Origin of the sequence: Arthrobacter sp. NPDC089319 (assembly GCF_040684925.1) — a bacterium.
Classification (GTDB): Bacteria; Actinomycetota; Actinomycetes; order Actinomycetales; family Micrococcaceae; genus Crystallibacter.
In genome coordinates this window covers 274,410-331,358 of sequence record NZ_JBFBGZ010000003.1, presented here as the reverse complement: position 1 = coordinate 331,358, position 56,949 = coordinate 274,410, and the positions used below count along the sequence as shown (strand labels likewise).

The following is a 56,949-nucleotide window of genomic DNA, read 5'->3' as shown; positions in this document are numbered from 1 at the left end:
GAGCAAATACATTCCGCCCCGCCTCACTGGTGAACTGGGATCATCCCAGAACAAGCTGATTCACCAACATGGCGGGGTCTTTGCATCAAGTGGCCGCCGGCATGGCGGCCTTTTGTGCAAAGTGCCACCGTGCCGGGTCCGCGTCCAGCGGCTCCGGCAGCAACTAAGGAGAACTACGTGTCCACTTCCAGCGCACCTGTCGCCTGGCTCACTCAGGAAGCCTACGACCGCCTGAAGGCTGAACTGGATCACCTTTCGGGCCCCGGCCGGGCAGAGATCGTCGACCGCATCGAACAGGCCCGTTCCGAGGGGGATCTCAAGGAGAACGGCGGCTACCACGCGGCCAAGGAAGAACAGGGCAAGGCCGAGGCCCGGATCCGCCAGCTCACCGATTTGCTGCGGAACGCCCACGTGGGCGAGGCACCGGCAGATGACGGAATCGTGGAGCCGGGCATGGTCATCGAGGCAAAAGTCGCCGGCGACACCGAACGCTTCCTGCTCGGCAGCCGCGAGGTTGCCGGTGAAACCGATTTGGACGTGTACAGCGAAAAGTCCCCGCTCGGCGCGGCCATTCACGGCAAGCGGGCCGGCGAGTCCGTCACCTACACCGCGCCGAACGGCAAGGAGATCGCGGTGGACATCATCTCGGCCACCCCTTACGCCGGCTAACCGAGAGCACAAAACAGACGCCGAAGGCGGGTTCCTGCGGGAACCCGCCTTCGGTGTCTGTCAGTGGCGTAAGTGTTTGGAGGGCCGGCAAGCCGGCGGTCTGCGTGGGAGCAGGAACGGTCAGCCGAGACGGGGCCTGCGGCGGCGGAGCAGGACGGCGGCAACCACGCCGCCGACTGCCCCGAAGAGGTGCGCCTGCCAGGAAATGCCAGGCATCGCCGTCGGCAAGACGCCCCACAGTACCGAGCCGTAGAAAATGAAGATGACCACGGCCAGCAGGATCTGCCGCCAACTGCGGTTGTAGAAGCCGCGAACCAGCAGGTAGGCCAGCAGACCGAAGACCAGGCCCGAAGCGCCGATCGTCAGCCCTGCACCCGTCAGCCAGACCCCCAGCCCGGAAGCCACCCAGCTACAAGCCAGCACCACCGTAAACCGCCGGATCCCTTCCAGCAGCGTCAGGAACCCGAGCACCAGCAGCGGGAGCGTGTTGCTCAACAAGTGGCTGGTATCGGCGTGCAGTAGCGGGCCGAAGAGCACACCGTCGAGCCCATCGAGCCTTCGGGGCGCAATCCCCAGCAGCAGGCTGAAGTAGCCGCCGGCGATCAGGTTGGCCAGGAAGGCTACCCAGAGCAGCAACGCCAACGCCCCGGCTCCTGCCAAGGCCTGGGCGGGGCGCAATGCACGGCTGCCGGCCACTGGTCAGTGGACGACGACGGGCTGGAAACCCTCGGCGCGGAGGCTGCCGAGCACCAGTTCGCAGTGCTCGTGGCCCTTGGTCTCGATGTCGATGGTGATGGCAACGTCGCCCATGCTGATGGAGCCGCCGATCCGCGTATGGTCCACGCGGGTGACGTTGGCATCCGATTCAGCGATGATCCGCGAGATCTGGGCCAGTGAGCCGGGACGGTCATCGAGCATGATTCGGACGGACATGAAACGTCCGGAGGCATACAGACCCCGCTGGATGACCTTCAGCATCAGCATGGGATCGATATTTCCGCCGGAGAGGATGACAGCCGTGGTGCCAGGATTCGGGATGACGCCTTCCATCAGCGCGGCCACGCCGACGGCGCCGGCGGGTTCGACCACCAGCTTGGACCGCTCGATCAGGAAGATCAGCGCCCGCGCCAGTGCGTCTTCGCTGACCGTGACCACGTCGTCGACCAGTTCCCGGATGATCGAAAACGGCAGCTGCCCCGGCCGGCCCACGGCAATACCGTCGGCCATGGTGGACACCTTCTGCAGCGGCACCAGCGCGTCAGCAGCCAGCGAGGGCGGATAGGCGGCAGCATTTTCCGCCTGCACCCCGATGACTTTGATCTCGCGGCCCAGCTCCTTGGCCCTTGCCTTGACTGCGGTGGCAACTCCGGCCAGCAGTCCGCCGCCGCCGACGCCCATGACGATGGTGTCCACGTTGGGGACCTGTTCCAGGATCTCCAGACCGAGCGTCCCTTGGCCGGCGATGATGTCCGGGCTGTCGAACGGATGGACGAACACCGCGCCGGTTTCTTCCGCATAGCGTTCGGCCTCGGCGAGTGCTTCGTCCACGTTGTGGCCGTGCAGGACCACTTCCGCACCATGGCCCCGCGTGGCCGCCAGCTTGGGCAGGGCCACACCCAGCGGCATGAAGATACGCGCCTTGATGCCCAGCCGGGCCGCAGCCACCGCCACGCCCTGGGCGTGGTTTCCCGCGGAGGCAGCCACAACGCCGCGTGCCTTCTCCTCGTCCGTCAGTCCCGCCATGCGCACGTAGGCGCCGCGGACTTTGAACGAACCGGCGCGCTGCAGGTTCTCGCATTTGAAGAAGACATCGGAACCGACCATCCGGCCCAGCGCGCGGGATTGTTCGATCGGCGTCTTCGCGATGACCCCGTCAAGGATTTTCCGGGCTGCCTGGACGTCATCAAGGGTGACGGGTAGTTGGGTGGTGGCTGTCACTTCTCGGACTCTTTTCTGCGCAGCTGAAGGCGGCGTCGGCGGATGGGTTCCTGTTCTGAGGTCTCTGGCGGGTTGCCCGGACCGGACGATGCCAGCGCCGGTTCAGGAGCCAGGTAGGGCTCTTCCACCGGTGGAGGCGCCCCCAGTGCCGGGTCCGTTTCCCATCCCCGGGCGGCAATGTATTTGACAACGGAATTGAGGATCGCGAGCAGGGGAACGGCAAACAGTGCGCCGGCGATGCCGGCAACCATCGAGCCGCCTGCCACGGCGAGCACGACCGCCAACGGATGCAGCGACACGGCCTTGCCCATAACCAGTGGCTGCAGCACATGTCCCTCAAGCTGCTGCACGCCAAGCACAATGGCGAGCATGATGAGTGCATTGACCCAGCCGTTGGCCACCAGCGCAAGCAGAACGGCGACGAACCCGGTCACCAGCGCGCCGATGATCGGGATGAACGAGCCGAGGAATACCAGAACGCCGAGCGGCAACGCCAGTGGCACACCGATGATGGCCGCGCCGGCGCCAATACCGACCGCGTCGACGAAGGCAACGAACATTTGGACCCGGATGTACTGGACCATGGAGGTCCAGCCCTTGCGGCCGGCACCGTTGCTCGCCGCCCGGGCCTTCTTAGGCAGCAGGCCAACCATGAAACGCCAGATCCGGTCGCCGTCGTAGAGGAAGAAGATCAGCGCGAAGATGGTCAGCAGCAAGCCGGTAAACAGGTGCCCGGCGGTGGACCCCACGCTGAGGGCACTGGAAAAGATCGCGCTGCTGTTGCTCTGCAGCTGCTGCAAGCCTTCGTTCAGGTAGGAATTGAGTTGTTCGTTGGTCAGCCGGAGCGGCCCATCGGTCAGCCATCCTTGGACCTGGCTGATCCCTTGCAGCACCTGGTCCCACAGCTCGCTGAAGCCGATGTAGAGCTGCCGGCCAACCAGGGAGAGAGCGCCGCCGATCAGCCCGAGGAATCCCAAGATGGTGATTGCCACGGCCAGGCTTTTGGGCACCTTGGCCTTGCGCAGGAATCGGACCACGGGTGAAATCAAGGCGGTGATCAACGCCGCGACCATCAGCGGGATGACCAGCAGCGAGACGAAACTCAGGAGCCAGACCAACAGCCCGCCGACAACCAGGATCAGGCCCACCCGCCACGCCCACGCCGCGCTGATCCGCAGCGCATAGGGCACGTCCTCTCGAACGTGGTGCCGGGCATCGGTGCCGGCCGATCGTCCCGCCGGCAGGGGACGGTTTTCGGGGAAGGACCGGTTCATAAAGCCAATAGTTTCATATTGTCACCCAGACATGTGTTCAGTGAAGCCGCGCCGTAATCCCCCAGCTGCCGCCGAAAGCACCGCCGGGTCGCAGCCAGGTCAGCCCGGTGCCGGAATTCAGGCTGTTTGCCGGAGCAGTCATGGGCTCTACCGCCACTGCGCACTCCCTGCCGGGATACTTTGACGTGACAAAAATATGCACGTACTGGAATGCGTCTGCCTGCCACAGCCCGACCGTCGAACCGTTATCCGAGGCCAGGGTGGTCACCACCCGTCCGCCGGGGCCGGCGGCCAGCCCGGTGTAGGCCCGGTCCATCGCCAGATCCGCCAGCCGGGCCCCCTGGCGAAGGTCGGTTTGCCCGTCTACCGGGGATTCCGACGTCGGAATCATGGTCTGCGGATCTGCCGGGAAGAACCGTGCCGCGGGTACGGTCAGCGTCAACCGGTCGGCGGGTTCGTCTCCCAGGCGCAGGAACGGATGGGCGCCCAGCGCGACCGGTGCCGCCGCAGTGGACCGGTTTACTAGCTCCTGCCGCACCGTCAGGTCGCCGGCCTGGTCCAGGGAGTACTCGGCACTGTGGCTGAGCCGGAAGGGGTACCCGTGCTGTGGGAAGATCTCCGCCCGCAGCACCAGACTGGACTCGCTCCGTTCAACCAGCCGGTATCCGGTATTGCGGAGCAGCCCGTGGATGGCGTGGCCTCGGGGCGGCTCCGTGATGTCCAGTTGCTGGACGGCGCCGTCAAGCGTCCACCGGCCCTCGGCCACCCGATTGGGCCACGGAGCCAGCAAGATGCCGCAGGCCGAGGGCGGGATGCGACCTGCATCGTACGTCTCGGTCAGCTGCACGCCGTGCTTTTCGAAGAGCCGCAGGCCGCCTGCGAGCTCGGTGATCACGGCGCGTGATCCGGCGCGCCGCAGTTCAAATTGTTCTCCGGTCGCTGCTTGGCTGCGCTCGCGCGTCATGGCTTCTACGGTACCGGGTGTCCGTGAAACAACCGACCCCGGCACTGGGCCGGGGTCGGTTGGGAAGAAACTGCGGATCTAGCGGATTTACTCGTCGCCGCGCAGGATGGCCAGGAGGCGGAGGATCTCCACGTACAGCCAGATCAGGGTCACGGTCAGACCGAAGGCCGCCGTCCAGGAGTACTTGCGGTCCGCGCCCTGCTTGACGCCTTGCTCGATGGAGGTGAAGTCAACGATCAGCGAGAAGGCGGCCAGACCGATGGCGAACAGGCCGATGATGACACCCAGCGGGATGCCCATAAATTCGACCCCGCGCACGCCCCACTGGTTGTCCAGCACGCCGAACCACATCAGGCCTAGGTTCACCAGCGAGAACAGCGCGTAGCCGATCAGCGCGATCATGAAGAAGCGCATGGCCTTCGGGGTGGCGCGAACCTTGCCGCTCTTGAACAGGACCAAGGTAACGGCGAAGACACACACGGTGCCGAGCACTGCCTGCGGGGCGACTCCTGCGTACATGCTCTCAATGAACATGGACAGCCCGCCGACAAACAGACCCTCGGCGAAGGCATAGGCCAGGATCAGGCCCTTGGACGGCTCCTTCTTAAAGGCATTGACCAGGCCGAGCACCAAACCGGCGATCATCCCCGGGATCATCAGGACCGGGTACATCCAGCCGATGGCACCGCCAACGACCACCAGGGCCAGGCAAGCCAGCGTCTTCATGATGACGTCGTCGTACGTCATCCGGCCGGTCTGGGCCGGACCGGCGGACGGCTGGTTATACAGGTCCTGCAGCTGCTGGCTGGTCAACTGCGTCTGGCCGGCCAGCACGGTCGAACCGGCTGCGGCAGATCCCGCGGGTGAACCGCGGAATGCCTTTGGGTTGTTGAAAACCGGATTTCCTCCGATTGCCATCTTGTTGTCCTCCATCGTCAGGGGGCGAGCTATTGATTACACTATCAATCCCAACGAACGCCACGGCAGAAAATTCCATCGCGCGTAGATGAACTCTTGCGCGCTCAGCCCTGCTGCCCTGCCGCCGCCGTTGCTCACCTCTGCTGCCACCCTCCTCTGCTGCCGCGTGCGGGCCTGCGGGTAGACTGCTGCGGTGACTTCGCACAGTCCTTCCAACAAGCCCCGCTCCTCCGCACGGGACAAACTTCCGCTGCGGATGCTCCATGACCGTATCCTGGTGGCACCGGACCAGGACAGCAGCGAGCGCCGTTCATCCTCCGGAATCGTCATTCCGGCCACCGCGGTGATGGGCAAGCGGCTGGCGTGGGCCGAAGTCGTTGCCGCCGGCCCGCAGGTCCGCCAGGTCGCGGTCGGCGACCGGGTGCTCTTTGATCCGGAAGACCGCGCGGAGGTGGAGGTCAATGCTGCCGACTACACCCTGCTCCGCGAACGCGACATCCACGCCGTATCCCAGCCGGAGGAAGCGGACAGCAGCACCGGCTTGTACCTCTAGCCTCCAGTGAGGGTGGGCTCCCCGCAAGTCTGCCCCTCCCTGTAGCAGGGCTGCTCCGTGGTGCACCGACGTTTTACCTTTGCTTAACAACTGCTTCACAGTTGTTACCTGATCGCGATAGAACCAACCTCCCCACCCCCTGTGCCACAGGTAACATAAACGACACGTCAGTGATTCTTGTCACAGACTTGGTCAGTGCCTGCCGGTGATCCGGCGGACCACCCCCACTGTGGAGGTTCATATTTTGATAGCGATGCCGAAGCTCATTCGGCCATTGGGGACGCTACTCGCCTTGTTGGCGATCATCACGGGGATCTTGCTGTCCGCTCCCCCCTCACTGGCTTCGACCACCTCGCCAGCACCAACACCCGGAGCAACGACGGCGCCTGCGGAACCCTCCCGCTACAAGATCAGCGGTGTCATGCGAAACGCCGACGGTCCGGTCGCGGGGGTACGGATCACGGCGACAGGGGAAGGGTTCAGCGGCGAGGCGACCACCGGGGAAAACGGAACCTGGTCTATCGGTGTTCCGGTCCAGGGAACCTACCAAGTCGAAGTGGACGTCTCCACCTTCCCGGAGGGCGTGAAGCTGGCCCAGGGAACACCAAATCCGCGGGAAGTCACTTTCACCAACACCTCCAATGCCGCCGCCGTCTTTCCGCTTGGCGAAGGCATCGTGGTCCAGAGCGCCAGTTTCGGCGAGATTTTCGTCGAGCGTCTGATTGCAGGCTTGAGCTTTGGTCTGCTGCTGGCTTTGGCTTCGGTGGGCTTGTCGCTGATCTACGGCACCACCGGCCTGACCAACTTCGCCCATGGCGAGATGGTCACGCTCGGGGCAGTCGTGATGTTCGGCTTCTCTGTTGCGGGGCTTCCGATCTGGTTGGCACTGCTGCTGGGAGTCGTCTTCGGCGGTGCCTTCGGCTGGGTTCAGGACGCGTGGCTCTGGAAGCCGCTGCGGCGCCGCGGTACCGCGCTGATCCCCATGATGATCATCAGCATCGGACTGGCCCTGGCTGTGCGCTATACGATCTTGTTCAATTTCGGTGGCGCCACTCAACAGCTTCCCGGGGCCAGCAGCCCCATCCTGGAACTCGGTGCCATCTCCATCAGCCGCAACACGCTGCTCTCGCTGATTATCAGTCTGGTGGTGATCGTCCTGATCGCCATGCTGCTGCTCAAGACCCGTCTGGGCAAGGCTACCCGCGCCGTTGCCGACAATCCTGCGCTCGCGGCAGCCTCCGGCATCGATGTTGACCGCGTCATCAGGATTGTGTGGACAGTGGGCGGCATACTGGCGGCACTGGGCGGCATCCTTTGGGCCTATTACCGGCCCGGTGTCACCTTCAATATGGGCCAGCAGATCCTGCTGCTCGTCTTTGCCGGCGTCATTCTGGGCGGGCTGGGCACCGTGTTCGGAGCCTTGGTTGGCTCGGTCCTCGTTGGTCTCTTCGTCGAACTGTCGACGCTCTGGCTCGTAGCAGACCTTAAGTACGTAGGCGCTCTGCTGATCATGATCGTTGTCCTTCTGTTCCGGCCACAGGGCATCCTTGGCCGTCGAGAGCGCGTGGGTTAGGAGGCTACACCATGGATTTCCTCAACATATTCGCCAACGCACTCGGCGAGATCGTCAGCCCGACGACGGCCGCCTACGCCCTGGCTTCCCTCGGTCTGGCAGTCCACTTCGGCTTTACCGGGCTGCTGAACTTTGGACAAGCCGGATTCATGGCCATTGGCGCCTACGGATTCGCCATCCCCACCCTCTTGTGGGACGTCCCGTTCGTTGTCGGCGTCTTGATTGCGGTCGTAGGATCGGTGATTTTTGCGCTGCTCTTGGGCATCCCTACGCTGCGGTTGCGGGCCGATTATTTGGCCATTGTCACGATTGCCGCCGCGGAGATCATCCGTTACGTGGTCACCACCAATGAACTGACCGAGATCACCGGTTCCGCCAACGGCCTGGCCGCGTTCGAGGGCGGGTTTTACGCCATGAACCCGTTCCCGCGGGGCACCTACAATTTCGGCCTGACCAGCATGAACGAGCGGGACGTTTGGATCCGGGTGGTTGCTTGGACCTTGGTTGCGCTCTGCTGTCTGCTGGTGTTCCTGCTGATGCGCAGCCCCTGGGGCCGGATCCTGAAGGGCATCCGCGAAGACGAGAACGCTGTGCGGTCTTTGGGCAAGAATGTCTACTCTTACAAGATGCAGTCCCTGATTTTCGGCGGCCTGTTGGGCACCTTTGCAGGCATGATCTTCACACTCCCCCGCGGAGCGGTCCAACCAGCCAACTATCAGACTGAGCTGACGTTCTTCCTCTGGACGTGCTTGCTACTGGGCGGCATGGCCACCGTTCTCGGCCCGGTCGTCGGCGCCATGATCTTTTGGGTGGTGCTCTCGCTGACCCAAGGGCTGCTCTACGGGGCCATCGAGGCGGGCTACATCACCTTCCTGACCACCACTCAGGCCGGGCAGTTGCGGTACATCTTGGTCGGCGTCGCTCTGATGCTGTTGATGATTTTCCGGCCGCAAGGCGTGCTGGGCAACAAGAAAGAGCTGGTATTCGCATGAGCGAACAAGACCGCATCCCGGGAGGAAGCGGCACCGCCGCCCCGGACCAGTCACCCGTGCCGAACGAGTACATGACCGACACACGTCCCATCGCTGCCGACGAGCCGGGGCCCGGCTGCCGCAAGCGCGATCCCATCCTCGTGGCCAAGAACGTCACGCGCCAATTCGGCGGCGTCAACGCCGTGGACGTGGAGTATCTGGAGATTCCCCGGCACCAGATCACGGCGCTGATCGGGCCAAACGGAGCCGGCAAGACGACCCTGTTCAACCTGCTCACCGGATTCGACATCCCGCAGTCCGGTGAGTGGTCCTTCGAAGGCCACTCGCTGGCAGGAGTGGCCTCCTACAAAGTGGCCAGGATGGGCATGGTCCGGACGTTCCAGTTGACCAAAGTCATGGGCAAGCTGACCGTCATTGAAAACATGCGGCTGGGTGCCACGGAGCAGTCCGGCGAGAACCTGTTCAAGGCCCTCTTCAAGAAAATCTGGGGGCCGCGGGAACAAGAAATTACCGAACAGGCCGAGGACCTGCTGGTCAAATTCAAGCTGGATGCCAAACGCGACGACTACGCAGCCTCGCTGTCCGGCGGCCAGCGCAAACTGCTGGAGATGGCCCGGGCCCTGATGGTCCGGCCCAAACTGGTCATGCTCGACGAGCCGATGGCCGGCGTGAACCCGGCCCTGACCCAGTCCCTCCTCGATCACGTCAAGAATCTCAAGGCCGAGGGCATGACCGTGCTGTTCGTCGAACACGACATGCATATGGTCCGCCACATCGCCGATTGGGTAGTGGTGATGGCCGAAGGCAGGATCGTGGCCGAAGGCCCGCCCGGCGTCGTCATGAAGGACCCCGCAGTGATTGATGCCTATCTCGGTGCCCACCACGACGTCGACCTCGGTGACGCGGAAGGGGTCGAAGCGCTGGCCGAGGAACTTGCCCAGGACGCGGAGTCGGTAGTGGGTACGGCTGACGAGGGGGTCCTGCGCAGCCACATCAGCGAGCACGATTCCAGCCGGGATGAGTCCCGCGAAGCCGATCAAGACCCGAATAGGAAGGACCAGGCATGAACGCGCACCGGGTGGAGCCAAGCCCGACCAACACAGCGGCGGGGGAAGCCGTGGTCGTCGTGAAGGACCTGGTGGCCGGCTATCTGCCCGGCGTCAACATCCTCAACGGCTGCAGCATCGAAGCCCGCCAAGGTGAATTGATTGGCATTATCGGGCCGAACGGCGCCGGCAAGTCAACACTGCTCAAGGCCATGTTCGGCTTGGTCAAAGTGCATTCCGGCACCGTTGTGGTCCGAGGCCAGGACCTGACCGGGTTGAAAGCCAATAAGCTCGTCAGCCGCGGCATCGGGTTTGTTCCGCAGACCAACAACGTCTTTTCCACGTTGACCATCGAAGAGAACATGGAAATGGGCATGTTCCAGCGGCCCAGGGACTTCAAGGAGCGCTTCGAGTTTGTCGCCGGCATCTTCCCCGACCTAGCCAAGCGGCGCGCGCAGCGGGCCGGCTCGCTCTCCGGCGGTGAACGCCAGATGGTGGCCATGGGCCGTGCCCTGATGATGAACCCGGCGGTGCTGCTCCTGGACGAGCCCTCGGCCGGCCTCTCCCCGGTGAAGCAGGACGAGACGTTCCTGCGGGTTCACGAGATCAACCGGGCCGGTGTCTCGGTGATCATGGTGGAACAGAACGCACGCCGCTGCCTGCAGATCTGCGACCGTGGCTACGTTCTGGACCAAGGCAAGGACGCCTACACCGGCACCGGGCGCGAACTGCTCAAGGATCCGAAGGTCATCCAGCTCTATCTAGGCACTCTGGCGGACACTGCCTAAGCACCTCCAACCGGCCACAACGACGGCGGCGCCTGCCCTTCGCGGGGTGGGCGCCGCCGTCGTTGGCCCTCCCCTGTGACCAGGGCGCCACCGTCGCTGGTCCTCCCCTGTGGCCAGGGCGCTGTGGTTGATCCTGCGGCCTCCGAGTGCTCTGGACGAGTCGTAGAGCCTCCCCCCCCACGGCAGAGGGCCCCAGCTGGTGGCTGGAGCCCTCTGCATCGGTTCGAGTGGTGTGGAGCGGTCTTACAGCTGGCCGAACTCCTCCAGCTTCGGCTGCGGTACGTTGGTGTCGTCGTACTGGTAGATGCCGATGTAGGCCTCGGTCGGGTCACCGTTCTTGTCGAAGGTGATCGGCCCGGAGATGCCGTCGTAGTCGATGTCCTTACCGTCGCGCAGCAGCGTCACGCAACCGGCGAAGTCATAGCATTTCTCACCGCCTTCAGACACAGCCTGCATCTCCTTGGCGATGTCCTCGCCCTTGGTGCTGCCAGCTGCCTCGGAGGCCAGCGCCACGAGGTTCACCGCGTCGTAGGACTCGCCCGCGTACGAGAAGGAGTTCAGCTTGTCGTCGACTTTCGCCAATTGCGCCTGGAATTCGTCCTTGGCGAAGGTGCCGGGAATGGTACCCTGCGCCCCCGCCATTGCACCGGGGTCAAGTTCCTTGCTCAGGTCCGAGGTGTTGCCGTCTACCAAGAACATCTGGTCGGCCTTGATGCCCTTGGACAGCAGCAACGGTGCAATCGACTTGATCTGGTCGAAAGTAATCAGCGCGATGGCGTCGGGCTTGGCGTTGACCACCGCATCAACCTGCGAGCTGAACTGCGAATCGCCCTCGTTGAACATTTCGGTTGCGACCACTTTGCCGCCGGAGCCTTCGAAGGCCTGCTTGACGTTGTCCGCCAGACCGGTGCCGTACGCGTCGTTCAGTACGATCATGCCGAGGGTCTGGGCACCGCAAGTCACCATGTAGTTGCCAAGGGTGCGTCCCTGCAGCACATCCGACGGAGCGGTCCGCCAGTACAGGCCCTTGTCATCCCACGTGGTGAAGTCCGGCGACGTATTCGCCGGGGAAATCTGCAGAACGCCCGCGCCGGTGATCTGGTTGATCACGGTGAAGGAAACGCCCGAGGAGGCCGCTCCCACGATGGCGTTGACCTTTTCACTGAGCAGGTCCGTCACCGACTGCGTTGCAATGTCAGTGGTGGTGTCCCCGGAGTCGCGCTGGACGGTTTCCACATCCTTGCCAAGCACACCGCCGGCTTCATTGATCTTGTCGACGGCCAGCTGGACACCGGCAATTTCCGGCGGGCCCAGGAAGGCCAACGTCCCGGTGGTCGGCAGCAGCGTGCCGACCTTCAGCGGCTGATCGGTGGAGCCCTTTGACTCGGGAACGTCCGCCGGGTTTCCGGTTGCACCGCCGGTGGGTCCCCCGTCCTCGCCGGGTCCGGGACACGTCAGGCCCGATGCGCCTGCCGGTGCCGATGAAGCTCCCCCTCCAGGCTCCGACGGCGTCGACGACCCACCGCCGCAGGCCGAGGCAAACAAGGCGATTCCCAATCCGAGCGCGGCCAACTTCCCCGCCCGCGCGGAGTTGCCGCCGGTGCCGAAAAGCACAGCGTTTCGTGTGGCAGTCATGTATGTTTTCCCCTCGATCGAAAGGTTTGTGAACCTTTGATGCGCTACCAGGTATTCCTGATTACAGAGAAAACTAGTCCAAATTGTTGTTGAAAATAAGCGTTTTGGGTTACATCCTTGTAACGCTCGTCACACTGTTGAGGTACCCCCGGTGGGACTCGAACCCACACTGGACCGATTTTAAGTCGGTTGTCTCTGCCATTGGACTACGGGGGCGTGGCATTCCTGCACCTACCTAGGGTACTTGATGGCCCGTTCCTGTGGTTCAAAGGCGGCCGAAGGGGCCGGCGTAGGTGAACGTACCCGTTGGCGGAAGCTCGACCAGCGGCAACGCCATGAAGTGGGCGCCCCACGCCGGATCCGGAGCTTTGATGCCGGCTTCACTGGCCGGCCGATACCCGAAACGCGGATAGTAATCGGTGCTTCCGAGCAGCAGGATGACGCTCTCCCCCGCACCCTCGGCCCGCCTTTGCATTTCGGCCAGCAGGGCAGCTCCGATGCCCGAGCGCTGGCGGTCCGGCTCCACCGCGATCGGCCCCAGCCCCAAGGCGGGCGCACCGTCGATCCACCCGCGGGTACTGATCACCTGGCCGACAACGGTTCCATGGTCCTCGGCGACGAGGGAGAACTCCGGCAGGAAACCGTCACAGTCGTACAGCTCGGCCAGCAGCCGGCGTTCAACGGGTTCCGTAGCGCCATCCGCGGCGAAGGCCCGGGCCACCAGGCTGAGGACGGTGGGGCGATCCCCCGGTTGTTCTGTCCTGATCAGCATCAAGATATTCTATGCCGCAGCGTTCTGCGCAGAACGCAGCAGGCCCGGATACCGACGTGCGATATCCGGGCCTGCTGCGTTTGTTGCGGTTAGGTTAGCGGCCGGTGGACGCGAGTTCCTTTTCGGAGCCGGTGCCCTGGGCGTCCGTTGCCGGCTTGGGAGCGGCGGCGGCCTGCGGGCGCGGCTGGGGTGAAGCAGCCTCACGGAACTGGCGGTACGGGGTCTGCAGATCGGCGAGGCGCGTGGTGTCGCGGCCCAGGAAGATGGTCCAGAACCAGTTCGAGATCACGCGGATCTTACGCTCCACGGTCGGCATGGCCAGTCCGTGGTAGCCCCGGTGGGCCATCCAGGCCGGCCAGCCCTTGAGTTTGATGCCCATGATCTTGGCGACGCCCTTGTTGAGGCCGAAGCCGGCGACGGCGCCCAGGTTCTTGTGCTTGTACTGCTTGACGCTGCCCACGCCCCAGCGGGCCGCGTAGATGTTTTTGGCAAGCCGCTTGGCCTGGCGGATGGCGTGCTGGGCGTTCGGGACACAGAAGCCACCCACCCCGCCGCCGGTCAGGTCCGGCACTGCTGCGACGTCGCCAGCGGTCCAGGCGCCGTCAATCGGGCCATCCTCGCCAACGATCTGCAGGGTGGCATCGGCCTTGATCCGGCCGCGTTCGTCCTGCGGGAAGCCAAAGCTGCGGGCCACCGGATTCGCCTGCACGCCTGCAGTCCACAGCAGGGTGTCGGCTTCGAAGGTCTCGGCCGGAGTCTTGTCCGGCATATTGATCAGTTCCAGCACGCCGCCCTCCGCCTTGGCCAGGGAGGTGTTGAGCATGACCTCGATGCCACGTGAGCGCATGTGCTCGACGACCCACTCGGCCTGCTCTTCGGTGACCTCGGGCATGATCCGGCCCATCGCCTCGACCAGCACAAAACGCAGGTCTTCCTGGCGCAGCCGTCCGTTCTTCCTGACGGCAGCGCGGCCCAGGTCCTCGATTTCGGTCATCGCCTCAATGCCGGCGAAGCCGCCGCCCACGCCAACGAACGTCAGCGCGCGGGTCCGCTCCGCTCCCTCAGGCAGCTGGGAAGCGGTCTCGATCCGCTCCAGCACCTTGTTCCGCAGCTCCACGGCTTCTTCGATGGTCTTCAGGCCAATGCCGGCTTCTGCCAGCCCCGGGATCGGGAAGGTGCGGGTAACGGCACCGGCGGCAACGACGACGTCGCGGTAGTCCAGCTCGAAAGCCTCGCCCGCCGCGGGGGTGATCACCGCCTTCTTGGCAGCATGGTCGATGGAGGTGACTCTGCCGGTGATGAGTTCGGTGTCCTTCAGATGCTGGCGGTGGTTGACCACTGCATGCCGGGCTTCGATGCTGCCGGAGGCCACTTCGGGCAGGAACGGCTGGTAGGTCATGTACGGAAGCGGGTCCACCAAGGTGACGATGCCGCCGTGCCCCTTGACCTTCTTCTGGAGCTTCAGCGCAACGTAAAGACCAACGTAGCCGCCGCCGACTACAAGGACGCGCGGGCGATCGGACAGAGCAGGAGTGAGAGCCATGCGTTAAGTGTAGCGTCTTTTGTGAAAGTTTTCACGAAGTAGGCGGGGAGCAAATCAGCGCTTGACCGGCTTCTGGTTCCCGCCCCGGATCGGCGGTATGAAGCCCGTGTCTGCATCCTCGATGGCCTGTTTTCCTGCCGCGGCCCGGCGTGCACGGATCGTCTGGACAGCGCCCAAAGTCAGCACGCCGGCAATCAGCGCACCGAACGAGAAGACGAGGACGGCTGGCAGTACCGAATTCTCGGTACGCGGTGGGACCGCCACCGGGGTGGTCGGTTCCGGAATGTCCGGGGCCACGGCCTTGGACTGCACCGGCGACTGCGATTCCGGCGCAGCGACGGCACCGCGGCGGTGCACGGTGATCCACTGGGCAATCGAGCCGAGCGGATTGGCTGATACCTCGGGAACTTCGGCGCTCAGCGCCGCTTCGGCGTCCAGTACGCCGTAGCCGTAGATCGGGTCATGACCGGGAACGCCGGAGTCCTTGGCCGTGGAGATGATGCGGTTGATGACTTGGGCCGCGCTCATGTCCGGATACTTGGAGCGAATCAGCGCGGCGACTCCGGAGACCAGCGGGGTGGCACCGGAGGTACCGGACCAGTCGGCATAGAGGCCGCCGGGCAATCCACCCACCAGGTTTTCGGCCGGTGCCGCAACGCCAATGACGATGCTCTGGGCCGAGGCCTCCTGGCTGGCCTCACCGTCGCGGTTTAGTCCGGCCACGGTCAGGACCCCGGGAATGGTGGCGGGAGCACCGGACTGCTCGGTCCCGCCGGCGCGGTTTCCGGCGGCGGCCACCACCACGACGTCGTGCTGCTCGGCATACAGGAACGCGGCGTCCCAGCTCTCCGGCCAGGAGGTGCTGGAACTGGTCAGCGACATATTGATGACCTGCGCGCCGTTGTCCACGGCCCAGCGGACGGCCGCGGGGATCTGCTCGTCCACTCCGACGCCGGAAGGGTTCGGCGTCCCGAGCCAGGTGGAGGCCGTCAGGATCTGCGCCTTGGGAGCCACCCCGATCACGCCATCGGTACCGGCCCCGATGCCCTTGTCCTTGGTCTTGGACTCGTCATCCTTCTTCTTGTCGTCCTTCTTGTCTTTATCCGGGGCATGCCCGCGCCCGGCCAGCAACGTCGCCACCAGGGTGCCGTGCTCGGGCGTTTGTCCGATGCCGCGCTGGCCGTCGGGATCGCCCGACCCGGAGGCATCGGTGCCGCCCACCACGGCCCCCTTGAGGTCCGGATGGGTGCCGTCAACACCGCTGTCGATCACCGCGACTTTCACGCCTTCGCCCTGCGATTCGTCCCAGGCGGCGCGGATCCCGTAGGAATCCAGCCAGTATTCCTTATCCCTAGTGGCGTCGGCATGGGCGGGTCCTGCCAGCATCAGCGAGCCAAGCACCGCAAGGGCCGAGCCCAGCGAAATGGCCTTCGCGGCGGACGAGCGCCTGCCGGGCCGTTCACTCTCGCGGTGGCGCATCGGTGTCCCTTCGGTAAGCAGTCTAGGTCCCTGGGGCTGGGTGGGTGGGCAGCCGGGTGGCGGCACTCAGGGCGATTCCATCAAGAATATCGTGTTCGCTGGCCGTTGCGCCGTCCACGCGTCCAGCGGTCAGTTCGGACAGCCGCCGTGACACGGTGCGCCAGATCAGCGCGCCGGCGCCAATGACGTCCACCCGCCCGGGGTGCATATAGGGCAGCGCCGCACGCTGCTGCCGGGTCATCTCCAGCAAGGACGTGCAGGCAGCATCCAGCCGGTCGCCCTCCACGCGTGCCCCGTGGATCGCCTCGGGACGGTACTGGTCCAGTTGCAGGGCGTGTGCGGTGATCGTGGTGACAGACCCGGCCACCCCTACCAACCGGTCAACGTCGGCCAGCGGCACGTCGTCCAGCACGCGAGCCAGATGCTGCTCGGCGTCGGCCACTGCTTCGGCAATTTCCGCCGCGGTGGGCGGGTCCGAGCGCAGGTGCCGCTCGGTGAAACGGACGCAGCCCATATCCGTGCTGAGCGCGGCCAGCACCCCGTCCGCGGTACCCAGCACGAACTCCGTGCTGCCACCGCCAAGGTCCACCACCAGCACCTTCTCTCCCGGCGCCGGGGCCAGGACACTGGCGGCACCGGTGAAGGACAGCTCGGCCTCTTCGCGGCCGCTGATCACTTCCGGCTCCACGCCGAGCCGGTCGCGGATGCCGTCCACAAAAACCTGCCGGTTGGCCGCATCGCGGGTGGCGGAGGTGGCAACGAAACGCAGGCTTTCGACCCCGTGGCTGCGCAGTTGCACGGCGTATTCTTCGGCCGCCGCGAACGTCCGCTCCAGCGCTTCGGGAGCCAGCGCGCCGGTGGCGTCGACCCCCTGCCCCAGCCGCACGATTTTCATCTCCCGGACCACGTCGCTCAGCCCGCCGTCCTGCACCTCGGCAATCAGCAGGCGGATCGAGTTGGTGCCGCAATCGATGGCTCCGACGCGTGCCACTAGGACTCCACTCCCCCGGCTGCGCCGGGCGTTTGGGGATCGACGGCGTCGGCGCCCCCTGAGGATTCCTTGCCGCCGGACCGTCGGGCCTTCTTGGCAGCCAGCTCGTCGGCGGTTAGGCCTTGGGTCCGGGTATGGCGGCTCAGATCACGCGCGGGCGCGGCCCCGTCAACGTCCCAGGCGCCGGCGCAATAACAACGGTCAGCGGTCCACCATTCGGCGATGCCCTCTAGCGCTTCGTCGCCCAGCGGGTTGACGCCCGGCCCCGCGGCCAGCGAATGACCGACCAAGACGTGCAGGCACTTGACCCGGGTGGGCATTCCGCCGGCCGAGACGCCCGCGATCTCTGGCACCTCCCCGATGCCGGAGCGGCGGCCCACCTCGTTCCGAGCGGCCAGGTACTCCTCATGGGCGCGCCGGTAGGCTGCGGCCAGCTCGGGATCGCTCTCGAGCCGCGCGGTCATTTCCGTCATCACCCCCGCCGCCTCCAGCCGGGACACCGCGGAGGTGATGACCGGGTGGGTCAGGTAGTACGTGGTGGGGAACGGGATGCCGTTGCCCAGCCGCGGCGCCGTGGTGGCGACGAGCGGGTTTCCGCAGACGCATCGCGCGCCGATTTCCACTACATCGCGGACCGGCCTGCCGAGCTGGCGGCTCAACGTGTCGAGGTCTTCGGGGGTGGGTGTGCGCTGAGCGGCGTTCATGGCTCAGTCCTTCCTGGTGCTGCGGTTTCGTTTGGCAGCGTGGCGTGTGATCCGGTAGCCGCGGCTGCCGGGATGTTAGTCAGCGGCGGGCGCGTCCGTGGCGGCCCGGGTCATCGAATTCCACAGTGCGTCGACCCACGGCAAGTCCTCCGGCGCGGTTGCGGATGCGTGTTCGTCCGACTCGCCCAGTCCTTCCGCGCCGGTGACCATGTACCGCTTCTCCCCCGGCATTACATAGAATATGCGATCCCGCGCCTGCTGTTTGATGTAGGCGGGGTCGTCCCAGCGGGCCAGCTCCTTGGTCAACTGCTGATGGGAGTCTTTCTTGGCGGCGATGTCCGCCTGCAGGGCGGCCAGTTCTGCCCGCTGCTCAATGAAAACCCGGACCGACGGAGCCAGCAGCACCGTGATGGACACCAAGACCACCGCCAGCGCCAGCAGCCGGCCGGAGAATGCTTTGGCAGGGACCGGCACGGCGTCGGCAGCCGCTTCCCGGGCCGGTTGCCGATGTTCCCGCTGCGCGGGCGTGTCAGGCTGCCTGATTCCCTCGGACAGCTGCCGGCGTTCGGCGGCGCGGGCTTCCGACGGCTCCGGCCTGGGCTTGGCCGGTGGTTTCGGTTTCCGGCGGTGGCCCGCCTCGGGTGTGCTCGCGTGGCCGGCCTCGGTCCGGGCCGCGGCCGGCGGCGCCGGGCGGCCGAAGTCGGCCCGGATGACCTTCCCGGTGTCCGGTTCCTCGCGGTCGGTGTCCTTGTCATCCCCCTGGCCGCTGCCCTGCGCGAGCCCGCCGCCGGCCGAACGGCCGGGCCGCGGCATGTTGGGGCGTCGGGTGGACATAGAGGCTCCTCACCGTGGTTGTCTCGCGGGGCCGGCGTCGGCTGACGGCCGGGCCCCGCTTAAGACATTACCGAGGGTTGGGCCGAACTACGCCGTGAAACGCGGGAAAGCGCTGCGACCCGCGTAGCGTGCCGCGTCGTCGAGCTCTTCCTCGATCCGCAGCAGCTGATTGTACTTCGCCACACGCTCCGAACGGGCCGGGGCGCCGGTCTTGATCTGGCCGGCATTGGTGGCCACGGCGATGTCGGCGATGGTGGTGTCCTCGGTCTCGCCGGAGCGGTGCGAGGTGATGGTGGTGTAGCCATTGCGCTGGGCCAGGGCCACGGCCTCCAGGGTTTCGGTCAGCGACCCGATCTGGTTGACCTTGACCAGCAGCGAGTTGGCGGTCTTCGCGTCGATGCCCTGCTGCAGTCGCTCCGGGTTGGTGACAAACAGGTCGTCGCCCACCAGTTGCACCTTGTCGCCGAGCTCGGCCGTCAGCGTTGCCCAGCCGTCCCAGTCGGATTCGTCCAGCGGATCCTCGATGGACACCAGCGGGAAGTCCGCCACCAGCTGGCCGTAGTAGGCACTCATTTCCGCTGCCGTCAGGGACTTGCCCTCGAACTGGTAGGCGCCGTCGCGGTAGAACTCGGAGGACGCCACGTCCAGGGCCAGCGCAATGTCCTTGCCCGGTGTGTAGCCGGCCCGGGTGATCGCCTCGGTGATCAGGTCCAGGGCCGCCCGGTTGCTGGGCAGGTTCGGGGCGAATCCGCCCTCGTCGCCCAGCCCGGTGGAGAGGCCCTTCTCCTTCAGCACGGCCTTGAGGCTGTGGTAGACCTCCACACCCCAGCGCAGGCCCTCGGAGAACGTAGCGGCGCCCAGCGGCACCACCATGAATTCCTGGATGTCCACGTCAGAGTCGGCGTGCGAACCGCCATTGAGGATGTTCATCAGCGGCACCGGCAGCACGTGGGCGTTCGGTCCGCCCAGGTACTTGTACAGCGGGAGGTTGGCGGATTCGGCGGCTGCCGATGCCACGGCCAGCGAGACGCCCAGGATCGAGTTGGCGCCCAGATCGGATTTGTTGGACGTGCCGTCCAGGTCCAGCATGGTCTGGTCGATCAGCCGCTGGTCGGTGGCGTCGAGGCCCACCAGTGCCGGCTGGATGGTGTCCAGCACCGCGCCGACGGCCTGGCTGACGCCCTTGCCCAGGTAGCGGCCCTTCTCGCCATCGCGGCGTTCGACGGCCTCGAAAGCACCGGTGGAGGCGCCGGACGGAACTGCGGCGCGGCCCATCGAGCCGTCGGACAGCAGCACCTCAACTTCAACGGTGGGGTTGCCGCGGGAATCTAGGATTTCGCGCGCGTGGATGGCATCGATCAGCGCCATGGGGTAGCTCCTGTTCGTTGGAACGAAAGATGGAATGTCTGCAGGCCCGGCACCGGCCGGCCGCAAGGTCCGGCTTAAGACTAATCGAGATCACCCCGTGGAGTTTTCTTCCGTTACGCGCTGCTGGAATCGCCGGACCGCGGAACGGAGCGCCTGCTCCGGGTCCACGCCGGCTTCTGCGGCGCGGCGGACGACGGCGAACAGCGCCTCGCCGACCTCGGCTTCCGTCAGGCCCTGCCCGCCTCCGGGCGGCCAACTGCCGTGCTGCGCCGCGGCGCCGCGGCCGTCGCCGCCGGGCTCAGCCCGTTCCACGGAGCCGGCCCGGCGCGCCCGGTCCAGGGATTTCGCCGCCAGGGTCAGCGCTGGCAGCGATGTCGGAACGCCGTCGAACGGCGTGGTCCGCTCCGGCTTCTCCGCCGCCTTCACCGCGTCATAACTGGCCACGATCTCGGCGACGGAGTCCGGAAACGTCCCCTGCAGGGACCCGTCCGGCCGGAACACGTGCCGGTTCCGCCGGATGAGTTTGGTGGTCAGCGCGGCGGCCACGGCGTCGAAATCGAAGTGCCCGCGCTCTTCCTGCAACCGCGCATGCAGCAGGACCTGGAAGAGCACGTCGGCCAGCTCGCCCCTGAGCTCTGCCACATCGGCTTGGCCGGTGTGCCCCGTTTCGATCGCCTCGGCCAGCTCGTGAGCCTCCTCGACCAGGTACTCGACCAGGGATTCGTGGGTCAGCGCGGCCGTCCACAAGCAGTGTTCGCGCAACTGCGCCACGACCTCGAGCAGCCGGGGAACGGCCCACCCCGGGCCGGGCTCCACCGTCGTGCTTTCGCGCCGTCCCGGTGCTGGCGGCCGACCGCCCTGCGGCATGGTCCCGTTAGTCCAGCTGGCTGCGGAAGCCCTCGCCGATGTACTCGACGAGCGCTTCACGCTCTTCCAGCGGCAGGAAGGCGGCTTCCGCCGCGTTGAGCGTGATCTCCAGCAGGTCGTCCAGATCGTAGTCGAAGGTTTCCACCAGCAACTCGTACTCGTCCGAGAGCGTGACGCCGCTCATCAGCCGGTTGTCCGTGTTGATCGTGACCTTGAACCCGGTCTGGTAGAGCAGGTCGAACGGGTGGGCTTCAATGCCTTCGCCGAACACGGCGATGGCGCCGGTCTGCAGGTTGGACGACGGGCTGCACTCCAGCGGGATGCCGCGGTCGCGGACCCACGCGGCAACCCGGCCCAGGGTGACCATACCGACTTCTTCGCCGTCTTCCTCGTCCGGGCCGAAGTCCACCTGGATGTCCTCGGCGATTCGTACTCCGTGACCAAGCCGCAGTGCACGGCCGCTGACCAGCGCATCGGCGATGCTGTCCACACCGGCCGCCTCGCCGGCGTGCACGGTGACCGGGAACTGGTGTTCGGCCAGGTAGGTGAATGCGTCTTTGAAGCGCGAAGCCGGGAAACCGTCCTCGGCGCCGGCAATGTCGAATCCGACGGCGCCCCGATCCCGGTGCCGGATGGCAAGTTCGGCGATCTCCTGGGAGCGGTCGGCGTGCCTCATTGCGGTGATCAGCTGGCCCACCTGGATGGGCCGGCCGCTGGCCTCGACGGCGTCGACACCCGCTTCAAGCCCGGCCTGGACGGCTTCGACGGCTTCGTCCAGGGTCAGACCCTTGGCCAGGTGCTGCTCCGGCGCCCAGCGGACCTCTCCGTAGACCACGCCGTCGTCGGCCAGGTCTTCGACGAATTCCTGTGCCACGCGGAACAGGCCTTCCTTGGTCTGCATCACGGCGACGGTGTGATCGAAGGTTTCCAGGTAGCGGACCAGCGAGCCGGAGTCCGCCGATTCCCGGAACCACTCGCCCAGTGCCACCGGGTCGGTGGAGGGCAGCTCGTGGCCCACGGCGGCTGCCAGCTCGATGATGGTGGCGGGGCGCAGGCCGCCGTCCAGATGGTCGTGCAGTGATACCTTCGGCAGGCTGCGGATGTCGATGTCCATATCGGCTGCGGTGTCTTCGGAGTAATCAGGCTCAGTCACACGCACCACCTTACGCGAGCACCCCGCCTGCCTGAACCGGATCGGCTTCCGCCGGCCGGCTCAACCGGCCATTGCCTCCAGCGGACGGTGTCTCAATCGTCCAATGCGGCCGTGGAGCGGTTGCGCGAGGGCACGGCGACGGGCGCATAGGGCTCGAAGCGCACCGTGCGCGAACCGGATTCCGGCGGTTGGTCGCCGGGATGGCGCCGTCCCTGCATTGGGGCGCCGGAGCTCCCGGCTGCGCCGTGATCGTATGCGGCCTGCCGGCTGGCTCCCGCCGGCTCCGCACTGCTGTGGGCGGCCGTGGCTGCCGCACGCAGCCGAGCGGCCCGGCGGCCGGCAAGCTTGATGCCATGGTCCAGCGCCAGGCCCAGCAACAGTGCCAGCACGATGGCCAGGCCCGCGGCCAGCAAGGTGTGGTCATGGAACCACTGTCCCGCCAACGCCCCAATGCCCACCGAGTACAAGGCCCATGAGAAGCCGGCCACCACCGAGAACAGGACGAACTTGCGGTGCTGGTAGCCGGTGGCTCCGGCGGTCATGTTGACCGCGACGCGACCCACCGGAATGTACCGCGCGCCTAGGATCAGCAGGGCGCCGCGCCGGTCCAGTTCCCGGCGGGCCCAGGCGAAGGCGGCGGCCACGCGTGGCCGCTGCATCCAGCGGAAGCGGTCAGCGCCGATGCTGCGGCCAATCAGATAGGCGATGTTGTCGCCGGCAATGGCGCCCACCGCTGCGACCACAACGACCAGCCAGATGTTAGGCGCTCCGGCGGATACGGCGATGGCAGCCAGCGCGACGACGACCGATTCGCTCGGAACGGGCGGAAAGATGCCATCGATCAGGCAGAGAGCCAAGAGTAGTGGGTAGATCCACCATTGTGCTGCCGCGTCGATGATGAAGACGCTGAGCGCGTCCATAAAAGTCTGCACGAGGTGTTCCTGTCCGCTGGATGTCTAAGTCCAACGATGCCATGCTGCATTTGGTGCCGCTATCGGGTAAATCCCTGACCGGGCCCCCAACGGTCAATGCCGCAGACCCTGCAGTGCGCCGGAGCTTCCCCAGAGCTCCGGCCGCAGACATCATCGTAGCCGGGTGCTGGTGGGCCGGGAAGAGGTTTATCCAGCGAATCTATAAACGGCCATCCCCAGTTGTTTTCAGCTGGGGGCGCTTCAACGCCTGTCCTGGTCCTGCCGGCGCGAGGCTGCCGGCGTCAGGGCATTCCCCGAACCGGCAGCCGACAAGGTGTCGCGGTCAGGAAATCCGGTCAATGATCAGCCGGCGGTCCGGCCGGCTTCCCTCCGGGGCAATGACGACGGCGTCGCGCAACGCCTCCTTGGCCCGGTCGAACCGCTCGGGGGTGTCGGTCAGCAGCGTCATCAGCGGTTCGCCGGCCCGGACCATGGCGCCGGGCTTGGCATGCAGCCGCACTCCGGCACCGGCCTGCACGGCGTCCTCCTTGCGGGCGCGTCCGGCTCCCAGCCGCCAGGCCGCCACCCCCACGGACAGGGCGTCCAACTGGACCAGCACGCCGTCTGCCGGCGCGTAGACAACCTCGGATTCCCGGGCCACCGGCAAGGCGGCGTCGGGGTCACCGCCCTGAGCGCGGATCATCGACGTCCAGACGTCCATGGCACGGCCGTCCCGCAGCGCTGCCGCCGGGTCGGCATCGGCCACGCCGGCCGCCTGCAGCATTTCTTCGGCCAGCTTGACCGTCAACTCCACCACGTCCTCGGGGCCGCCACCGGCGAGCACTTCCACCGATTCTTCGACTTCAATGGCGTTGCCCGCGGTGAGCCCCAGCGGGGTGCTCATGTCCGTGAGCAGGGCCACGGTGTTCACGCCGGCGTCCTTGCCCAGGGCGACCATGGTTTCGGCCAGTTCGCGGGCGTTGGGCTCATCCTTCATGAAGGCGCCGCTGCCGACCTTCACATCCAGCACCAGCGCTCCGGTGCCTTCGGCGATCTTCTTGCTCATGATTGAGGAGGCAATCAGCGGGATCGCTTCCACCGTGCCGGTCACATCCCGCAGCGCGTAGAGCTTCTTGTCCGCGGGGGCAAGCCCGGAACCGGCCGCGCAGATCACCGCGCCGACGTCCGCCAGCTGCTTCATCATTTCGTCATTGGTCAGCAGCGCCCGCCAGCCCGGGATTGATTCGAGCTTGTCCAAGGTGCCGCCGGTGTGGCCGAGCCCGCGCCCGGACAGCTGCGGCACGGCGACGCCGAAAACCGCCACCAACGGGGCCAGCGGGAGGGTGATCTTGTCTCCCACTCCACCGGTCGAGTGTTTATCCGCTGTCGCCTTGCCGAGGGAGGCGAAGTCCATCCGCTCGCCGGAGGCGATCATCGCCGTCGTCCAGTGCGAGATTTCCTCCCGGTCCATGCCGTTGAGCAGGATGGCCATGTTCAGCGCGGACATTTGCTCGTCGGCGATGGCCCCGCGGGTGTAGGCGTCGATGGTCCAGGCGATCTGCTCCGGGCTCAGCGTTCCCTTGTCGCGCTTGGTCCGGATGATGTCCACTGCGTCGAAAGTTTCGGTCATACCCTGTTCCTCACTTGATCCGTTCCGGCTTATCAGGCCAAGTGCTGCGGGCCGAAGGCGTCCGGCAGCACGTCGTCCATGGTCTTAACCCCGGCCGGCGTCATCAGCAGCATGCCCGGCGCCCGAAACTCATACAACAACTGCCGGCACCGCCCGCATGGCATCAGCGCCTTGCCGTCCCGGTCCACGCAACTGAAGGCCGCCAGTTTCCCGCCGCCCGTCATGTTCAGCTGGCTCACCAGCGAACATTCAGCGCACAAGGTCAGCCCATAGGACGCGTTCTCCACGTTGCAGCCGGAAACAATCCGCCCGTCGTCGGTCAATGCGGCCGCGCCGACGGGAAACCCTGAATACGGCACGTAGGCCCGCCGCATGGCGTCCGCCGCGGCGCGCTGGAGCGCGTCCCAGTCCACCGGCCGGTCCGTCGTCGGTTCCATCCCCTACCCCTTGATGTACGGCACGCCGCTGGCGGCCGGCGGCCGGGCACGGCCCACCAGCCCGGCGACCGCGAAGATCGTCACCACGTACGGCAGCATGGCCAGGAACTGGTTCGGCACGGTGGAGCCGAGGGCACTGAGCACGTACTGCAGGTTGGTGGCAAACCCGAACAGCAGGGCGGCGAAGAAGGCGCCGAGCGGATTCCAGCGGCCGAAGATCAGCGCTGCCAGGGCAATGTAGCCCTGCCCCGCCGTCATGTCCCGGCCGAAACTGGACACGAGGACCAGGGTGAAGAAGGCGCCGCCGAAACCGGCGACGACGCCGGCCAGCAGGACGTTCGTGAACCGCATCCGGTTGACTTTCACCCCCAGCGTGTCCGCGGCCTTCGGGTGCTCGCCGACCGCGCGGGTCCGGAGGCCCCATTTGGTGTGGAACAGGCCAACGTAGATGACGGCCAGGGCGATATACATCAAGTAGCCGACCACCGACTGCTCAAACAGAATGGGGCCGATGACCGGAATGTCGGACAGCACCGGGATGCTGATGATCGGCAGGCGCGGCGGCGAGTTCCATCTGGCCGGATCCGAGGAAAGGACGGTGGAAAACAGGAATCCGGTCAGGCCTGACACCAGCACATTGAGCACCACGCCGACAATCACCTGGTTGACGATGTACTTGATGCTGAACAGCGCCAGCACCGCCGACACCAGGACGCCGCCGATGGCCGCTGCAGCCAGGCCAACGAAGGCGTTGCCGGAGAGCGATCCGGCAACCGCGGCAGAGAACGCACCGAAGAGCAGCTGCCCTTCGATGGCGATGTTGACCACGCCGGAACGTTCGCACAGCACGCCGGAAAGGGACCCGAAGATCAGCGGCACGGCCAACGTGAAGGAACCGGCCAGCAGCCCGTAGAGGGCCACGTTCGGCGTGCGGGCGCTGCCCACCACCCAGGTCAGGAAAGCGACGATGAAGAGGACGGCAAAAACGGCCACCAGCCAGCCGGGCACCTTGCGGCCGGACCGGACCAGCTGGAACGACCAGACGGCGGCGGCGAGCATCAGGATGGCGGTGACCCAGCCGGTGACAACTGCCGACAGGACGACGTCCGGCAGCACCAGGGCGTCGTTGGTAGCCGAGAGCCGGAAGGTGACGGAGTTGTCCGGCGCGCCGACGGCGAAGACCACGAGTGCCAGAACGGAAAGCACGGCCAGGATGACCGGGGTCTTCCAGTTCCGCACGATGGCAGTGGGGGCTGCGCCCTGTTGCGGTTCGGTGGCAGTAGCCGTGCTCATGCTGCACCTCCGGTGCTTGCGGTCTTGCGGGGTTTCGCCGTCAACCGGCCCGGCTCAGGCAGGCGGAAGATTGCCCGGACCAGCGGCGGAGCGGCGATGAACAGGACAATCAGGGACTGGACCACCAGCACAATGTCGATCGCGGTGCCGGTGTTGGTCTGCATGGTGACGCCCCCGGCGCGGAAGGCACCGAACAGCACGCCGGCCGCAAACGTGCCCCACGGCGTCGAGCGCCCCAACAGTGCGACGGTGATGGCATCGAAGCCGAAGCTGGCCGCCACACCGGCAGTCAACACCTGCTCGGTGCCCGCCACCTGTGCGGTGCCGGCCAGCCCGGCCAGTGCGCCGGCGAGCACCATGACCACCACGTAGCCCTTGGTAACGCTGATGCCCGCCGTCCGGGCGGCATGCGGGTTGGAGCCCACGGCGCGCAACTCGAAGCCGATCGTCGAGCGGTTGAGCAGCCACCAGGCAAAGAACGTTGCGATAATGGCCACGATGAAGCCCCAGTGCAGCCGGAAGGCGTCGCCAAAGAGCGGCGGGTACATCGCAGTCTCGTCCAGCTGGGGGCTGATTGGGTTGGTGGAACCCGGGCGCTGGAAAGCCGGAATGGTCAGCAGGTACAGCACCAAGTTGATGGCCACATAGTTGAGCATGATCGACACGATCACCTCATGGGCGCCGGTCTTGGCCTTCAACAAGCCGACCAGACCGCCCCAGAGTGCGCCGCCCACAATGCCGGCCACGATGACCAGCAGCAGATGCAGGCCCACTGGCAGGTGCCAGCTGAAACCGACCCAGGCGGCCAGGGTGGCGCCGATGATGATCTGGCCTTGGGCGCCGATGTTGAATAGCCCGGCGCGGAAGGCCAACGCTACGCCCAGGCCGGCGCAGATCAGCGGGGCGGCCACGGTCAGCGTCTGGGTCAGCGGGTAGATCATCCGGGTGAAGGTCGACCCGTCGGAATTGAAGACCGACCCTTGGAAGAGGGCAATGTAGGCCCCAGATGCAGCAGTCCAGGCCGCACCCAGCATGTCCTGCGGCTTGGCAAAGAAGTAGCTGGAGGTCCTGGCCACTTCTTCATTGGTCAGCGCGATCAGGATGCCGCCTGCGACCAACGCCAGTACGACGGCGAGGACCGACACCAGGGCGTTGCCCGTGACGATCCGCTGCATCACGCTTTGCTGCTCGCGCAGCTGCGGGTGCAGGCTCTCCTCCGTCGCCGGAACCGCGGGCGGCGGCTGCGTGCCATCGCCGAGTTCGGCGGCCGCTAGGAGCCGCTGCTCCTCGCCGTCGACCGCTGACTTGCCACCATGTTCAGGCCGCTTTCTGGTCTGCTTGCCGGGCTCATCCGCGCTCATTCTTCGCCTCCTTCGACGTCCGTCTGCTGTGCTTCGGCCTGCGCCTGCTGTGCTTGGGCTTCTTCTGCATTCATCCCGGCCATCATCAGGCCCAGTTCGCCGCGCGAAGTGCCTGCCGGGACGATTCCCATCAGCCGTCCCTGGTAGAGCACGGCGATTCTGTCGGCCAACTCCAGCACTTCGTCCAACTCGGTGGACACGATCAGGACCGGTGTGCCGACGTCGCGTTCGGCGACGATCCGCTTGTGCAGGAATTCAATCGATCCCACATCGACGCCACGGGTCGGCTGCGAGGCGATGAAGAGCTTCAAGGGCCTGGACAGCTCCCGTGCCATCACCACCTTCTGCTGGTTTCCGCCGGACAGCGTGCCCGCTGCGGCTTCCGCCGATTGCGTGCGGACGTCAAACTCCGCGATGTATTGTTCGGCGTTTTGGGCAATCAAGCCCGGCTTCATGGCCAGGCCGCGCGCAAAGGGCGGGCGGTCATAACGGTTGAGGATGAGGTTTTCCGCCACGGAGAAGGTACCAACCAGGCCCTCGACGCTGCGGTCTTCCGGTACAAAACCGACCCCAGCTCCGATGATGTCCTTGACCCGTTTGCCAACGAGCTCGCGGCCCTCCAGCCGGATGGAGCCCGACACATGGTCTTGCAGGCCCAGGATGGCCTCGGTCAGTTCGGTCTGCCCGTTGCCCTGCACACCGGCCACCGCCACGATCTCGCCGCGGGCAATGCCAAAGCTGATGCCGTCCACCATGCGCTGGCCGGTGGGCGAGAGCACTGTGAGGTCGGAGACCGTGAACGTTTCTTCCCCAGGCTGCGCCGCTTCTTTGTTCAGCGTGAGGCTGACCGCCCGGCCCACCATCATCTCCGCCAATTCCGTGGTGGAGGCCGACGCCGGGGCGTCGCCGACCACCTTGCCGCGGCGGATCACCGTGATGATGTCGGAAACGGCTTTGACCTCGCGCAGCTTGTGCGAGATGAAGACGATCGCTTTGCCGTCGGCCTTGAGCTGGCCCATGATGCCGAGCAGTTCGTCGGTTTCCTTGGGCGTGAGGACAGCGGTCGGCTCATCCAGGATCAGCACTTCGGCGTCACGGAGCAAGGCCTTGATGATTTCCACCCGCTGCTGCACGCCGACGGGCAGGTCCTCGATCACTGCATCCGGGTCCACTTGGAAACCGTATTGGTCCGAAATCTCCCGGATCCGGGCCCGCGTGTCGTCAAGGTTCAGCATGCCGCCGGCTTTGGTGGCTTCGTTGCCCAGCGCCACGTTCTCCGCGACGGTGAAGACCGGGACCAGCATAAAGTGCTGGTGCACCATGCCGATGCCGGCCGCCATGGCATCGCCGGGGCCGTTGAAAGTCACCGGCTTGTCATCCACTAGGATCTGGCCCTCGGTCGGCTCGTAAAGCCCGTAGAGGACGTTCATCAGCGTCGACTTCCCGGCCCCGTTTTCACCGAGCAGGCTGTGCACCTGGCCCGGCTGGACCACAAGGTCAATGTGATCGTTGGCGACTAGGGAACCGAACCGTTTGGTGATTCCTTTGAGCTCGAGCTTCAAACCCCAACCCACCTGTTCTTTGTCCGTAGGTACGACGGTCCTCATCCGGCATGGTTTCGAGCGCTGGCCGCCCTTAAGCTGTGCCTAGCCTAAACCGATTCGGCCGCTGACAGCACGAACCGCCGCTCTCGGCACCGATGTCCGGCACCGAGAGCGGCGGTCCGCTTCACGCTTACTGCTGCGGGCTGGCCTTCGATTCGACCTTGATCTCGCCGGAGATGATCGACTCCTTGATGGTGTCCAGTTCCGACTTGGTCTCGTCTGAAACGGCAGCATCGAGATCGTGGAACGGAGCAAGTGCCACGCCGCCGTTTTCCAGGGTTCCGACATAGGGGGTGCTGTCGAAGTTGCCCTCGGTGTCGGTCTTGATGACGTCTTCGACGGCGTTGCCCATCAACTTCATCACGGAGGTGAGGATGAATTCCTCTGCCTTACCGGCGGTCTCGTAGCCGTCCGAGTCGACCCAGACCACCTTGGCGTCCTTGCCGTCCGCGTTGGCCTCGATCACGCCGTCCAGGGTGCCCAGGCCAACCGGCCCGGCCACCGGCATGATAATGTCGGCGCCTTCGTTGATGAAGTTCAGGGTATTGGTCTTGCCCTTGCCCTGATCCTCGAAGTTGCCCACGAAGGTGCCGTTCTGGGACTTCTTGTCCCAGCCCAGCAGTTCGACGTTGGCGTCCTTCTGCTTGTTGTAGTAGTCGACGCCGTCGGCGAATCCGTCCATGAAGATGGTGACGGTGGGGATGTTCATTCCGCCGTAGGTGGCCACCTTGCCGGTCTCGCTGGTTGCCGCCGCCGCGTAGCCCGCCAGGAAGGCGGCCTGTGCCGTGTCGTAGATGATCGGCTTGACGTTATCGGTGAACTCCGGATCGCTGTAGTCAACGATCGCGAAGTTGGTGTCGGGGTTGTCTGCCGCTGCTTCCTTGGTCACGTCGCCCAGCAGGAAGCCGACGGTGAGGATGAGGTTACAGTCGGCCTGCACCATGGCGTCCACGTTCGGGCCGAAATCGGTCTCGGCCTGGGATTCCGCCTCGCTGATTTTGATGCCCAGGTCCTTCTCGGCCATCTTCAGGCCTTCATAGCTGGACTGGTTGAACGAACGGTCGTCGAATCCACCGGAGTCGGAGACGATGCAGCCCCGGTAGTCGGTGGCTTCCGCTGCCGGGCTGCCGCTGCCGCCCTCTTCGGCCGGCGGGGCACCGCAACCGCTCAGGACCAGTGCGGACGCGCCGAGCACTGCGGCGGAGAGGCCGGTGCCGCGCTTGATGTTGCGCAGTGAAGTCTTCAATTATCCTCCATAAAAGAAAGTCTGCCCACGCCGCAGTTCAATGGTCGCTTCACAAGAAGTGCGGCGCATGCCTTGTACTCCGCGTGGCACAGCACCTGGCCTGCAGGTGCACAGTTGATGAACCTACAGTAGTGCGCCGACGGGCGGCGGGCGACGAAATAGGGATGGGCTCGCCGGGATTGTTGAAAAGTTGTTACTTTTGGGTAGCTCCCGCGGCGACGTCCCGGTGGCGCCTGGCAGCCAAGGTTGCCGCCTTCGCCATCACGCGGACGCCCACGCCTATGGCGTGCTCGTCCGGGATGTAGTCGCCGCGATGCAGATCAAAGGTTTCGCCCCCGGGGGTTCGGGTCCCCAGCCGCATCATGGCGCCGGGAACTTCCTGCGTCATCCAGGCAAAGTCCTCGCCGCCCATCGACTGCGGGGTCAGCGTCACTGCGTCCTCGCCCAACTCGCTCCGCGCCGCGGCTTCAATCAGCGTGGTCTCCCGCTCGGTGTTGATGACCGGAGGGACGCCGCGGATGTGTTCCAGCTTCACGTCCACGCCGAACGGGGCCGCCACCTGGTTCACCACCTCATCCACCAGTTCCCCGGCTGCCTGCCATGCTTCGCCGTCCAGGCAGCGCATGGTGCCGGCCATGTAGCCGACTGCCGGAATGGCGTTGGGGGCTGCCCCGGCCTGGATCTGGCCCCAGACCAGCGAGACCGCACTGCGAACGTCGATCCGCCGGTTGATGACGGCCGGAACGCTGACGGCAATTTCGGCCAGCGCGAACACCAGGTCCTCGGTCAGATGGGGGCGCGAGGTATGGCCGCCGCGGCCGTTGAGCTGAATCCGAATGGTGTCGGAGGCGGAGGTGATGGCGCCAATCCGGGTGCCGACCAGTCCGACGTCGATCCGCGGGTCGCAATGCAGCGCCAGGATGCGGGGCAAGCCGTTCAGGACGCCCTGCTCAATGACGGCCAGCGCGCCGCCCGGCATGGTTTCCTCGGCCGGCTGGAAAATCACCCGGACGCGGGCGGGCAACTCGCCTTCTACGTCGAGTTTGCGCAGGACCAGTGCCACACCCAGCATCACCGTGGTGTGGATATCGTGTCCGCAGGCGTGGCTGATGCCGGTATTGACCGAGGCGTAGTCCAGGCTGGTTTCCTCCAGGATCGGCAGCGCGTCAATGTCCGCGCGCAGGCCGATGGCCAGCGGCCCTTCGCCAATATCCACGAACAACCCGGTACCGTCCAGCAGTTGCGGTTCCAGGCCCGCGGCAGTCAACCGCGCCGCGAGCTTCTCCGTGGTGAGGAATTCCTTGTGCGACAACTCGGGATGCTGGTGCAGGTCCCGCCGGAAGTGCCTCAGTTCATCCAGCAGTGGCGATGCCCAGACGCCGATATTGAGATTGGCCGTCGGAGTTTCTGAAATCTTCTGCACACTTGCACTCTAGCGACTTGCGCGCCCGCCCACTGAGGATGTGCGCCGGACACTGGCGATTCTTCGTAACTTTCGCAGGCTGCCCCGCGCCCGTTCCGCTACAGGACGTCGGTATCGCCGCTGGCTTTGAGGTGTTCGACTGCCGACTTCACCTTCTGCGCGTGTTCCTTGGTGGTCACCAGCAGCGCATCCGGGGTGTCGACCACGACGACGTCGTCGATGCCGATCAGCGCAATCACCCGCTTGGTATCGGACACCACGACGCCGGTGGCGGACTCCGCGAAGACCCGCGCCCCTTCGCCGAGCACCGTCAGCCCGGACGTTTCGCTGGCGGTGTTCAGCCGCCCGATCGCGGCGAAGTCACCCACGTCGTCCCAGGAGAAAGATCCGGGGATCATCGCCACGTCGCCCGCGGCCGCCGCAGGCTCGGCCACCGCGTAGTCGATGGCGGTCTTGGGCAGTCCGGGCCAGACCCTGCGCATCACCGCGCCGCGCTCCGGGGTGTCCCAGGCCTGGGCGATCTCCGTCAAGCCGGCAAACAGTTCGGGTTCGTTGGTCTCCAGGTGCTTGAGCAGCACGTCCACCGGCGCCACGAACATGCCCGCGTTCCACGAATACTCCCCGGTGGCCAGGTAGCCGCGCGCCACCTGCTCGTCTGGCTTCTCCACGAACTCGGCCACCGCATGCGCGTTCGGAGCGCCGGGCACCTGCAGGGCCCCGGCTGAGCGGATGTAACCGAATCCGGTGGCCGGGTGGGTCGGCGTGATCCCAATCGTGACAATGTAACCTTCGGCCGCGGTGTGCACTGCCTCGCGTACCGCCTGCTGGAAGTCTTCCACCGGGGTGATCACCTGGTCGGCGGCGAACGAGCCCATGATAATCCGCGGATCGCGGCGGTGCAGGATCGCGGCAGCCAGGCCGATGGCAGCCGCCGAGTCCTTCGGTTCCGGCTCCAGCACCAGGTTGGCGTCCTCCAGCTCCGGCAACTGCGCGCAGACCGCCTGGCGGTGCAGCTTGCCGGTGACAACCAGCGTCCGCCCGTGGCACAACGGCTCCAACCGCGCATAGGTAGCCCGGATCAGTGTTGATCCGGAACCGGTCAGGTCATGCAGGAATTTCGGTGCAGCCGCCCGAGAGAGCGGCCACAGCCGCGTCCCGGTACCGCCGGCCGGGATCACCGCATAGAAACGATCCAGCACGGCATCATCAGCCGCGGCCCGGCCTGCTCTTTGAGTCTTCACTCTCTCCACGGTAATCCCCCGAAATGGCGGACGCCTCCATCCCGGGGCTGATTTCCGCCGCGGTGGGGGGTTGATGGGCACCAGCCGGATCCGAAATCCCTAATTAGGGCATGTTTTAGTTGCGTATAAGGGCCGAAAATCCGCGGAATGCCGCGGTGAGGCCGCCATTTCACCTTTTGCTGTTAAAAAGGTCACACCGGCCGGTTCCTAAATTGAATAAGCCCTCAGCGAAGCCTAGATTAGTGTTGAGCTACAGAGCGCTCTCGCACCGGCGTCAACTCTTGCGTGGAAGCCACGCTGCGCCTCTGCGATGCAGGGAGGGTAATTCAGTGTCGAAGACACCAGCAGGGACCTTATACCGCGGCCGTGAAGGCATGTGGTCTTGGGTAGGACACCGCATCACGGGCGTCTCAATCTTTTTCTTTCTCTTGGTACACGTACTTGACACCGCGTTGGTCCGGGTGTCGCCCGGCGCCTATGACGCTGTCATGGCCACGTACAAGAACCCGATCATGGCCGTCTTGGAAGCCGGGCTCGTAGCAGCCATCGTCTTCCACGCCTTCAACGGGCTGCGGATCATCCTTATTGATTTCTGGAAGAAGGGCCCGAAGAACCAGGCCAAGCTTCTGTGGGGCGTCGTGGGCCTCGCGGTCATCGTCATGATTCCGTTCCTCATCCGCCACCTCACGCTCGCTTTCACGTTCGCCTTCAACGGGGGTCACTAACTCATGTCGGTCAACTCTGAAATCCAGGCCCCCCGCAGCGCGCGCATTGCTCCCGAGTACACCCGCAACAAGGGGCGCAAGGGCAACTTCGAGATGTACGCCTGGCTGTTCATGCGGCTCTCCGGCCTCATCTTGGTTGTACTCGTTTTCGGCCACTTGTTCGTCAACCTGATGCTCGGCGACGGCGTCCACGCCATTAACTTCGGCTTCGTGGCCGGCAAATGGGCCGACCCGTTCTGGCAGGTCTGGGACCTGGCCATGCTGTGGCTGGCTATGCTGCACGGCACCAACGGCGTCCGCACCATCATTGAGGACTACGCGGAGAAGGACAGCACCCGCTTCTGGTTCAAGATGGTGCTGTACGTGGCCTCGGCCGTCATCATCGTGCTCGGCACCCTGGTGATCTTCACCTTTGATCCGTGCCCGGCCAACGCCAGCGCCGAGCTGCTGCCGTCCTTCTGCCCGGCACCGTAACCGGGCCCGCGTAGAACGCGGTCCCGCTGCCTCGCCGCGGGTTGTCAGCGGCGACAAACTTCAGTTCAACAGAAAGAGCATCCAGTATGCAGGTCCATAAGTACGACGTCGTCATTGTCGGTGCAGGTGGCGCCGGAATGCGCGCGGCGATCGAATCCGGCCAGCGCGCGCACACGGCAGTACTGACCAAGCTGTACCCCACGCGTTCCCACACCGGCGCGGCCCAGGGCGGCATGTGTGCCGCTCTGGCCAACGTCGAAGAGGACAACTGGGAGTGGCACACCTTTGACACCGTCAAGGGCGGCGACTATCTGGTGGACCAGGACGCCGCCGAAGTCATGGCCAAGGAAGCCATCGACGCCGTGCTGGACCTGGAGAAGATGGGCCTGCCGTTCAACCGCACGCCCGAAGGCAAGATTGACCAGCGCCGCTTCGGCGGGCACACCCGCGACCACGGCAAGGCGCCTGTGCGCCGCGCCTGCTACGCCGCGGACCGTACCGGCCACATGATCTTGCAGACCCTGTACCAAAACTGCGTCAAGCACAACGTGGAGTTCTACAACGAGTACTACGTGCTGGACCTGCTGATGGTGGAGGAAGACGCCGTCCGCGAAGACGGCACTCCGTACAAGCAGAAGCGCGCCGCCGGCGTCGTCAGCTATGACCTGGCCTCCGGCGAGATCCACGTCTTCCAGGCAAAGTCGATGATCTTCGCCTCCGGCGGCGTGGGCAAGGTCTTCAAGACCACGTCCAACGCACACACCCTCACCGGTGACGGCATGGGCATCGCCTTCCGCCGCGGCCTGCCGCTGGAGGACATGGAGTTTGTCCAGTTCCACCCGACCGGCCTGGCCGGCCTGGGCATCCTGCTCTCCGAGGCCGCACGCGGCGAAGGCGGAATCCTCCGCAACGCGGATGGCGAACGCTTCATGGAGCGCTATGCCCCCACCATCAAGGACCTGGCACCGCGCGACATCGTGGCCCGTTCCATGGCTCTTGAAGTCCGCGAAGGCCGCGGCTGCGGTCCGAACAAGGACTACGTGCTGCTGGACTTGACCCACCTGGAACCGGCACACATCGACGCCAAACTGCCGGACATCACCGAGTTTGCCCGCACGTACCTCGGCGTCGAGCCCTACACCGAGCCAGTGCCGGTCTTCCCCACGGCGCACTACGCCATGGGCGGCATTCCGACCAACATCAAGGGCGAAGTCCTGCAGGACAACGACACGGTGGTTCCCGGCTTGTACGCCGCCGGCGAGGTTGCCTGTGTCTCCGTGCACGGCTCCAACCGCTTGGGCACCAACTCCCTGCTGGACATCAACGTCTTTGGCAAGCGCTCAGGCATCAACGCCGCCGAGTACGCCAAGACCGCCGACTTCGTCGAGCTGCCGGAGAACGCCGAAACGTACACGGTCGAGATGATCGAGACGGTGCGCACCGCCAACGGCACGGAGCGGGTGGCCCAGATCCGCAAGGAACTGCAGGACACCATGGACGCCAACGTGCAGGTGTTCCGCGACGAGGCATCGCTGACCGAGGCACTGAACGTGATCGCGTCGCTGCGTGAGCGCTACAAGAACATCAGTGTCCAGGACAAGGGCAAGCGCTTCAACCTGGACCTGCTGGAGGCCGTGGAACTCGGCTTCCTGCTGGATATGGCCCAGGTGATGACCGTGGCGGCACTGCACCGCACGGAGTCCCGCGGCGGCCACTTCCGTGAGGACTTCCCGGAGCGCGACGATGAGAACTTCATGTTGCACTCCATGTCCTACCTGGATCCCGAAGCTGTCACCGATCAGACAGCCGGCATCCGCATGGATACCAAACCCGTGGTATTCACGCGCTACGAACCGATGGTGAGGAAGTACTAATGACCACCCCGACCGAAATTCCTGAAGGCCCCTCAAAGGTCGAGTTGGCTCCCGGTGTCGGCGGCGGCGGGGAAATCCCCAGCTTCGACATCACCCTGAAGGTTCGCCGCTACGATCCCGAGGTTTCCGAGGAAGCCCGCTGGGACGAATTCAAGCTCACCATGTACGGGACCGACCGTGTCCTCGATGCCCTGCACAAGGTCAAGTGGGAGCACGACGGTTCGGTTTCCTTCCGCCGCTCCTGCGCACACGGCGTCTGCGGTTCCGATGCGATGCGCATCAACGGCCGCAACCGCCTGGCCTGCAAGACCCTGCTGAAGGACCTGGATACGTCCAAGCCCATCCTGGTGGAGCCGATCAAGGGCCTGCCGGTGGAGAAGGACCTGATCGTGGACATGGAGCCGTTCTTCCAGTCCTACCGCGAGATCATGCCCTTCCTGATCAACGGCGGCCATGAGCCGACCCGCGAGCGGCTGCAGTCGCAGGAGGACCGCGAGCGGTTCGACGACACCACCAAGTGCATCCTCTGCGCAGCCTGCACTTCCTCGTGCCCGGTATTCTGGACCGACGGCCAGTACTTCGGGCCGGCCGCGATCGTGAACGCACACCGCTTCATCTTCGACTCGCGCGATGATGCCGGCGACATGCGCCTGGAGATCCTCAACGACAAGGAAGGCGTGTGGCGCTGCCGCACCACCTTCAACTGCACCGAGGCATGCCCCCGCGGCATCCAGGTGACCAAGGCCATCGCCGAGGTCAAGCAGGCCGTCCTGAGCCGCTCCATCTAGCGTCGTAGGACAGTCCGACCGGGATTCCCGGGGAGACTGCAGCCGGTGGCGCCGATTCCGCAAAAAGGAGTCGGCGCCACCGGCGTTTAAGGCTTGCGCGGTACGAGTCCGATGCCGCTCGAACGTGTGCTGGTAGCGGGGCCGCGGTCAGACGATGGCGGCCCCGTTGTTCCGCCGGCTCCCCTTCCTCAGCTTCCGGCTGCGCAGGCGCCACGCTCGCCGCCGCAACGAGCGGTTGCCCGGGCCGCCGGCCAGCGCATGCCTGGCCACCGCGTCCGCCTTACCGATGGCACCCCACGCAGTGGCCACCATGTAGAGCTGGCTGAGCAGGTAGAACCACACGAACAGGCCAAGAACGACGGCGAACGGGGCCAGCAGCCGGTTGTTGCCTACATTGGCCAAGAGCACCGAGGAGAAGTACCTGAGCACGGTACTGCCGGCGCCGGCGATCAGGGCGCACTGCAACATGATCGGTCGCGGCATCCGGATGCCCGACGCGACGCGGAACAGGATCACTGCCACCGCCATGTCCAGCAGCAGCATGATCACAATGCCGCCGATGCGTGTCAGCGGAACTGCAGCACCGCCGTCGAAGTGAAGCCAATCGACGATCAGGCCCAGGGCCGTATTGGCAATGACGGCGAGGGCCGACGTCAGGATCAGGGCCACGGCCAGGATCAGCAACGTTCCCAAGTCCTTGAGCTTGACCAGGACGATGTTGGTTTTCAGCGGCGGCAGGTCGAAGATGCCGCGCATTCCCGTGCGCAGCCCGGCGATCCACCCGAGCGAGGTCCAGATCAACACCGCCGTCGAAATGACCAAGCTGACTCCGAAGGCACCGCCCTGCGAGAACAGCTGCTCCGGGGTGACCAGTCCCCCACCCTTTTCACCGGTGGTGTTGATCAGTCCCGGCGTGGTCTCATCGACCACCCGGATGATGGCCAGCTGCAATTCACGGTTGCCGGAGACCACCAGGCCGAGAATGGAGAACCCGGCAAGCAGCATCGCCGCCACGGAGAAGAACAAGTTGTAGGCGCAGCCGGCGGCCAATAGCGGCCCATGCCTAAGTCCATAGAGGTTGAAGACCCGCATCAGACGCCAGGAGTTCAGTTGCGCCAGCCGGTACTGCGCGCTGGCCAGCAGGCCCTTCCACCGGCCGCCTTCGCGCCTGGCGCGGCCCGCTTCCCGCCGCAGCCTTAACGCGGCAAGGACCATTTGCTGCCGTTGCAGCGGGTCCGGCCTTCCCTCAGCCTTCTCCTGCGGATTCGGCGCCAAAGGTCAACTCTTCCCGTAGTTTCCACACACCCGTCGCATCGTGCTCGTAGAGGCCCATGCTACTGACGAGGAAGGCGGCGTCATAACCGGCGAGCTTGCTCTCGGCCGAATCCATGCTGGCTTCGCTGACATCGTGGGCCACCGTCACATGCGGGTGGAAGCCGAACTCCAGTTCGCGCTCCAGCGGCCCCGACTGCAGCTTCCGGTGCAGTTCAACGCAGTCGTCGAAACCGTCCCGGATGCCCAGGTACACCACGGGCGAGACCGGACGGAAGCTGCCGGTTCCGCACATGGCCAACCTGAAGGGGGCCTGCTGGCGGGCGACCGAGCGGACGTGGTCGGTGGCCTCGTCCCAGTCGTGCACCGGGGTGGTGGTGATCAGCGTGATGTGTGGCGGTATCACCGCGGCCAGCGGGTCACCGAAGGAAGCCCGCCAGCCGCGCAACTCGCTGGCCATGGGCTCGGGGATCCCGATGACCACTCCGACGCTCCCGACCGCGGGCCGGGCACCCGGGCCAGAACCGCCGTCGTGCTCCACACGGGCGATGCTGTCCTGGTCCTGCTGGCTCATGGCTAGCGTCCGCCTCCGGCGGGTAGGAAGCCTACTTTGCTGTACACATCAGCGAGTGTAGCCGATGCGATTGAACGGGCTTTCTGGGCCCCGCGGGCCAGCAGCCGGTCGAGTTCGGCCGGGTCGTTCAGCAGTTCCTGGGCGCGGGCCTGCACCGGCGCAAGCGTCTCGACCACGACGTCGGCCAAGTCCACCTTCAGGTGCCCGTACATCTTGCCCTGGTACTCCTGCTCCAGTTGGGCGACGCTCTTGCCGGTGAGCGTGGAGTAGATGGTCAGCAGGTTGGAGATGCCCGGCTTGGCCTCGCGGTCGAAGCGGATCTCGGTGCCGTCGTCGGTGACGGCCGACTTGATCTTCTTGGCGGCCTGCTTGGGGTTGTCCAGGATGTTGATCAGGCCGGCGGGCGATTCCGCCGACTTGGACATCTTTGCGGTGGGGTGCTGCAGATCGTAGATCTTCGCCCCCTCCTTGGGGATGACAGCTTCCGGCACCACGAACGTCTCGCCGAATCGGTGGTTGAACCGCTGGGCCAGGTTCCGCGCCAGTTCCAAGTGCTGGCGCTGGTCCTCCCCCACCGGCACCCCGTACGGGCGGTAGAGCAGGATGTCCGCTGCCATCAGCACCGGGTAGGCGAAAAGGCCCACGGTGGCGGCGTCGGTGCCGTTCTTCTGGGTCTTGTCCTTGAACTGGGTCATCCGGGACGCCTCGCCGAAGCCGGTCACGCAGTTGAGCACCCAGGCCAGCTCGGCATGCTCGGGGACGTGCGACTGGACGAACAGCGCGGTGCGCTCAATGTCGATGCCGCCGGCAATGTACTGCGCGCAGGTAACCCGGGTGCGCTGGGCCAGGTCCTTCGGATCGTAGTCCACCGTAATGGCGTGAAGGTCCGGGATGAAGAAGAAGGTTTCGTACTCGTCCTGCAGTTTCACCCAGTTGACCAGCGCACCCAGATAGTTGCCCAGATGCAGCGAGTCGGCCGACGGCTGCATGCCGGAGAGCAGCCGGGGGCGGACAGCCTGGGGCGGCGCCGCCTGGCCGTTGTCCGCCATCGCGGTGTGGGTCGGTTCTGTGGTTCCTGTGCTCATCGGGATGCTTTCTAGAACTGGTAGTCGACGACCAGCGGGGCATGGTCGCTGAAGCGGGCGTCGTAGGTGGCAGCGCGGTCGACCACGGCCGCGGTGGCCAGGTTGGCCAGCGAGGGGGTGGCCACCTGGTAGTCGATCCGCCAGCCGGAATCGTTGTCGAAGGCCTGGCCGCGCCAGGACCACCAGGTGTACGGGCCGCTGACGTCGCCGGCCAGCGAGCGGTGCACGTCGCGCCAGCCGATCTCCTCACCGAAGAACCGGTCGAAGTAGGCCCGCTCCTCGGGCAGGAATCCGGCCCGCTTGACGTTGCCCTTCCAGTTCTTGATGTCCAGTTCGGTGTGCCCCACGTTCAGGTCGCCGACCACCAGTGCGTAGTCCCGCTCGGCCTTCAGCTGCGGCAGCCGGTGGGTCATGGTATCCAGGAAGCGGTACTTGTCCACCTGCTTGGGGGTGTCCACCTCGCCCGAATGGACGTAGGCGCTGACCACAGTCAGCGTCTTCTCGCCGTCAATGCCCTCGACGGCGAAGTCCGCCTCCACCCAGCGGCCGGAGGACAGAAAGTACTCGTCGCCAATGTGGCTGCGGGTGGCCGTCGGCGCAACACGGGAGGCGATGGCGACGCCGGCGCGGCCCTTGGCTTCCGCTTCGGCGTGCAGGATGTGCCAGTCGCTGCCCAGCAACTCATGCACGACGGCGTCGGGCGCCCGCACTTCCTGCAGGCAGAGGATGTCCACGTCCCGGGCGGCCAGCCAATCGGCCATGCCGCGCTTGTAAGCGGCGCGGATGCCGTTGACGTTGACGCTGGCAATCCGCAGCGTCTTGCCGGCTTGAATCAGTCCGGCTACTGCGTCGCGGGAAGTGGTCGATGCGGTGGAAACGGTTGCCAAAGTCACCCGACTACCTTACCCAACCCTTTCGTTCAGCTGACAACCGTGCCGCTGACCGTGCCGCCATCCTCTTCCTTGTGGATCATGCCGCGGCCGTTGTGGGCGGTGATCTCCACCGTTTCCAAGGCGCGGTCCACCATGCCCTCGTCCTTGCCGCGGTAGTCGCGGATCACCTTGGCCTGGACCTGGATGATCTTGAAGCTGTGGTCCAGCTTTTCGTCCCGCACGGCGTTGGCGCGCGAGATTTCTTCATCGATGACGGCGGTGCCGCCACCGGGAGCAGGGTTCACGCGGCCGGCGTAGTCCGCCTGCACGCTGGCCAGCTTCTCCTTGGCCTTGCGGGTGGCGCCACGGACGCTGAAGACCACAAACGCGGCCAGGACCAGCCAAGCCAGCGAGACGGCGACGACGATCCAGCCGATGACATCGTTTTCGTTGGCAGCGAAGACGACCGCCACCAGGAAGACCAGCACCAGCACGGCCAGGCTGATGTTGCCGGCTTTGAGCGGCATCTGCCGGGCGGCGGACGAAACAGAAGAAGACTCGGGGCCAAGAGATCGCATGGGCCTATTCTCTCAAATCCGCGCGCCCGCGTGCGCCGACTCCGCCCACAGCGTGACGCGCCGGCTGCCACATGCCGCCCGGGTGCCTGCTCCCGGCCCTCTCAGTTCAGGAAGAGCTTGCGCAGTCGTCCGGTGCTCAGGATCAGTCCCAGCACGATCATGACCAGGAAATACAGCACATGGATCAGGATGGCGCCGGTGAAGATGCCGGCACTGAGCTGGCGCAGCATTTCCACTCCGTGCCAGAGCGGCAGGGCCTGGATCAACCACTGGATCGGTTCGGGGTAGACGCTGAGCGGATAGAACGTCGCGGAGAACAGGAACATCGGCAGCATGATGAAGGTGATCCAGTCCATCTGCTGGAAGGTCTTCATATAGCTGGTGATCGCCATGCCGAACGACGCGAAGCCGAAAGCCACCACCACGGCGGCGGGAATCATCAACAGCGCCCACGGCGAGGTGATCAAGCCCATTGCGCCCATCACCGCGGTGAACCCTGTGGCATAGAGCGCACCGCGCAACAGGGCCAGCAGGATCTCGCCCAGCGCCACGTCCAGCGGCCCCAGCGAGGTGTACAGCATCCCCTCGTAGAGCTTGGCGAAATGCAGCTTGAAAAAGACGTTCCAGGTGGAGTCGTACACGGCACCGTTCATCGCAGAGACGGCCAGCAGTGCCGGGGCGATGTAGTTCGCGTAGCCGATTTCCGTCCCGCCGGGGCCGGTGACGGTGCCGATCAGCGAACCCAGGCCAATGCCCATGGCCACCAGGTACAGGACCGGCTCCACGAAGCCGCTGACCATGATCGCCCAGTTGGTGCCCCAGGTGGCCTTCACGCCACGGGAGAAGACCGCGCGGACATTGCCCGCGTAGAGCGAGCCGAGCGGACGGCGGGACGGTTCCAGCCGCAGCGGCTGCGAAGCGATGTGCTGACTCATTTGCCCAGCCTCCTGATGTAGACGCGGCGCGCGAAGATCCAGCCCACCACACAGAGGACGGCCAGGTAGGCCACGTGCAGAACGGTCAGCCAAACGGGTTCCGCGTAGCCGTAGCTGAGCACCCGGCCAAGCTCCGTGGAGTGCCACAGCGGGGAAATCCAGCCGATCCAGCGGACCAGCAGCGGCATCGCCTCCAGCGGAAAGAAGGTGCCGGAGAAGAGGAACAGTGGCATCACGATGAACCGCTGCACCAGGGCGAATTGGCCGCGATCCTCTTCGATGCTGGCCGAGTACGCCATCAGCGGCAGCCCGAAGGACATCCCGGCCAGCGCCGCGGTAAAGATCATCACCCAGCCGGTCGGTTCAGCCACCGCACCGAACAGGACCAGGCACAGAAAGTAGAGCCCGGTGGTCAGCAGCAACCGGGCCAACACCCCCATGGAATGCCCGTTGACCAGTTGCTGGCTCTGCAACGGAGAGGCGTTCGGGCCGTAGTAGGTCTTGCGCCATTTGAAGCCGGAGATGACCGAGTAGGTGTTCTCTTCGCTGGCCACCATGATCGCGGCGGTGGCCAGCAGCGCCGGGGCCACGAACACTAGGTACGGCACCGCCTGGCCGTTGCCGGCGTCGAGCGACACGTTGGTATTGGCGTCCACGAGCGTGGCCAGCCCCACGCCCATCGCGAAAAGGTAGACCAGCGGCGTGCCGACAGCCGTCATCAGCACCGTCCAGCCGTAGCCGCGCAACTGCCGCAGCCAGTGCTCCATGTAGTAGAAGGACCCGAAATTGCGGGCCCGTTCGGCCGACTGCAGCGGTGAGAGCGGCGAGCGCAGACCGGTCACGGAACGGGTGAGGGCGTCGACTTCGCGCAGGGTCAGCTGCGCCGGGACACGGGCTTCCACCGATCCCGCGGCGGCAGCGGGATCGGGTTCGGGCGCCACGGTTTGGCCGGCAGCGGCAGACTCGGCCGAGGCTAGCGAGGCTGCTTCCGCCTCCTGCCCGCCGGGTACCTGCGAAGGCTGTTGCTCAGTCAATGAGGCTCCTGCCGGTCAGCCGGAGGAAGACATCCTCCAGGCTGGAGCGCCGCACCAGCGAGGTGATCGGGCGAAGCCCGCGGTTCGACACCTGCTCAAGCGCCGCCTCGCCGTCGTCGGCATAAATGAGAATTCGGTCGGGCAGCGTTTCAAGCCGCTCCCCGATGCCTCCCAGCTCCGGCGCCACGGTGGTATTCCGCTCGGAACCGAACCGAAGTTCCAGCACCTCGCGGGTGGAATGCTCGCGGATCAGTGCCGACGGCGAGCCTTCCGCCATGATCTTGCCCTTGTCGACCACGATCAGGCGGTCACACAGCTGTTCCGCCTCATCCATGTAATGGGTGGTCAGGATCAGGGTGACCCCCGCTTCCTTGAGCCGGAAGAGCCGGTCCCAGAGAATGTGGCGGGCCTGCGGGTCGAGGCCGGTGGTGGGCTCGTCCAGCAGCAGCACCTTCGGATCGTTCATCAGCGAACGGGCAATGGTCAGGCGCCGCTTCATGCCGCCGGAGAGGGCGTCCACCTTGGCCTTGGCCTTGTCCGTCAGCTGCGCGAATTCCAGCAGTTCGTCGGCCTTGGGCCGCAGGTAGGAGTACGGCAGACCGAAGTAGCGGCCGTAGACGATCAGGTTGTCGCGGACCTTCAGTTCCTCGTCGAGGTTGTCCTGCTGCGGCACCACGCCCAGATGCGCCCGCACTTCCGGTCCGTGTTGGTCCGGATCGAGGCCCATGATGCTCAGCTCGCCGGAGGTCCGCTGCGAGACGCCGCCGATCATCCGCATGGTGGTGGACTTGCCCGCACCGTTCGGACCGAGCAGTCCGAAGGACTCCCCCGGCTGGACGTCGAATGAGATGCCGTCGACGGCGTTGAAATCGCCGTAGGTCTTCACCACATTCCGGGCGGTGATGACGGCGGCGGGCGCCTGCTGCGGCAGCCGGTGTGAAAGAGATGTTTGAGGCACTGCTATAGCCTAGATCACATCACTGATTGAGGAAAGCCAATCGGGGTCATGTCAGCTCCATAAGGCCACGTGCACTTTGGAGCCGCGCCGGGCCAGGCCGCGGGGCCCTCCCGGCGCCACCATGGCCGCGGTGGCCTGCGCCGTGCCGGCGATGCGCTGCAGCGTCCGGGCAGCGGCCGTGGCCCGGCCATGGTCCAGGGTGCTGGCCCACCACAGTCCGGGCAGCGGGGTGCCCGCTGCGGGCAGCCGTGCCAGCAGGCCGCCGGCCAGTTCCGGCCGGACGATGTGTTCGAGCGCCAGCATGATGCCCTCGCCGGACCGGACGGCGGCCAAGGCGCTGGTCTCGCTGGACATCTCGATGGTCTCCGGCGGCCCGGAGAGGGGTCCCAGCCAGCGTTGCAGGTCCAGTCCATCCAGGCCGGCCGGCCCGGTGAACCAGCGATGGTCCGGCAACTGCTCGGCCAGGGCCGTTCCCTCCAACCGGGCCACCGGGTGGTCGGGCGACGACACCAGCACACGCTGGTAGCGCAGGAACGGAACCACCTCCAGCGCGGGGTGATGCGGCGGCTGCGGCCGGGATCCCAAAGCTATGTCGTAGGCGTGGTTGGCCAGCAAGGCCGCCATATCCGCCGCCGGTTCCACCACCACGTCCACCCTGGCCCCGGGCACCCGCTTGGTGTAGTAATCCACCAGCCGGCCGGCTGCGTGCTCGGCAAAATCCGCTGTGGCCAATACCCGCAGGCTGCCGGACGCGGCCTCGGCCTGGGCCACCTCGCGGCGCACGTGATCGGCCAGCCCCACGATTTCCTGGGCATGGGCCGCGAGCGCGCGGCCACCAGGTGTCAGGGCAATGCCGCCGCCGGCCCGGACGAACAGCGGATCGCCCAGATCCTGGCGCAGCGCGGCCAACGCGGCTGAGACCGCCGGCTCGCTGACCGCCAACTCCGCGGCAGCGGCCCGCAGCGAACCCAGCCGTGCCACCAAGGCAAAGGCCTTGAGCTGGTTCAAAGTCATGGACATCGCAGGTCATAACCTTTCGCTTATGAGGATCTTGACACCCCTTGGGGCAAGGAGCAACATGTGCCTCATGGGGGCCCTCAACGGTGAGGGTGACGTGTCTTTGAGGGGTAGACCATGCAGATTCCTGCTCCATTCGACTATGTGCGCGCCAGCGACGTGAACGACGCGCTGGCGCTGCTCGAACGGCACGGGCCGGAGTCCCGGCTGGTGGCCGGCGGGCACAGCCTGCTGCCGATGATGAAACTCCGGCTGGCCCGGCCTGAGTGGCTGATCGACATCAACGGCCTGGCCGAACTGGACTTCATGATGCGCGAAGGCAACGTGTTCAGGGTCGGCGCCCTGACCCGCCACACCACGCTCCTTGAGTCACCCGAGGTCGCCCGCTTGTTCCCGATCGTGACCGATGCCGAGCGGGTGATTGCCGATCCGGTGGTGCGCAACCGGGGCACCATCGGCGGCTCGCTCTGCCAGGCGGACCCGGCCGAAGATCTCTCCACCGTCTGCGATGTACTCCGCGCCGAGGCGGTGATCCGCGGTCCGGCCGGCGAGCGCGTCATCTCCATGGATGAGTTCCACCGCGGCCCGTACGAAACCGCCGTGAGCCAGAACGAGCTCCTGTTCGAACTCCGTTTCCCCATCCGCGCCAGATCAAGCAGTGCCTACGAAAAGGTCGAGCGCCGGGTGGGCGACTGGGCCACCGCCTCGGCCGGGGCCGCAGTGTCGCTGGCAGCCGACGGCACCATCGACGAGTCCTCGGTGGGGCTCACCGCGGTGGGCTTGGACGGCACGGTGGACGGGATCGGCGACCTGCTGGCCGGCCGGCGGCCGGACGACGACCTCTTCGCCGAGGCGGGCCGGATTGCCGCCGCCGCCTGCGAGCCGGTTGCCGACCAACGCGGCGGAGTCGACTACAAGCGGCATCTAGCCGACGAACTGACCCGCCGGGTGCTTCGCCGCGCCTGCGCGCGCGCATCGGAAGAACAGGAAGGCTGAACCATGCAGATCAGCATGAGCGTCAACGGCAACGAGGTGACCCGCGACATCGAACCGCGCGTGCTCCTGGTCCATTTCATCCGCGAAGAACTCGGCCTGACCGGAACCCATTGGGGCTGCGACACCAGCAACTGCGGCACCTGCGTGGTGTTGATGGACGGGCAGCCGGTGAAGTCCTGCACCGTGCTGGCGGCGATGGCGGACGGGCATGAGATCCGTACCGTGGAAGGGCTCGCCAGCGACGGCGGCCTGGACCCGGTTCAGCAAGGATTCATGGAGGAGCACGGGCTGCAGTGCGGCTTCTGCACCCCCGGAATGATGCTCACCGCCCGGGCCCTGCTGGATAAGAACCCGCATCCGGACGACGGTGAAATCCGGCAAGCGATCTCCGGCCAGATCTGCCGCTGCACCGGCTACGCCACCATCGTCCGCTCAATCCAATGGGCAGCGGATCATCCAGGCGGCAAGGGTGCCGCGGTGGACGCAGCCGGTTCCAGTGAAACTGAAGAGGTGACGGCATGACCACCATCCAGGACCGGCTGGCGTCCCAGGGCCCGTCAGACGGTGCCCGGCCGGGCAATCCGGCCGCGGGCGACAAGGACCGGCCGATCGGATTCGGCCGGATTCAGCGGAAGGAAGACCCGCGGTTCATCCGCGGCAAGGGCCGCTACGTCGACGACATTGTGCTGCCGGGCATGCTGCACGGCGCCATCCTGCGCGCCCCGGTGGCGCACGCCCGGCTGGTCTCGATGGACACGTCCGAGGCGCTGGCACACCCGAAGGTCAAGGCAGTCATTACCGGCAAGGATCTGGAGGCCCTGAATCTCGCCTGGGCGCCCACGCTGTCCGCGGACGTGCAGGCCGTGCTGGTGACGGACAAGGTCCGGTTCCAGGGCCAGGAAGTCGCGTTCGTGGTCGCCGAGGACCGCTACGCCGCCCGTGACGCGCTGGAACTGATCGACGTCGAATATGACATCCTGCCGCCGGTCATCGACGCCCGGAAAGCGCTCGACGCCGATGCGCCCGTCATCCGCGACGATCTGGCCGGCCGCACCGACAACCACATTTTCGATTGGGAGATCGGCGATGCGGACGAGACCGAGGCAGTGTTCGCCGCGGCCGACGTCGTCGTCGCCCAGGACATGGTCTACCCGCGGGTTCATCCGGCCCCGATGGAAACCTGCGGGGCGGTGGCGGATTTCGATCCGATCGACGGCGGCCTGACCCTGTACGAGACCACCCAGGCGCCGCATGCGCACCGCACCCTGTATGCGATGGTGGCCGGCATTCCCGAGCACAAGATCCGCGTGGTATCGCCGGACATCGGCGGCGGGTTCGGCAACAAGGTGGGCATCTATCCGGGCTACGTCCTCGCCGTCGTCGGGTCCATCGTGACCGGCAAACCGGTCAAGTGGGTGGAGGACCGCTCGGAGAACCTGATGTCAACCTCCTTCGCGCGGGACTACCTGATGCGCGGGGAAATTGCCGCCACCAAGGACGGCAAGATCCTGGCGCTGCGGACCAATGTGCTGGCCGACCACGGCGCGTTCAACGCCACCGCCCAGCCCACCAAGACCCCGGCCGGCTTCTTTAGCATCTTCACCGGCAGCTACGACCTGCAGGCGGCGTACTGCAAGGTCACCGGCGTCTACACCAACAAGGCACCGGGCGGCGTCGCCTACGCCTGTTCCTTCCGGGTTACCGAGGCCGCGTACCTGGTGGAACGCATGGTGGACGTGCTGGCCCGCAAACTGGAGATGGATCCGGCCGAACTGCGGCTGAAAAACTTCATCCGGCCCGAGCAGTTCCCCTACGCCAACAAGACCGGCTGGGAGTACGACTCGGGAAATTACGAACCGGCCATGCGGCTGTCCATGAAGCTTGCCGGTTACGAGGAACTGCGCCGCGAGCAGGCCGAGAAGCGCGAGCGCGGCGAACTGATGGGCATCGGAATCTCCTTCTTCACCGAGACCGTCGGTGCCGGCCCGCGCAAGCACTTCGACATTGTTGGCCTGGGCATGGCCGACGGCGCCGAACTGCGGGTCCACCCCACCGGCAAGGCGGTGGTCCGGCTGTCGGTGCAATCGCAGGGGCAAGGCCACGAGACCACCTTCGCGCAGATCGTGGCCGAGGAGCTGGGCATCCCGCCGGAGGACATCGATGTGGTGCATGGCGACACCGACCAGACGCCGTTTGGCCTGGGCACTTACGGCAGCCGCTCCACGCCGGTGAGCGGCGGCGCGGTGGCGCTGGTGGCCCGCAAAGTCCGGGACAAGGCGAAGTTGATCGCGGCAGCGATGCTCGAAACCCGTCCCGAGGACCTGGAATGGGAGAAGGGCCGCTGGTTTGTGAAGGGCGACCCCGGCGCGAGCAAGACGATGGCGGAAATCGCCTTGGGCGCCCACGGCACGGTGGCCCTGCCCGAAGGAATCGACGGCAACCTAGACGCAGTGGTCACGTACGATCCGCCGAACCTGACTTTTCCGTTCGGCGCCTACATCTGCGTGGTCGATGTGGACCCCGGCACCGGCCACGTGAAAGTCCGCCGCTTCATTGCGGTGGACGACTGTGGCACCCGGATCAACCCGATGATCATCGAGGGCCAGATCCACGGCGGGCTGACCGACGGCGTCGGGATGGCGCTGATGGAGATCATCGAATTCGACGAGGACGGCAACTGCCTGGGCGGCTCCTTCATGGACTATCTGATCCCGACGGCGATGGAGGTTCCGGACTGGGAGACCGGTTTCACGGTCACGCCGTCGCCGCACCATCCCATCGGCGCGAAGGGCATCGGCGAATCCGCCACGGTAGGGTCGCCGCCGGCCATCGTCAACGCCGTCGTCGATGCACTGGCGCCGTTTGGCATCACGCATATGGACATGCCGTGCACCCCCGCCCGCGTCTGGGAGGCCATGCAGGGCCGGCCGAGACCCCCGGTGTGACATGCCGCAGCGTGAGATGACCCTGGCCGCCAGGGCTGAGGAACTGAGCAGGCGGCGGGAACCTTTCGTCCGTGCCACCGTGGTCCGCGCCCAGCATCCGACCAGCGCCCGCGCGGGCGATACCGCGCTGGTGCTGGCCGGTGGCACCATCGAGGGGTTCGTGGGCGGGAACTGCGTGGAAGCTTCCGTGCGCGACTACGGCCTGCGGACCTTGGCCTCCGGCGAGCCGCTGCTGCTGCGGGTGATGCCGGGCGAGCCGGTCCGGAACCAGGAGGAGGGTGCGGTCACCGTGGCGAATCCGTGCCTGAGCGGCGGCTCGGTGGAAATCTTCCTGCAGCCGCAGCTGCCGGCACCACGGATAGTGGTGGTCGGCGCCAGCCCGATAGCGCAGGCACTGGCCGCGCTGGGGTCGGTGCTGGGCTACGAGCCGGAGCTGGTGTCCGGCAGCGCGGCGGAACCCCGGCCGGATGATGCGGCGCTCATCGTCGCCTCGCACGGCCGGGAGGAAGAAGCTGCCCTCACCGCGGCGCTGAAGGCCTCCGTCCCCTACGTCGCGCTGGTGGCCAGCGAACGGCGCGGCAACGACGTGCTCGCCTCGCTGGACGTGGACGAGGAACTTCGGTCCCGGGTGCACTGCCCGGCCGGACTGGCGCTGGGAGCCCGCACACCGGAAGAAACGGCCCTGGCCATCCTGGCGGAACTGGTCTCCGAACGCTCCGAGGCGGCCGCCGGCGTGCGGCCGACAGCCGTGGCGGGCGGCGTCAAGCCCTCGGCGGCGGCGGACGGCGACGAGTCGACGTCGGATTCTGGCCCTGCGGAACCTGGTCCGGGGGAATCTGGCGCGGCGGAGCCCATTCCGGCGGAGCCTGGCTCGGCGGAGCCCGCCACCGCGCTGGACCCGGTCTGCGGCATGACGGTTCCGGCCATTCACGCCACCCTGCACGTGGAACACGCCGGCAGCACCGTTTACTTCTGCTCCGCCGGCTGCCGGGCCACATTCCTCAAGGATCCGGAGCACTATGCCGTCATCTCCTGAACACCGGATCGCCGCCCTGGTGCTCGCCGCCGGAGGATCCCGCAGGCTCGGCAGGCCCAAGCAGCTGCTGCCTTACGGCAACGGCGTGCTGCTCGATGCCGTGCTCGGAACAGCCCGCGTGGCAGGATTCGCCCAGATCGTCCTGGCGCTGGGCGGAGCCGCCGAGGCGGTGCGCCGGGCCGTGGATACCAGCGGCTGCGACGTGGTGGACAACCAGGCCTTCGCCGACGGCTGCTCGTCCTCGATTGCGGCGGCCATCCCGGCGCTGCACCCGCAGACCGAAGCCGTGGTCCTGTTGCTCGGCGACCAGCCAGGGGTAACACCGGCCACGGTGCACACGCTGCTGGCCGCCCGGGGCGACGCGCCGCTGGCGGTGTGCCAGTATGACGACGGCGTGGGCCATCCGTTCGCGTTCCACCGCTCGCTGTTCCCGCTGCTGGCCCGGCTGCACGGCGACAAGGCGGTGTGGAAGCTGCTGGAGCAACGGGCCGCCGACGTCGTCGAGGTCGCCATCCCTGGTCCCATCCCGTTGGACGTGGACACCGAGGACGATTACCGGCAGCTCCTGGCAGCGCTGCGGAGCATGCGATGACCTCGGCGGCGCGGACGGACGCGCAGGACGGCAGCCAGCCGGACGTGCGGAACCGCGTTCCTGACGTGGAAGCGCTGATCGCGGCGCTGGACGCGGTGGACTACGTGGCCGATACCGGCCTGGCCACCGCCTTGTTCCTGGCCCTGCGGCTCCCGCAGCCGATCCTGCTCGAAGGCGAAGCCGGGGTGGGAAAGACCGAAGCCGCCAAGGCGCTGGCCCAGGTGCTGGACACTCCCCTGTACCGGCTGCAGTGCTACGAGGGCATCGACGCCGGCGAGGCGTTGTACGAGTGGAACCACCAGCGCCAACTGCTGGGCATCCGGCTGGCAGAAGTACAGCACAGTGAACTGGCCGAAACAGACCTCTTCGCCGAGAAGTACCTGCTGCGCCGCCCGCTGCTGCAGGCCATCGAGCACCCGGGACCGCGCCCGGCCGTACTGCTGTTGGACGAGATCGACCGCGCGGATGCCGAGTTTGAAGCGTTCACCTTCGAGCTGCTCGCCGAAGCGGCTGTCAGCGTCCCCGAACTGGGGACCATCCGCGCCGCGCATCCGCCGATCATCGTGCTGACCTCCAACCGGACCCGCGACCTGCATGACGCGCTTACCCGCCGCTGCCTGTACCACTGGATCGACTATCCGGCCCCGGAAAGGATCGCCGAGATTGTTCGGCGCCGGGTCCCGTCCAGCACCGAATCCATCGCGCTGCAGGCGGCCGCTGCCATCGCACGGCTGCGGACCCTGGACATGGTCAAGCCTCCGGGCATCGCCGAGGCCATCGATTGGGTGTCAGCGCTCAGCCTGCTGGGGGCGGACCGGCTGGACGCGGCGAGCGCCGAACGGACCTGGGGCTCGGTGCTCAAGAACCGGGATGATCTTGAGCTCGTCGCCGCCCGGGGCGGCGCGTGGTTGGTGGGCAGCCATGACTGAGCGTGGCATCAGCGGCGTGGTGCATCCCGCGGACATGGCGGCTTTTTGTGCAGGCCTCACGACGGCGCTGCGCCGCGCCGGGATGCCCACCTCGCCGGACCGCGCCGGCCGGCTGGCCGAAGCGCTGCGTCTGCTGCCGCCGGCCGACCGGACCACGTTGTACTGGGCCTGCCGTGTGGTGCTGGTCTCCGACCGCGAGCAGCTGCCGGTTTTCGACGCCGTGTTCGCGGTGCTCTTCGGCGGTGCCGCCGGCCTGATACCGGATCCGGCTGAACACCGCGGCGATCCGAACCACCCGCCGTGGTCGGGCCAAGGCGCCACGGAGCGGCCCACCGGCGCCGACAGCCCGTCCGACCACCGTCCGGCGCCCGACGCGGCCCTCCCACCGGGCATGTTCCCGGGCAGGGACGGAGCCGGTTCCGGTGAGGGGCCGCCGCGCGAATCGGTGCTGTTGATGGCGTCGGGGCAGGAGCGGCTGCACCAAACGTCCTTTGCGGAGCTGACCGAGGAAGAGACCGCCGTGGTGCGGCAACTGGTCCGCCGGATAGTGCTCTCGACTCCCGTCCGGGACAGCCGACGGACCCGCCGATCGGCCCGCAGCAGCTCCCGGCTGGATATCCGCCGCACCGCCCGGACCGCCCGCCGCAACGGCCCCGACGCCACCCGCCTGGTCTTTGCGCAGCGGCGGCCCAAGCCCCGCCGGCTGGTGCTGCTGTGCGATGTCTCCGGTTCCATGGAGTCCTACACGCGGGTGTTCCTCTCGCTGCTGCAGGGCGCGGCGGCGGGGGCCCGGGCGGAAGCCTTCGTCTTTTCCACCCGTCTCACCCGGCTCACCCGGCAGTTGGCTGTCCGCGACCCGGACGCCGCGCTGGCCCGGGCCGCCCTCGAAGTGCGGGACTGGGCCGGCGGCACGCGTCTTGCCGAAAGCCTGCACCGGTTCATTGACGACTACGGCCGCCAGGGCATGGCCCGCGGCGCCGTGGTGGTGGTCATCTCCGACGGCTGGGCGCAAGACGATCCCGCCGAGGTGGCCGCGCAGATGCAGCGGCTGCGGCGGCTGGCGTATCGAATCATCTGGATCAATCCCCGTAAGGTGGCGGTAGATTACCAACCGCTGGCGGGCGGCATGGCGGCCGCCCTGCCTTACTGCGACGCGTTCGTCAGCGGCCACAGCTACACCGCCTTGTCGGAGGTGGCCGCGGCCATCCGCTCCGACCGCAGCCAGGGCCCCGGCCCGCGGACCACCAACCAGTTCACCAGGCAAAGGACACGGTAATGCAGCTTGAGCGCACGTTCTCCGTCACCGCACCGATCGGGACGGTTTGGGAAACCCTGATGGACTTCGAACGGGTGGCCGGCTGCATCCCCGGAGCGCAGATCCTGGAAAAGACCTCCGAGGACGAGTACCAGGTGGCCATGAAGGTGAAGCTGGGGCCGGTGACTATGCAGTACAAGGGCACCTTGCATGTGGTGGAGCGCGACGCCGACGCCCGGCGGGCAACGCTGCAGGGGAAAGCGCGCGAAGCACGGGGACAGGGCGCCGCAGAGGCTTCGGTGACCATGCAGCTGTCCGAATCCGGAGCTGCCACCGAGGCCAGCGTCAACGCCGACCTGACGTTGTCCGGCAAGGCGGCGGCCATGGGCAAGAGCGTGATCGGCAGCGTCACGGACCAGATGCTGGCCGTATTCACCCAGAACCTGCAGGAAATGATCAAGGCGCAGGACACCAACACGCCCGACGCCGGTGCCGAGGCGGCGCCCGCGTCAGCCGCACCGTCGTCCGCCGCATCCCCATCCGCTACGTCGACATCCGCCACGTCTGCGGCCAAGGAGTCTGCGCCCAGGGAGTCTGCGCCCACGGCCCCGCCCCCGGCTGCCGGGACACAGCGCGGGTCCGCGGCCGAGACGCAGCCGGCCGCACCGCCGTCGTCCTCCTCCCCCGCCCCTGCATCGGCGTCGGCCGGACGGCAAGGCGAGAGCAGCCTGGACGGGCTTGCCGTGGCCAGGCAAGTGCTCGCGGACCAGCTGCGCAGCCCCGGCAAGGTGCTGGGGCTGGTGTTGGTTGCGGCGGCGTTGGCTCACCTTGCCGGCCGCCGGTCGGGGCGCCGGCAAGCGGTGGCATTGCTGCGGTCCGGAGGCGTGTGACCGTGCGGGACGTGTTGGCAAAGCTGCTGCCCGGCTGGCAGGCAGGCGAAACGGCGGGCCTGGCCACGGTGGTCCGCACCTTCAAGTCAGCGCCGCGTCCGCCGGGCGCGTCCATGGCGGTTACCTCCGGCGGGGAGGCCATCGGCTCCGTCTCGGGCGGCTGTGTGGAAGGCGCGGTGTACGAGCTGGCCACCGAGGTGACAGCGAGCGGCCAGCCGGCACTGGTGCGCTACGGCATCAGCGACGACGAGGCGTTCTCGGTGGGACTGACCTGCGGCGGAATCCTCGACGTCTTCGTGGAGCCGCTCTCCCGCGGGACCTTTCCCGGGCTCGACGAGGTTGCGGCCGACATCGCCGCTTCCCGCCCGGTGGGCATCGCCACGGTGATTGAGCACCCGGATGCGGCCTGGCTGGGGCGGCATCTGATCGTCCGTCCGGACGGCTTCGACGGCGATCTGGGAACCGAGCGCGTCAACCACGCCGTCGCGGACGACACCCTGGGGCTGCTGGCCGCCGGCCGGAACTCCACGCTGACCTATGGACCCGACGGGCACCGGCGCGGCGAGGGGATGCGGATCTTTTTCGGCAGCTTCGCGCCGCGGCCGCGGATGCTGGTCTTCGGCGCCATCGACTTCGCCGCGGCCCTGGCCCGGATGGGAACCTTCCTGGGCTACCAGGTCACCGTCTGCGATGCCCGGCCGGTCTTCGCCACCCGCGCGCGCTTCCCGGAGGCGGACGAGGTGGTGGTGCAGTGGCCGCACCGGTATCTAACCGAGCAGCTGCAGCAGGACTTGCTGGATGACCGCACGGTCATTTGCGTGCTGACCCACGACCCCAAGTTCGATGTGCCGCTGCTGGAGGTTGCCCTGCGCGGGGGCAAAGCCGCTTATGTGGGCGCGATGGGCTCACGGCGCACACACGACGACCGCCTGCAGCGGCTGCGCGAAGCGGGCCTCACCAGCGAGGAACTGTCCCGCTTGCACAGCCCGGTGGGGCTGGACCTGGGGGCACGTACCCCTGAGGAAACCGCGGTGTCCATCGCGGCCGAAATCATCGCCCGGCAATGGGGCGGCGGCGGCCAACCACTGGGCGAACTCAGCGACCGGATCCACCACGACGAGGCGCATGAGCCTCAACCGCAAACCGCACCATCTCTGCAGCCCGGTCGGTCAGCCTGATCCCCTCGGGCCAGACGATCTTCACGTCCACCGGACGGACCGCTGGCTCGATCGGCAGCGCCGTGAAGGGTCTGCCCTCATACGTTGCGTCGCCGGCCGGGCGCTGCACCAGCACCGAGTAGCCGATGCCGCGCCCCACCAGCGAACGGGTCAGCTCGAAATCCGTGGTCCGGTACCGGATCCGGGGCACCACCGAGGCGTCCCGGAACACCGCCATGGTGTGATGGCTGCTGGGCGGGGCGTCCAGCAGGATCATCGGCTCCTCGGCAAGCTCGGCCAGCGCCACTGTTTCCCGGCTGGCCAACCGGTGGCCGGCGGGCAACAGCGCGTAGGCCTGCATGCTGTCCAGCTGCACCGACTCCAGCCCGGGCCGAAGGTCCATGTCATACACGATGGCCAGGTCCAGTTCGCCCGCCACCAGCTTGTCCTGGACTGCGTCCTGGGTTCCTTCGACGAAGTCCAGCTGCACTTTCGGGTGCTCGGCGGCGAAGAATTCAAGCAGCCCGGGGAGAATGGTCGGCGCCAAGGTCAGGTAGCAGCCAACCACAAGCGGGCCCGCCAGCTCTCCCCCGCCGCTGCTGGTGCTGAGTTCCAGTTCCTCGGCTTCGCGCAGGAAGGCCGCCGCCCGCGCATGCAGCTGCCGGCCCGCCGGGGTCAGGCTGACTCCATGGGCCTTGCGCCGGACGGTCAACTGCGTGCCGAAGATCCGCTCGAGCTCTTTCACCGCCGCTGCGACCGCGGTCTGCGAGACATGCAGTTCGTCCGCTGCGGCGGCAATGGTGCCGGCGTCGGCCACTGCGACGAAGTACGCAAGCTGCCGCAGCGTGTACCGGACCACGAAGACCTCCTGACGCCAGCATGCTTCCAAAGTTTTTCGGTGGATAATTCCGCAAAATATGAACTTTACCGGCGGATATGTCTGCTGTCACACTCATTCGAGACACGCCTCACGCCGCGATGGTGAGAGGTAAGCCGGAATCCGGGATGCAGGTCCCGGCCGCTACTCGCCAGGAGACCGAGCATGACCACCGCAGCTACCGCCGCCCACCCGGTTCCCACCGCGGATTGGGTCACCATCCCGGACCTCTACCGGAACCCGTATCCGATCTACCAAAGGATGCGCGCCGAGTCCCCGGTGCACTGGGTGCCCGCGGTCAACCGGTACATGGTCACCAGCTACCGGGCCTGCCATGTGATCGAACAGGACCAGGAACGCTTTTCCGCCGACGAGACCAACTCGCTGATGAAGCGGGCCATGGGGCACTCGATGCTGCGCAAGGACGACCCGGAACATGATGTGGACCGGAAGTCCTACGGAAACGTGCTGCGGCCCAAGGCGATCAAGGAACATTGGAACGCCATTTTCCAGTCCAACAGCGACAAATATCTGGCGCAACTGAAGGCGGCGGGATCGGGCGCCGACTTCATCTGGGACTACGCCGCCCCCTACGCCGCGGAAAACCTGCGCCTGATCATGGGCTTCCACAACGCCAGCCAGGAAGACATGCAGCGGTGGTCGCAGACCATGATCGACGGCACCGGCAACTACGCCGACGATCCCGAGGTCTGGGCCAAGTCGGAACAGTCCTACAACGAAGTCGACGACGCGATCGACGAGATCCTGCCCTACCTGCGCAAGAACCCAGACTCCAGCCTGCTCTCCGGCATGACGTCGATGCCGATCCCGCTCGAAGCCATCCGGGCGAACATGAAGATGACCATCGGCGGTGGGCTG

The 56,949-nt window shown here is 66.3% G+C and carries 54 protein-coding genes and 1 tRNA gene (1 of these 55 cut by a window edge); 20 read left to right on the top strand and 35 right to left on the bottom strand.

Going from position 1 to position 56,949, the window contains the following annotated elements; all coding sequences use genetic code 11:
- Nucleotides 1-177: 177 nt before the first annotated feature.
- Complete coding sequence (greA, locus tag AB0N75_RS06690) at nt 178-669, top strand: transcription elongation factor GreA (protein ID WP_364646915.1); 492 nt, start codon at nt 178-180, stop codon at nt 667-669.
- 120 nt (nt 670-789) lie between these two features.
- On the opposite strand, the gene AB0N75_RS06685 is transcribed toward greA, so the two are convergent.
- The 5 genes from AB0N75_RS06685 to AB0N75_RS06665 form a co-directional block, all read right to left on the bottom strand.
- The gene (locus AB0N75_RS06685) at nt 790-1,311 is read right to left on the bottom strand and encodes a rhomboid family intramembrane serine protease (protein WP_364646912.1); all 522 of its coding nucleotides are present in this window, start codon (nt 1,309-1,311) and stop codon (nt 790-792) included.
- Between the two features lie 57 nt (nt 1,312-1,368).
- The gene (gene ilvA, locus AB0N75_RS06680; protein ID WP_127511968.1) at nt 1,369-2,607 is read right to left on the bottom strand and encodes a threonine ammonia-lyase; all 1,239 of its coding nucleotides are present in this window, start codon (nt 2,605-2,607) and stop codon (nt 1,369-1,371) included.
- Complete coding sequence (locus AB0N75_RS06675) at nt 2,604-3,881, bottom strand: AI-2E family transporter (protein ID WP_364646909.1); 1,278 nt, start codon at nt 3,879-3,881, stop codon at nt 2,604-2,606. Before AB0N75_RS06675 ends, ilvA begins: the two co-directional genes overlap by 4 nt.
- Before the next feature lie 37 nt (nt 3,882-3,918).
- On the bottom strand, nt 3,919-4,845 hold the full coding sequence (locus AB0N75_RS06670; protein ID WP_364646906.1) for an aldose 1-epimerase family protein: 927 nt from the start codon (nt 4,843-4,845) through the stop codon (nt 3,919-3,921).
- Nucleotides 4,846-4,932: 87 nt separating this feature from the next.
- On the bottom strand, nt 4,933-5,763 hold the full coding sequence (locus AB0N75_RS06665; protein ID WP_364646903.1) for a Bax inhibitor-1/YccA family protein: 831 nt from the start codon (nt 5,761-5,763) through the stop codon (nt 4,933-4,935).
- Between the two features lie 256 nt (nt 5,764-6,019).
- Here AB0N75_RS06665 and AB0N75_RS06660 point away from each other — a divergent pair, with 256 nt between their 5' ends.
- The 5 genes from AB0N75_RS06660 to AB0N75_RS06640 all read left to right on the top strand — a co-directional run bounded on the left by AB0N75_RS06660 (nt 6,020) and on the right by AB0N75_RS06640 (nt 10,715).
- The gene (locus AB0N75_RS06660; protein ID WP_127512147.1) at nt 6,020-6,316 is read left to right on the top strand and encodes a co-chaperone GroES; all 297 of its coding nucleotides are present in this window, start codon (nt 6,020-6,022) and stop codon (nt 6,314-6,316) included.
- Between the two features lie 253 nt (nt 6,317-6,569).
- Nucleotides 6,570-7,889 (top strand): branched-chain amino acid ABC transporter permease, encoded by a 1,320-nt coding sequence (locus AB0N75_RS06655; protein ID WP_364646900.1) that lies wholly within the window; start codon nt 6,570-6,572, stop codon nt 7,887-7,889.
- 11 nt (nt 7,890-7,900) lie between these two features.
- Nucleotides 7,901-8,881, top strand: coding sequence for a branched-chain amino acid ABC transporter permease (locus AB0N75_RS06650; protein ID WP_364646897.1), 981 nt, complete (start codon nt 7,901-7,903; stop codon nt 8,879-8,881).
- 71 nt (nt 8,882-8,952) lie between these two features.
- Nucleotides 8,953-9,948 carry an ABC transporter ATP-binding protein gene (locus AB0N75_RS06645; RefSeq protein ID WP_364647056.1) on the top strand — a complete coding sequence of 332 codons (996 nt, stop codon included), beginning with the start codon at nt 8,953-8,955 and terminating at the stop codon, nt 9,946-9,948.
- The gene (locus AB0N75_RS06640; protein WP_364646894.1) at nt 9,945-10,715 is read left to right on the top strand and encodes an ABC transporter ATP-binding protein; all 771 of its coding nucleotides are present in this window, start codon (nt 9,945-9,947) and stop codon (nt 10,713-10,715) included. Before AB0N75_RS06645 ends, AB0N75_RS06640 begins: the two co-directional genes overlap by 4 nt.
- Nucleotides 10,716-10,958: 243 nt before the next feature.
- Here AB0N75_RS06640 and AB0N75_RS06635 read toward each other — a convergent pair whose 3' ends face one another.
- The 20 genes from AB0N75_RS06635 to AB0N75_RS06540 all read right to left on the bottom strand — a co-directional run bounded on the left by AB0N75_RS06635 (nt 10,959) and on the right by AB0N75_RS06540 (nt 33,207).
- The gene (locus AB0N75_RS06635; protein ID WP_364646891.1) at nt 10,959-12,350 is read right to left on the bottom strand and encodes an ABC transporter substrate-binding protein; all 1,392 of its coding nucleotides are present in this window, start codon (nt 12,348-12,350) and stop codon (nt 10,959-10,961) included.
- 143 nt (nt 12,351-12,493) lie between these two features.
- Nucleotides 12,494-12,566 (bottom strand) — tRNA-Leu (locus AB0N75_RS06630).
- Nucleotides 12,567-12,615: 49 nt separating this feature from the next.
- The gene (locus tag AB0N75_RS06625; RefSeq protein WP_364646888.1) at nt 12,616-13,122 is read right to left on the bottom strand and encodes an N-acetyltransferase; all 507 of its coding nucleotides are present in this window, start codon (nt 13,120-13,122) and stop codon (nt 12,616-12,618) included.
- A gap of 94 nt (nt 13,123-13,216) precedes the next feature.
- Complete coding sequence (locus AB0N75_RS06620; RefSeq protein WP_364646886.1) at nt 13,217-14,665, bottom strand: FAD-dependent oxidoreductase; 1,449 nt, start codon at nt 14,663-14,665, stop codon at nt 13,217-13,219.
- 54 nt (nt 14,666-14,719) lie between these two features.
- Entirely contained in the window at nt 14,720-16,144 is a 1,425-nt protein-coding gene (locus AB0N75_RS06615; RefSeq protein ID WP_364646883.1) for a S8 family serine peptidase, read from the bottom strand.
- 22 nt (nt 16,145-16,166) lie between these two features.
- Nucleotides 16,167-17,135 carry a Ppx/GppA phosphatase family protein gene (locus tag AB0N75_RS06610; protein WP_364646880.1) on the bottom strand — a complete coding sequence of 323 codons (969 nt, stop codon included), beginning with the start codon at nt 17,133-17,135 and terminating at the stop codon, nt 16,167-16,169.
- Nucleotides 17,135-17,839 (bottom strand): DUF501 domain-containing protein, encoded by a 705-nt coding sequence (locus AB0N75_RS06605; protein WP_364646877.1) that lies wholly within the window; start codon nt 17,837-17,839, stop codon nt 17,135-17,137. Before AB0N75_RS06605 ends, AB0N75_RS06610 begins: the two co-directional genes overlap by 1 nt.
- A 75-nt stretch (nt 17,840-17,914) precedes the next feature.
- Nucleotides 17,915-18,673, bottom strand: a complete 759-nt coding sequence (locus AB0N75_RS06600) for a septum formation initiator family protein (protein ID WP_364646874.1) — start codon at nt 18,671-18,673, stop codon at nt 17,915-17,917.
- An 87-nt stretch (nt 18,674-18,760) separates the two neighbouring features.
- Entirely contained in the window at nt 18,761-20,041 is a 1,281-nt protein-coding gene (gene eno, locus AB0N75_RS06595) for a phosphopyruvate hydratase (protein WP_364646871.1), read from the bottom strand.
- A gap of 90 nt (nt 20,042-20,131) precedes the next feature.
- The gene (locus tag AB0N75_RS06590) at nt 20,132-20,857 is read right to left on the bottom strand and encodes a MazG nucleotide pyrophosphohydrolase domain-containing protein (RefSeq protein ID WP_364646868.1); all 726 of its coding nucleotides are present in this window, start codon (nt 20,855-20,857) and stop codon (nt 20,132-20,134) included.
- A gap of 58 nt (nt 20,858-20,915) precedes the next feature.
- Entirely contained in the window at nt 20,916-22,022 is a 1,107-nt protein-coding gene (locus AB0N75_RS06585) for an adenosine deaminase (protein ID WP_364647053.1), read from the bottom strand.
- Between the two features lie 131 nt (nt 22,023-22,153).
- Complete coding sequence (locus AB0N75_RS06580) at nt 22,154-22,993, bottom strand: VTT domain-containing protein (RefSeq protein WP_364646865.1); 840 nt, start codon at nt 22,991-22,993, stop codon at nt 22,154-22,156.
- A gap of 322 nt (nt 22,994-23,315) precedes the next feature.
- Nucleotides 23,316-24,602 (bottom strand): thymidine phosphorylase, encoded by a 1,287-nt coding sequence (locus AB0N75_RS06575; protein ID WP_364646863.1) that lies wholly within the window; start codon nt 24,600-24,602, stop codon nt 23,316-23,318.
- Nucleotides 24,603-24,634: 32 nt separating this feature from the next.
- On the bottom strand, nt 24,635-25,039 hold the full coding sequence (locus AB0N75_RS06570) for a cytidine deaminase (RefSeq protein WP_364646860.1): 405 nt from the start codon (nt 25,037-25,039) through the stop codon (nt 24,635-24,637).
- Between the two features lie 3 nt (nt 25,040-25,042).
- Complete coding sequence (locus AB0N75_RS06565; protein WP_364646857.1) at nt 25,043-26,332, bottom strand: ABC transporter permease; 1,290 nt, start codon at nt 26,330-26,332, stop codon at nt 25,043-25,045.
- Nucleotides 26,329-27,507 (bottom strand): ABC transporter permease, encoded by a 1,179-nt coding sequence (locus tag AB0N75_RS06560; RefSeq protein WP_364647050.1) that lies wholly within the window; start codon nt 27,505-27,507, stop codon nt 26,329-26,331. The genes AB0N75_RS06565 and AB0N75_RS06560 overlap by 4 nt, the downstream gene beginning before the upstream one ends.
- 182 nt (nt 27,508-27,689) lie before the next feature.
- Nucleotides 27,690-29,255: an ABC transporter ATP-binding protein gene (locus AB0N75_RS06555; protein WP_364647047.1), complete on the bottom strand. Its 1,566-nt coding sequence runs from the start codon at nt 29,253-29,255 to the stop codon at nt 27,690-27,692.
- 172 nt (nt 29,256-29,427) lie between these two features.
- Complete coding sequence (locus tag AB0N75_RS06550) at nt 29,428-30,543, bottom strand: BMP family ABC transporter substrate-binding protein (protein WP_364646854.1); 1,116 nt, start codon at nt 30,541-30,543, stop codon at nt 29,428-29,430.
- Between the two features lie 193 nt (nt 30,544-30,736).
- On the bottom strand, nt 30,737-31,966 hold the full coding sequence (locus AB0N75_RS06545; RefSeq protein ID WP_364646851.1) for an amidohydrolase: 1,230 nt from the start codon (nt 31,964-31,966) through the stop codon (nt 30,737-30,739).
- A gap of 98 nt (nt 31,967-32,064) precedes the next feature.
- Nucleotides 32,065-33,207, bottom strand: a complete 1,143-nt coding sequence (locus AB0N75_RS06540) for a mannose-1-phosphate guanylyltransferase (protein ID WP_364646848.1) — start codon at nt 33,205-33,207, stop codon at nt 32,065-32,067.
- Between the two features lie 329 nt (nt 33,208-33,536).
- On the opposite strand from AB0N75_RS06540, the gene sdhC reads away from it, so the two are divergent.
- The 4 genes from sdhC to AB0N75_RS06520 all read left to right on the top strand — a co-directional run bounded on the left by sdhC (nt 33,537) and on the right by AB0N75_RS06520 (nt 37,068).
- Nucleotides 33,537-33,932: a succinate dehydrogenase, cytochrome b556 subunit gene (sdhC, locus tag AB0N75_RS06535; protein WP_136784374.1), complete on the top strand. Its 396-nt coding sequence runs from the start codon at nt 33,537-33,539 to the stop codon at nt 33,930-33,932.
- A 3-nt stretch (nt 33,933-33,935) separates the two neighbouring features.
- Entirely contained in the window at nt 33,936-34,406 is a 471-nt protein-coding gene (locus AB0N75_RS06530; RefSeq protein ID WP_364646844.1) for a succinate dehydrogenase hydrophobic membrane anchor subunit, read from the top strand.
- 86 nt (nt 34,407-34,492) lie between these two features.
- Nucleotides 34,493-36,280, top strand: coding sequence for a succinate dehydrogenase flavoprotein subunit (sdhA, locus tag AB0N75_RS06525; RefSeq protein WP_364646841.1), 1,788 nt, complete (start codon nt 34,493-34,495; stop codon nt 36,278-36,280).
- Entirely contained in the window at nt 36,280-37,068 is a 789-nt protein-coding gene (locus tag AB0N75_RS06520; RefSeq protein ID WP_364646838.1) for a succinate dehydrogenase iron-sulfur subunit, read from the top strand. The genes sdhA and AB0N75_RS06520 overlap by 1 nt, the downstream gene beginning before the upstream one ends.
- A 147-nt stretch (nt 37,069-37,215) precedes the next feature.
- Here AB0N75_RS06520 and AB0N75_RS06515 read toward each other — a convergent pair whose 3' ends face one another.
- The 9 genes from AB0N75_RS06515 to AB0N75_RS06475 all read right to left on the bottom strand — a co-directional run bounded on the left by AB0N75_RS06515 (nt 37,216) and on the right by AB0N75_RS06475 (nt 45,396).
- Nucleotides 37,216-38,343, bottom strand: a complete 1,128-nt coding sequence (locus AB0N75_RS06515; protein WP_364646835.1) for a YihY/virulence factor BrkB family protein — start codon at nt 38,341-38,343, stop codon at nt 37,216-37,218.
- A complete protein-coding gene (locus AB0N75_RS06510; protein WP_364646832.1) occupies nt 38,315-38,914 on the bottom strand; it encodes a 2'-5' RNA ligase family protein in 600 nt (199 codons plus the stop codon). The genes AB0N75_RS06515 and AB0N75_RS06510 overlap by 29 nt, the downstream gene beginning before the upstream one ends.
- A gap of 2 nt (nt 38,915-38,916) precedes the next feature.
- Nucleotides 38,917-39,963: a tryptophan--tRNA ligase gene (trpS, locus tag AB0N75_RS06505; RefSeq protein WP_364647044.1), complete on the bottom strand. Its 1,047-nt coding sequence runs from the start codon at nt 39,961-39,963 to the stop codon at nt 38,917-38,919.
- Between the two features lie 47 nt (nt 39,964-40,010).
- Nucleotides 40,011-40,835, bottom strand: a complete 825-nt coding sequence (locus tag AB0N75_RS06500; protein ID WP_364647041.1) for an exodeoxyribonuclease III — start codon at nt 40,833-40,835, stop codon at nt 40,011-40,013.
- Nucleotides 40,836-40,918: 83 nt separating this feature from the next.
- The gene (locus AB0N75_RS06495) at nt 40,919-41,449 is read right to left on the bottom strand and encodes a hypothetical protein (RefSeq protein ID WP_364646829.1); all 531 of its coding nucleotides are present in this window, start codon (nt 41,447-41,449) and stop codon (nt 40,919-40,921) included.
- Between the two features lie 101 nt (nt 41,450-41,550).
- Complete coding sequence (locus AB0N75_RS06490) at nt 41,551-42,384, bottom strand: ABC transporter permease (RefSeq protein WP_364646826.1); 834 nt, start codon at nt 42,382-42,384, stop codon at nt 41,551-41,553.
- Nucleotides 42,381-43,226: an ABC transporter permease gene (locus tag AB0N75_RS06485; RefSeq protein WP_364647038.1), complete on the bottom strand. Its 846-nt coding sequence runs from the start codon at nt 43,224-43,226 to the stop codon at nt 42,381-42,383. The genes AB0N75_RS06490 and AB0N75_RS06485 overlap by 4 nt, the downstream gene beginning before the upstream one ends.
- Nucleotides 43,227-43,410: 184 nt before the next feature.
- The gene (locus tag AB0N75_RS06480) at nt 43,411-44,376 is read right to left on the bottom strand and encodes an ATP-binding cassette domain-containing protein (RefSeq protein WP_241913355.1); all 966 of its coding nucleotides are present in this window, start codon (nt 44,374-44,376) and stop codon (nt 43,411-43,413) included.
- A gap of 51 nt (nt 44,377-44,427) precedes the next feature.
- Nucleotides 44,428-45,396: a LysR family transcriptional regulator gene (locus AB0N75_RS06475; protein ID WP_364646822.1), complete on the bottom strand. Its 969-nt coding sequence runs from the start codon at nt 45,394-45,396 to the stop codon at nt 44,428-44,430.
- A 114-nt stretch (nt 45,397-45,510) separates the two neighbouring features.
- Here AB0N75_RS06475 and AB0N75_RS06470 point away from each other — a divergent pair, with 114 nt between their 5' ends.
- The 9 genes from AB0N75_RS06470 to AB0N75_RS06430 are packed head-to-tail and all read left to right on the top strand — an operon-like array spanning nt 45,511 to nt 55,214.
- Nucleotides 45,511-46,389, top strand: a complete 879-nt coding sequence (locus AB0N75_RS06470; RefSeq protein WP_364646819.1) for a xanthine dehydrogenase family protein subunit M — start codon at nt 45,511-45,513, stop codon at nt 46,387-46,389.
- Nucleotides 46,390-46,392: 3 nt separating this feature from the next.
- Nucleotides 46,393-46,911, top strand: a complete 519-nt coding sequence (locus AB0N75_RS06465) for a (2Fe-2S)-binding protein (protein ID WP_364646817.1) — start codon at nt 46,393-46,395, stop codon at nt 46,909-46,911.
- Nucleotides 46,908-49,334 carry an aerobic carbon-monoxide dehydrogenase large subunit gene (locus AB0N75_RS06460; RefSeq protein WP_364646814.1) on the top strand — a complete coding sequence of 809 codons (2,427 nt, stop codon included), beginning with the start codon at nt 46,908-46,910 and terminating at the stop codon, nt 49,332-49,334. Before AB0N75_RS06465 ends, AB0N75_RS06460 begins: the two co-directional genes overlap by 4 nt.
- 1 nt (nt 49,335) lies before the next feature.
- Nucleotides 49,336-50,370, top strand: coding sequence for an XdhC family protein (locus AB0N75_RS06455; protein WP_364646811.1), 1,035 nt, complete (start codon nt 49,336-49,338; stop codon nt 50,368-50,370).
- Complete coding sequence (locus AB0N75_RS06450; protein ID WP_364646808.1) at nt 50,354-50,962, top strand: nucleotidyltransferase family protein; 609 nt, start codon at nt 50,354-50,356, stop codon at nt 50,960-50,962. The genes AB0N75_RS06455 and AB0N75_RS06450 overlap by 17 nt, the downstream gene beginning before the upstream one ends.
- Nucleotides 50,959-51,891, top strand: coding sequence for a MoxR family ATPase (locus AB0N75_RS06445; RefSeq protein WP_364646805.1), 933 nt, complete (start codon nt 50,959-50,961; stop codon nt 51,889-51,891). Before AB0N75_RS06450 ends, AB0N75_RS06445 begins: the two co-directional genes overlap by 4 nt.
- Nucleotides 51,884-53,167 carry a VWA domain-containing protein gene (locus AB0N75_RS06440; protein WP_364646802.1) on the top strand — a complete coding sequence of 428 codons (1,284 nt, stop codon included), beginning with the start codon at nt 51,884-51,886 and terminating at the stop codon, nt 53,165-53,167. The genes AB0N75_RS06445 and AB0N75_RS06440 overlap by 8 nt, the downstream gene beginning before the upstream one ends.
- Nucleotides 53,167-54,036: an SRPBCC family protein gene (locus tag AB0N75_RS06435; RefSeq protein WP_364646799.1), complete on the top strand. Its 870-nt coding sequence runs from the start codon at nt 53,167-53,169 to the stop codon at nt 54,034-54,036. The genes AB0N75_RS06440 and AB0N75_RS06435 overlap by 1 nt, the downstream gene beginning before the upstream one ends.
- A gap of 2 nt (nt 54,037-54,038) precedes the next feature.
- Nucleotides 54,039-55,214, top strand: a complete 1,176-nt coding sequence (locus AB0N75_RS06430) for an XdhC/CoxI family protein (RefSeq protein WP_364646796.1) — start codon at nt 54,039-54,041, stop codon at nt 55,212-55,214.
- On the opposite strand, the gene AB0N75_RS06425 is transcribed toward AB0N75_RS06430, so the two are convergent.
- A complete protein-coding gene (locus AB0N75_RS06425; protein ID WP_364646793.1) occupies nt 55,132-56,052 on the bottom strand; it encodes a LysR substrate-binding domain-containing protein in 921 nt (306 codons plus the stop codon). The genes AB0N75_RS06430 and AB0N75_RS06425 overlap by 83 nt on opposite strands.
- Nucleotides 56,053-56,235: 183 nt before the next feature.
- Between AB0N75_RS06425 and AB0N75_RS06420 the strand changes: the two genes are divergently transcribed.
- Nucleotides 56,236-56,949, top strand: partial view of a cytochrome P450 gene (locus tag AB0N75_RS06420; protein WP_364646790.1) — the 5' portion only. It continues 480 nt past the right edge of the window; only the first 714 of its 1,194 coding nucleotides appear in the window; the start codon lies at nt 56,236-56,238; its stop codon lies off the right edge, out of view.

What these genes read in the sequence shown, in the direction of transcription:
- sdhA (WP_364646841.1), top strand. Translation starts at nt 34,493, where the DNA reads ATGCAGGTCCATAAGTACGACGTCGTCATTGTCGGTGCAGGTGGCGCC.
- AB0N75_RS06660 (WP_127512147.1), top strand. Translation starts at nt 6,020, where the DNA reads ATGCTCCATGACCGTATCCTGGTGGCACCGGACCAGGACAGCAGCGAG.
- eno (WP_364646871.1), bottom strand. Translation starts at nt 20,041, where the DNA reads ATGGCGCTGATCGATGCCATCCACGCGCGCGAAATCCTAGATTCCCGC.
- AB0N75_RS06495 (WP_364646829.1), bottom strand. Translation starts at nt 41,449, where the DNA reads ATGCGATCTCTTGGCCCCGAGTCTTCTTCTGTTTCGTCCGCCGCCCGG.
- AB0N75_RS06635 (WP_364646891.1), bottom strand. Translation starts at nt 12,350, where the DNA reads ATGACTGCCACACGAAACGCTGTGCTTTTCGGCACCGGCGGCAACTCC.
- AB0N75_RS06605 (WP_364646877.1), bottom strand. Translation starts at nt 17,839, where the DNA reads ATGAACGCCGCTCAGCGCACACCCACCCCCGAAGACCTCGACACGTTG.
- AB0N75_RS06475 (WP_364646822.1), bottom strand. Translation starts at nt 45,396, where the DNA reads ATGTCCATGACTTTGAACCAGCTCAAGGCCTTTGCCTTGGTGGCACGG.
- AB0N75_RS06460 (WP_364646814.1), top strand. Translation starts at nt 46,908, where the DNA reads ATGACCACCATCCAGGACCGGCTGGCGTCCCAGGGCCCGTCAGACGGT.
- AB0N75_RS06575 (WP_364646863.1), bottom strand. Translation starts at nt 24,602, where the DNA reads ATGACCGAAACTTTCGACGCAGTGGACATCATCCGGACCAAGCGCGAC.
- AB0N75_RS06520 (WP_364646838.1), top strand. Translation starts at nt 36,280, where the DNA reads ATGACCACCCCGACCGAAATTCCTGAAGGCCCCTCAAAGGTCGAGTTG.
- AB0N75_RS06440 (WP_364646802.1), top strand. Translation starts at nt 51,884, where the DNA reads ATGACTGAGCGTGGCATCAGCGGCGTGGTGCATCCCGCGGACATGGCG.
- AB0N75_RS06560 (WP_364647050.1), bottom strand. Translation starts at nt 27,507, where the DNA reads ATGCAGCGGATCGTCACGGGCAACGCCCTGGTGTCGGTCCTCGCCGTC.
- AB0N75_RS06600 (WP_364646874.1), bottom strand. Translation starts at nt 18,673, where the DNA reads ATGTCCACCCGACGCCCCAACATGCCGCGGCCCGGCCGTTCGGCCGGC.
- AB0N75_RS06565 (WP_364646857.1), bottom strand. Translation starts at nt 26,332, where the DNA reads ATGAGCACGGCTACTGCCACCGAACCGCAACAGGGCGCAGCCCCCACT.
- AB0N75_RS06470 (WP_364646819.1), top strand. Translation starts at nt 45,511, where the DNA reads ATGCAGATTCCTGCTCCATTCGACTATGTGCGCGCCAGCGACGTGAAC.
- trpS (WP_364647044.1), bottom strand. Translation starts at nt 39,963, where the DNA reads ATGGCGGACAACGGCCAGGCGGCGCCGCCCCAGGCTGTCCGCCCCCGG.
- AB0N75_RS06645 (WP_364647056.1), top strand. Translation starts at nt 8,953, where the DNA reads ATGACCGACACACGTCCCATCGCTGCCGACGAGCCGGGGCCCGGCTGC.
- AB0N75_RS06670 (WP_364646906.1), bottom strand. Translation starts at nt 4,845, where the DNA reads ATGACGCGCGAGCGCAGCCAAGCAGCGACCGGAGAACAATTTGAACTG.
- AB0N75_RS06435 (WP_364646799.1), top strand. Translation starts at nt 53,167, where the DNA reads ATGCAGCTTGAGCGCACGTTCTCCGTCACCGCACCGATCGGGACGGTT.
- AB0N75_RS06490 (WP_364646826.1), bottom strand. Translation starts at nt 42,384, where the DNA reads ATGAGTCAGCACATCGCTTCGCAGCCGCTGCGGCTGGAACCGTCCCGC.
- AB0N75_RS06445 (WP_364646805.1), top strand. Translation starts at nt 50,959, where the DNA reads ATGACCTCGGCGGCGCGGACGGACGCGCAGGACGGCAGCCAGCCGGAC.
- AB0N75_RS06640 (WP_364646894.1), top strand. Translation starts at nt 9,945, where the DNA reads ATGAACGCGCACCGGGTGGAGCCAAGCCCGACCAACACAGCGGCGGGG.
- AB0N75_RS06650 (WP_364646897.1), top strand. Translation starts at nt 7,901, where the DNA reads ATGGATTTCCTCAACATATTCGCCAACGCACTCGGCGAGATCGTCAGC.
- AB0N75_RS06530 (WP_364646844.1), top strand. Translation starts at nt 33,936, where the DNA reads ATGTCGGTCAACTCTGAAATCCAGGCCCCCCGCAGCGCGCGCATTGCT.
- AB0N75_RS06465 (WP_364646817.1), top strand. Translation starts at nt 46,393, where the DNA reads ATGCAGATCAGCATGAGCGTCAACGGCAACGAGGTGACCCGCGACATC.
- AB0N75_RS06655 (WP_364646900.1), top strand. Translation starts at nt 6,570, where the DNA reads ATGCCGAAGCTCATTCGGCCATTGGGGACGCTACTCGCCTTGTTGGCG.
- AB0N75_RS06510 (WP_364646832.1), bottom strand. Translation starts at nt 38,914, where the DNA reads ATGAGCCAGCAGGACCAGGACAGCATCGCCCGTGTGGAGCACGACGGC.
- AB0N75_RS06585 (WP_364647053.1), bottom strand. Translation starts at nt 22,022, where the DNA reads ATGGACATCGACATCCGCAGCCTGCCGAAGGTATCACTGCACGACCAT.
- AB0N75_RS06625 (WP_364646888.1), bottom strand. Translation starts at nt 13,122, where the DNA reads ATGCTGATCAGGACAGAACAACCGGGGGATCGCCCCACCGTCCTCAGC.
- AB0N75_RS06665 (WP_364646903.1), bottom strand. Translation starts at nt 5,763, where the DNA reads ATGGCAATCGGAGGAAATCCGGTTTTCAACAACCCAAAGGCATTCCGC.
- AB0N75_RS06675 (WP_364646909.1), bottom strand. Translation starts at nt 3,881, where the DNA reads ATGAACCGGTCCTTCCCCGAAAACCGTCCCCTGCCGGCGGGACGATCG.
- AB0N75_RS06455 (WP_364646811.1), top strand. Translation starts at nt 49,336, where the DNA reads ATGCCGCAGCGTGAGATGACCCTGGCCGCCAGGGCTGAGGAACTGAGC.
- AB0N75_RS06450 (WP_364646808.1), top strand. Translation starts at nt 50,354, where the DNA reads ATGCCGTCATCTCCTGAACACCGGATCGCCGCCCTGGTGCTCGCCGCC.
- AB0N75_RS06620 (WP_364646886.1), bottom strand. Translation starts at nt 14,665, where the DNA reads ATGGCTCTCACTCCTGCTCTGTCCGATCGCCCGCGCGTCCTTGTAGTC.
- AB0N75_RS06615 (WP_364646883.1), bottom strand. Translation starts at nt 16,144, where the DNA reads ATGCGCCACCGCGAGAGTGAACGGCCCGGCAGGCGCTCGTCCGCCGCG.
- AB0N75_RS06570 (WP_364646860.1), bottom strand. Translation starts at nt 25,039, where the DNA reads ATGGAACCGACGACGGACCGGCCGGTGGACTGGGACGCGCTCCAGCGC.